Below are 55,158 nucleotides of genomic sequence, written 5' to 3'. Positions count from 1 at the left end.
ATCGGTTTCGACTTCGCGCATCGAATCAAGGGAAGCGTGCCGGTGCAGGCAAAGACCACCGTAAGCGTCGTTGCAAACCAATTAAGCGCCGATTCCAATCAGCGCGATTACGCTCTCGCTGCCTAAGCGAAGCTGATCCGTCAGACCGGGAGTGCCCTCGACCCGGACCCTGGCGTCATCTAGAGGGACAAACCGTTAAGTCCGGTCGCGGGATTTAGCGGGACATCAAACAGCGACTGGGATCGTCATCACGGCTTGTTCGCGAGACCGAGAGATCCAAGTAGAGGCATAGCGAACTGCGCACGGAGAAGCCTTGAGGGAATGCCGTAGGACCCGGGTTCAATTCCCGGCAGCTCCACAAATGAATAGCAGGTCAGGGCCATCAGCCCTGACCTGCTTTCATTTCTGATCAACATCTCATCAACATTCGTCGGTGTGATGGGCGGCTGTTGGCCTTTCCTGGGCGGTCGAGCTCCGCTGCCTCAGCGACGCCGGGAAGGCTCGCTGGCGTGGTGTTCGCCGCAGCCAGAGGCTCTGCGGCTTTAAGTTTCACGGGCAGGTCGTTGGAGGGGTCCGATTCGTGCCGCCTATCGCTTTGACCAGACAGTGATATCATCTGATATCACTGTCTGGTCTGGAGGAATTATGAGCGACGTCCTGATACGGGACATCCCCGACGATGTCCTGGTTGCGTTAGACCAGCTCGCTGTAAAACTGGGGCTTTCCCGCACCGAGTACATTCGCCGGCGGCTAGCCCAGGACGCACGCACGGCGAGTATCGCCGTCACTACCGGTGACTGGCACCGATTCGCAGCCTCCTACGGCGACCTCGGCAACCCGGCTGTGATGGACCGGGCCTGGGAATGACCGAACGGCCCTGGCTGATCGACAAGTCGGCGCTAGTGCGAGTCGCCGATAGTGCTGACGTTGACGAGTGGAACAACCGCATCGAACGGGGTCTGGTGCACATCACGAATGTCACCCGCCTGGAGATCGGTTACTCCGCGCGCAGCGGCGCGGGCGCCCGTCGCGACTTTCGTCAACCCCCGCTCTGCGCAATGCCCGTCGAGTATCTAACGCCGGCGATCGAGGATCGCGCGTTGGAGGTTCAGTTGCTGCTCGCTGATATCGGCCAGCACCGCGGGCCGTCGATTCCAGATTTACTGATCGCAGCAACCGCCGAGCTCGTCGGGCTCACCGTGTTGCACGTCGATAGGGATTTCGATGTGATCAGTGAACTCACCGGGCAACCGACCCATCGTTTGACTGTCCCGCCACGCTGATTCGACGCCGAGTTCAATTCCCGGCAGCTCCACCGAAAGATAAAGAAGGGCACCAAAAATGGGGCCCTTTCTTGGCTCTTCATGATTGAGGGTGTAGTTGGGGTCTGAATCCGCCGGTTTCCAGGAGTGATCGGGTGATGTAGGTGGTGAGGTTGCGAAAGCTTGGGGATGGTCAGTTCCTGTGGCGGCGTGGGAACACTGGTGCTCAGCGTGGTGGTCAGTGCGGCCGTCATCGCTCGGCCTGTGGTGCGGCCTGTGGTGCGGTGTGGTTCGTGGTGGGTGGCCACGGTGGTGATACATCGTCGAGGTGGTCTGGGCCTCGATATGGGTGTCGCTGGTGAACAGGGTGGCCAGCCGGGTGTTCTGCTTGTCGGTGAGCTGATCGGCTCTGGTGTGTCGGGTGTGGCGGCAGGTGTGGAGCGGATCGGTGCTGCGGTTGCGGTGTCGGCAGGTGGCCGACTGCATGCGGCGCGGGCAGTCGTGGGGGGCGTTGCTGGTCCGCCTGGCCACGGGTAAGGGGTCCGGCATTGTGGCCGCTGCGCGGCCGGTCGGTGAACGCCTTGTGGGAGCGGTCGGCGACGCTGTCGAGCGGCCGGGCCGGGCCGGACCGTCTTAGTTACCGCCACCTGAGCGGCTCGTGGGTCAATGTGCGGGTGGTTGCTGTCAGGCGGGCTGCTCTGTTTCCCGCAATGCCGGCACTATCGATCTTCGTGGGCGATCCGGCGGGCTAGCACGGCGCGATCAGTGCTGCGTTGCTGGCCGGTGATCGCCAATCCACGCTTGTTGAGGCGGGAGTAACTCGTGGGCTGCGAATGAGCCCAGCGATTCCTGACGCTTGTGTTAGTTTTTTCGCGGCATTGTCGTGGTGACTTTTGCCGTACCGGGGCATTTTTTGCGGCGAGAGGCTGGGGCAATGACCGAGGGCAGTGGTGTGGAGTTGAATTCGTTGTCGGCGTCGGTGTGGGCGGCGGTGGTCAATGACATGGGCCTCGATGACAGTGGTCCGGCTCATCGGCGTGAGAAGCCGCGTGGCGCGGGCCGGCGGATCACTGCCTATGGCTGGTTGGGTGCGGGTGCGATGACCCTGGGTGTGGGTGCCGCTTTGGTGGGTGGTTCGGGGGTGGCTCATGCCGATACCGGCGAGGGTTCTGGCTCGTCGGCGGCCAGTAGCAGAGCTGACGCCCCGGCCAAGACTGTGAAGACGGGTGTGGTTTCCAGTCGGCCGTCGACGGCGCCTTCTTCGGCGTCTTCTCAGGCGGCGTCTTCTTCGGCGTCGTCTTCTGTGGCGTCGCGGGGTGCGATGTCGGGTCAGCGGTCGTCGGCTGGTGCGGGTGCGGCCCGTGGTGGCGCCCGCGGGGAGCGGTAGCGTCGTCGGTGGTGGTGCGCTCGGCTGTCTCCTCCGAGGGTTTGGCGCCCTCGTCGACCGCGACCGCGACCGGGACCGGGGCCGGGTCGGGTGTTCTGGTGAACGGTCCTGCCTCCGCGAAGTCGGCGTCTGCGTCTGCGTCGGTGTCGGTGTCGGTGTTACCGGTGCCGAACAGTTTGATCACGGCGGCACTGTCGAATCCGGCGTTGCCGTCGAGTTGGACTCCGGGCAGCTTTATCGCGATCTTCGTGTCCAATGGCACCGCGGCTCATCCCAATGCTGGCCTGTTACTCGGCAACGGCTATAGCTACACCCCGTCGACCTGCACGGGGGGCGCGGTGTGCAACGGCGGTCGCGGCGGTGGCCTGTTGGGCAACGGCGGTAACGGCTACAACGGTGGTAACGGCGGCAGTGCGGGCCTGATGGGTAACGGTGGGGCCGGTGGGGCGGGCTCGAGTGGTCAAGCCGGCGGTGCCGGCGGCTCGGGTGGCCTGCTCTACGGTAACGGCGGGACCGGCGGGTCCGGCGGGGCTGGTGGGGCTGGCGGCAGGGGCGGTGACGCCGGGATGCTGTCGCTCTACGGTAACGGCGGTCGTGGCGGTGCTGGCGGGTCTGGTGGGTCCGGTGGGGACGGCGGGGCGAGTGGGTTCTGGTTGGGCAATGCCGGTGCCGGTGGTGACGGCGGGTCCGGCGGGGCCGGTGGTGACGGCGGCGATACGAGGTTGTTCACCCTGTGGGGCCGTGGCGGGGCCGGTGGTGACGGTGGTAGCGGCGGCGCGGGTGGTGATGGCGGCAGGGGCGGATACCTGATCGGCAGCGGCGGCGCGGGCGGTCAGGGCGGAAACCCACTGACGTGTCGGCTGCGGGCGGGGCGGCGGTCATGGTGGCAGCACCGGCTTGTTGTCGATCTGGGGTGACGGCGGTAGCGGCGGCGCGGGCGGTACCGGGGCTAACGCTGTCGGCATCGGCATCGGCGGCAGGTGATGGCGGGCTGGGCCTGGATCTTCGGGCTCCGGGACGGTGGTGTCGGGCACGGGTGGGGTCGGCGCTCAGGGAGTCGCTGGAACCAACGGTGCCGATGCGACCATCCCCGGCGGGGTCGGCGGGACGGGCGGTACCGGCGGGTCGGCGGGACGGGCGGCACCGGTGGGGCCGGCGGGCAGGCCGGGAACGGGTGGTTGTTCTGGCGCGGACGCGACGGTGACGGCGGTGACGGCGGGGCCGGCGGTCGCAGCGGGACGGGCGGTACCGGTGGACGAGGCGGTGATGGTGATGCCGCCACTCCTGATGGCGGCACCGGCGGCAACGGCGGCACCAGTGGTGCCGCCGGTATCGGCGGGGCCGGGGGTGTGGCCGGTGGGACCGGAGCGACCGCGGGTCACACCGGTGCCACCGGCGTCAGCGGCGTGTCCGGTGACGGCGGTATCGGCGGTGACGGCTACAACGCCGGGGCCGATCCCAGCGCTGTGCCGGGTACCGCTGGCGGTAAGTGGCGCCGGCGGTGACGGCGGGTCTACCGGTAATGGTGGTGCCGGCGGTGCTGGTGGTAGCGGTGCGGCCGGCATGGCCGGAGCGTTGGGGACGAACGGAAGCGGCGGCGGTCTCGGCGGTAACGGTGGTGCCGGCGGGCGTGGTGGCTCGATCTCGGGTAACGGCGGTGCCGGTGGGGTCGGCGGCCTCGGCGGGGTCGGCGGCGCTGGCGGTGTCGGTGTGACCGGACTCGACGGCGCGACCGCCGGTGCGCAGGGCCAAGCCGGCGGTAACGGCGGTATCGGCGGTATCGGCGGGCTGGCGGTAACGGCGGTGCTGGTGGGGTGGCCCTGGGTTCGGGTAGCGCGGGCGGCAACGGTGACGGCGGTGACGGCGGGGCCGGCGGTCGCAGCGGGACGGGCGGTACCGGTGGACGAGGCGGTGACGGTGATGCCGCCACTCCCAACGGCGGTGACGGCGGTAACGGCGGCACCAGTGGTGCCGCCGGTATCGGCGGGGCCGGGGGTGCCGCCGGTGGCACCGGAGCCACCGCGGGTCACACCGGTGCCACCGGCGCGGGCGGCGTGTCCGGTAACGGCGGGGCCGGCGGTGACGGCTACAACGCCGGGGCCGATCCCAGCGCTGTGCCGGGTGCCGCTGGCGGTGACGGCGGCGCCGGCGGTGACGGCGGGTCTACCGGTGATGGTGGTGCCGGCGGTGCTGGTGGTAGCGGTGCGGCCGGCCTGGCCGGAGCGTCGGGGACGAACGGAAGCGGCGGCGGTCTCGGCGGTAACGGTGGTGCCGGCGGGCGTGGTGGCTCGATCTCGGGTAACGGCGGCACCGGTGGGGTCGGCGGCCTCGGTGGGGTCGGCGGTGTCGGCGGCGATGGTGTGACCGGACTCGACGGTGCGGCCGCCGGTGCGCAGGGCCAAGCCGGCGGTAACGGCGGCACCGGCGGTATCGGCTGGTGGTGGTGGCGGCGGTGGTGGTGGGGTCGGGTTCGGGCGGCAACGGTAACGGCGGTAACGGCGGGGCGGGTAGGACAGGCGGACCGGACGAGGCGGTGATGGTACGATGGCGGGCGGTAACGGCGGGCGGTATCGGCGGTAAAGCGGGGCCGCCGGTGGCACCGGAGCCACCGCGGGTCACACCGGCGCCACCGGCGTCAGCGGCGTGTCCGGTAACGGCGGTAACGGCGGTGACGGCTACAACGCCGGGGCCGATAACGCCGCTGTGCCGGGTACCGCCGGCGGTAACGGCGGTAACGGCGGTGACGGCGGGTCTACCGGTAATGGTGGTGCCGGCGGTGCTGGTGGTAGCGGCGCGGCCGGCCTGGCCGGAGCGTCGGGGACGAACGGAAGCGGCGGCGGTCTCGGCGGTAACGGTGGTGCCGGCGGGCGTGGTGGCTCGATCTCGGGTAACGGCGGCGCCGGCGGGGTCGGCGGCCTCGGTGGGGTCGGCGGCGCCGGCGGCGATGGTGTGACCGGACTCTCCGGTGCGACCGCCGGTGCGCAGGGCCACGCCGGCGGTAACGGCGGCACCGGCGGTATCGGCGGGCTGGCGGTAACGGCGGTGCTGGTGGGGTGGCCCTGGGTTCGGGTAGCGCGGGCGGCAACGGTAACGGCGGTAACGGCGGGGCCGGCGGTAGCAGCGGGACAGGCGGTACCGGTGGACGAGGCGGTGACGGTGATGCCGCCACTCCTGATGGCGGGACCGGCGGCAACGGCGGCACCAGTGGTGCCGCCGGTATCGGCGGGGCCGGGGGTGCCGCCGGCGGCACCGGAGCCACCGCGGGTCACACCGGTGCCACCGGCGTCAGCGGCGTGTCCGGTGACGGCGGGGCCGGCGGTGACGGCTACAACGCCGGGGCCGATCCCAGCGCTGTGGCGGGCACCGCCGGCGGTAACGGCGGCGCCGGCGGTGACGGCGGGTCTACCGGTAATGGTGGTGCTGGCGGTGCTGGTGGTAGCGGTGCGGCCGGCCTGCCCGGCGCTAATGGTGTGTTCGCGGGAGCGTTGGGGACGAACGGATTCGTCGGCGGTCTCGGCGGTAACGGTGGTGCGGGCGGGCGTGGTGGCTCGATCTCGGGTAACGGCGGTGCCGGTGGTGGCGGCGGTCTCGGTGGGGTCGGCGGCGCCGGCGGCGATGGTGTGACCGGACTCTCCGGTGCGGCCGCCGGTGCGAAGGGCCAAGCCGGTGGTGACGGCGGCACCGGCGGTATCGGCGGGCTGGTGGTAACGGCGGTGCTGGTGGGGTGGCCCTGGGTTCGGGTAGCGCGGGCGGCAACGGTGACGGCGGTAACGGTGGGGCCGGCGGTAGCAGCGGGACGGGCGGCACCGGTGGACGAGGCGGTGATGGTGATGCCGCCACTCCTGATGGCGGTGACGGCGGTAACGGCGGCACCAGTGGTGCCGCCGGTATCGGCGGGGCCGGGGTGTGGCCGGTGGGACCGGAGCCACCGCGGGTCACACCGGTGCCACCGGCGTCAGCGGCGTGTCCGGTGACGGCGGGGCCGGCGGTGACGGCTACAACGCCGGGGCCGATCCCAGCGCGGCACCGGGTACCGCTGGCGGTGACGGCGGCGCCGGCGGTGACGGCGGGTCTACCGGTAATGGTGGTGCTGGCGGTGCTGGTGGTAGCGGTGCGGCCGGCCTGCCCGGCGCTAATGGTGTGTTCGCGGGAGCGTTGGGGACGAACGGATTCGTCGGCGGTCTCGGCGGTAACGGTGGTGCGGGCGGGCGTGGTGGCTCGATCTCGGGTAACGGCGGTGCCGGTGGTGGCGGCGGTCTCGGTGGGGTCGGCGGCGCCGGCGGCGATGGTGTGACCGGACTCTCCGGTGCGGCCGCCGGTGCGAAGGGCCAAGCCGGTGGTGACGGCGGCACCGGCGGTATCGGCGGGGCTGGTGGTAACGGCGGTGCTGGTGGGGTGGCCCTGGGTTCGGGTAGCGCGGGCGGCAACGGTGACGGCGGTGACGGCGGGGCCGGCGGTAGCAGCGGGACGGGCGGCACCGGTGGACGAGGCGGTGATGGTGATGCCGCCACTCCTGATGGCGGTGACGGCGGTAACGGCGGCACCAGTGGTGCCGCCGGTATCGGCGGGGCCGGGGGTGTGGCCGGCGGGACCGGAGCCACCGCGGGTCACACCGGTGCCACCGGCGTCAGCGGCGTGTCCGGTGACGGGGGCGGCGGTGACGGCTACAACGCCGGGGCCGATCCCAGCGCTGTGGCGGGCACCGCCGGCGGTAACGGCGGCGCCGGCGGTGACGGCGGGTCTACCGGTAATGGTGGTGCTGGCGGTGCTGGTGGTAGCGGTGCGGCGGCCTGCCCGGCGCTAATGGTGTGTTCGCGGAGCGTTGGGGACGAACGGATTCGTCGGCGGTCTCGGCGGTAACGGTGGTGCGGGCGGGCGTGGTGGCTCGATCTCGGGTAACGGCGGTGCCGGTGGTGGCGGCGGTCTCGGTGGGGTCGGCGGCGCCGGCGGCGATGGTGTGACCGGACTCTCCGGTGCGGCCGCCGGTGCGAAGGCCAAGCCGGTGGTGACGGCGGCACCGGCGGTATCGGCGGGCTGGTGGTAACGGCGGTGCTGGTGGGGTGGCCCTGGGTTCGGGTAGCGCGGGCGGCAACGGTGACGGCGGTGACGGTGGGGCCGGCGGTAGCAGCGGGACGGGCGGCACCGGTGGACGAGGCGGTGATGGTGATGCCGCCACTCCTGATGGCGGTGACGGCGGTAACGGCGGCACCAGTGGTGCCGCCGGTATCGGCGGGGCCGGGGGTGTGGCCGGTGGGACCGGAGCCACCGCGGGTCACACCGGTGCCACCGGCGTCAGCGGCGTGTCCGGTGACGGCGGGGCCGGCGGTGACGGCTACAACGCCGGGGCCGATCCCAGCGCGGCACCGGGTACCGCTGGCGGTGACGGCGGCGCCGGCGGTGACGGCGGGTCTACCGGTAATGGTGGTGCTGGCGGTGCTGGTGGTAGCGGTGCGGCCGGCCTGCCCGGCGCTAATGGTGTGTTCGCGGGAGCGTTGGGGACGAACGGATTCGTCGGCGGTCTCGGCGGTAACGGTGGTGCGGGCGGGCGTGGTGGCTCGATCTCGGGTAACGGCGGTGCCGGTGGTGGCGGCGGTCTCGGTGGGTCGGCGCCGGCGGCGATGGTGTGACCGGACTCTCCGGTGCGGCCGCCGGTGCGAAGGGCCAAGCCGGTGGTGACGGCGGCACCGGCGGTATCGGCGGGGCTGGTGGTAACGGCGGTGCTGGTGGGGTGGCCCTGGGTTCGGGTAGCGCGGGCGGCAACGGTGACGGCGGTGACGGCGGGGCCGGCGGTAGCAGCGGGACGGGCGGCACCGGTGGACGAGGCGGTGATGGTGATGCCGCCACTCCTGATGGCGGTGACGGCGGTAACGGCGGCACCAGTGGTGCCGCCGGTATCGGCGGGGCCGGGGTGTGGCCGGTGGGACCGGAGCCACCGCGGGTCACACCGGTGCCACCGGCGTCAGCGGCGTGTCCGGTGACGGCGGGGCCGGCGGTGACGGCTACAACGCCGGGGCCGATCCCAGCGCTGTGCCGGGTACCGCTGGCGGTAACGGCGGTAACGGCGGTAACGGCGGCGCGGCTGCCGCTGGTGGCAAAAACGGCGACGGCGGTAACGGCGGTGACGGCAGCGCCGGCGCGGCGGGCCTCGATGGCGCGACAGCCGGGGCCGCTGGCGGCACCGGCGGGGCGGGTGGCGCGGGTGGGTTCGGCGGCGCGGCCGGAACCGGGGCAGGTACCGCAGGCACCGCAGGCACCAACGGCGACGGCGGTGTCGGCGGGGCCGGCGGCAACGGCGCCGACGGCTCTGCCGGCGTAGCAGGCGGGGCCGGCGGCGACGGCGGGACCGGCGGGCGGCGGCGTCGCGCCACCAACGGCAACGGCGGGACGGCGGGACCAGGGACCGGAAAGCACCGGATCGACGGCAACGGACGGAAGGAAGGGGGGGGGCAACGGGCAGGAACGGCGGCGGAGGGGAGTCGGCAGGACCGGCGGGGAACGGGACGGCGGAACGGCGGACGGCGACGGCGGGACCGGCGGGACCGGCGGCAACGGCCTCACCGGCGGGACCGGCGGCGACGGCGGGACCGGCGGGACCGGCGGTGACGGCGGGCAAGGCGGCGCCGACGGCGACGGCGCCTTCGGCAGTGCCGGCAGTCCCGGCACGTCCGGTGCCGCGCCCAGCGGCGGGACCGGCGGGACCGGCGGCGGCGGCGGGACCGGCGGGGCCGGCGGTGCCGGCGGTGGCGGCTACACATAAACCTCCGCTGCGCGGGGAAGCTGGCGGGCTTCAGACGGGAGAAACCGTCGAGCCCGCCAGCACCGGGTGGAAGTGGATCGTCGCGTCCTCGCCCCCGCGAGGCGCGGCGTTATCCGCCAGCTTGCCGCAGGGCTCTCCTGGCTCGACACGGCTGACTTGATCCAGGCGGTCATAGGGCGGTGCGTCGATCTCGATGCTCAGCGCGCCCAGATAGTCGTCGCGCTGCTCGCAGCGATCGCGCCCCGACCACCGGGACAACCCCGGTGGACCAGCATCGGGATCGCTCGAGCAGAACGGCGTCGACGGTAGCCGACTCACGGCCACCCTCTTCACTGTGCGCTAGCCGATTCAGCGATGTGCCGCTCTATCACCTCGGTCTCGGTGCTGGTGCGGATCCCCTGGACCCCACGGAATTGCGCTACCTCGCCGACCGGTGCTTACCTCGTCACCGGGTTCGATCTCCCCGACGGCGACGACGGTGTCACCTAAGACGGTGTGCGGCGTGAGCAGGTGTGGTCCGGCACGGGCGATCGTCTCTTCTATGACTACGGCTACGGAGACGCATGACCGGCGGATCGACGCCGATACCGGCCAGCGGCAACGGTTCCCCTCGGCGATCCTGCCGGCATGGGCGCGTACGTCACCGCAGATGACGTCTACCTGTGGGTCGACGGCATCTTCTTGCATCACGGCGCCGGCGTTGCGGGCGTCGTGGGCGATGCTGCGCTGGCGCTATTTGTGAAGTACGGATAGCGCCAGGCCACACCAGATCAACGGGATCCTCAACATGTTGAACGCCGAGCGAATCCGCGTTTCCCACCGGCCGTCGAGCGTCACATCGTCCAGGCGGCTTTTCACTTCGTCGTAGAGCGTGGTCCACGCACGATCGCGATCGTCGATAGCTGTCACTACCGGCTCCCTTCCTGGCTAGCCCCTCCGCGATCAGGCAGAACGCGTCAGTCGAGAGTAGGAAGCGCGGGCTGTAGCTGTCGTGCGTAGTCGACCGCTCCACATTTGTGCACGGGGTGATGTGGAACGCGTCACAGCTGTTTGCCCGCCGCGGATTCGGGGCGCAGACAGCCATGTTGTCCGGCGACACCCTGAGCTTTCGTGTGCGCAAGACGCCGCGCCGGCCTCGCCATCGACTCAAACCCCGTTGACCGCCGAGGTTCACTGACCTAGCGCGGGGTCTTCTTCGCTTCCTGCTCGGCAGCGTGGTCTTCGATGGCCTTGCCGATGGCGTGTGTGGCTCGGTCCACGAACTCCGTCCCGCTTCCGGTCACCCAGTCGCGGGAGGCCTCCGGCCCTGCGGCCTGGCCGGTGAACTGTGGCATCACATATTGCGCAAACAGCTCGTAGCTGTGCAGTTTGGCCGCCGGCGGTGCCCAGTCGTGATCAAAGAGCAGGAACGCGCCGAAGCCCCCGTTGCTCGCCGCGACCAGTTCGGAGATCTTGGCGACGGCATCGTCGGGCGTGCCGATAACCGCGAATCCCGATTCGCGGTTGTGGGCGATGATCTCGGCCGCGGTATCGCCCTGGACCGGGCCCGAAGGCAGGATATGGCTGAAGTACCGGGAGAACTCGACGATGCCGTGTTCGACATCGCGCTCGGCCTGCTCGCGGGTATCGGCGAGGTGCATCGGCCCGACGAGCCGCCACTTGGAGCGGTCGGCGACGTGGCCGTGCTCGTGTGCCACCTCCTCCCACGTGGCCCAGTGGTGGGCGAGGAGGTCCATGCCCTGCTTCGCGGTCGCCGCGATCGACAACATGCCGATGCCATGCTTGCCGGCACCGCGTGGCCCGGTGGGCGAAAAGGACGCTGCGACAGCGATATCGAAACACGGATCGCTGTAGGGCTTCAGCTGCAGGCGGGCGTCTTCAAGGGTGAATCCGTCGGTGTGCATGGTCACGATCTCGCCGCGCAGAAGCCGCATGATCGCGTCCAGGCACTGCTCCATGCGTGGCCGCTGGTCGTCTGCGGGGATGCCGAGCATGTGCGCGTCTGAGGTCAGCTGCCCTGGCCCGCAGCCCAGCATCACTCGGCCGCGCGTGAGGTGATCGAGCAGCACGATGCGGTCGGCCAGCATCAACGGATTGTGATACGGCAGCGAGCTCACGCCGGTGCCGAGCTTGATGTGTTTCGTGCGCTCCGCGGCGACGGCGATGACGACCTCGGGCGAGGCGATGATCTCGAATCCCGCGGAGTGATGCTCGCCGATCCAGGCTTCCTCGAAGCCCAGGCGATCCATCGCGACGATCAGGTCGAGGTCCCGCTCGATCGCAAGAGTGGGGTTCTGGCCGGCCGGATGGAAGGGAGCCATGAAGCTACCGAAGCGCATACGCCCGCACGCTACCGGGTCAGCACCGAGTTGAGCCCCGGCAGTGCCGTCGGCTGTTTACGGAGCCTCCGTCACCAGCTCGTAACCGCAAATCGCGGCAACTTTGTCCGCGGAAGCCGACTCCGGATCGAACTCTTATCCCAGCCATTCGGCCGCCAGCCGGCGTGCCAGTTCGATACCGACGACGCGCTGACCAAAGCACAGCACCTGTGCGTTATTGCTCAAGACCGCCCGTTCCACCGAGAAGCTGTCGTGGGCGGTGACGGCACGGATTCCGGGAACCTTGTTGGCGCTGATCGCCACACCGAGCCCGGTTCCGCACACCAACAACGCCCGATCGGCTCGGCCGTCGGCGATCATCCGTGCGGCGTTCACCGCGACGTGGGGATAGGCGGTGTGCTCGTCGTGGCCGACGCCGACGTCGACGACGGTGCTCACCCGAGGGTCCGCCTGCAGATCGCGCAGCAGGATGTCTTTGTACTCCAGGCCGGCGTCATCGCTGCCGACCACTACGCGCAGGGTCATTACTCGTTCTCCTCGATCAGATCGGCGACGGTGTGGATACACATCGCCAGTGAGATGGCACCGGCATCGGGTGTTCCGACGCTGCGTTCGGCCAGCGGGCGGGCCCGCCCTACTTTCGGGCGCAGGTCTGCGGTTTCGGCTGCGGCCTTCTGCGCGATCTCGACCGAGGCCAACCACGCTGTGCGCCAGTCTTTTCCGTCAGAGACGGCGGCGTCGACGGCATCGACGAACGGTCGGAGTGCGTCGAGCATGGTCTTGTCGCCGGGCCGGGCGCCGCCGAGCGTGACGAGGGCGTCGCGGCCGCGATGCGGGCGGCCGTCGCGCCCTTGACCATGCCGCGCCCGTGGTCGCCGTCGCCGGCGACGGCATCGATGCGGCCGAGCTCGTCCTCGGCGGCCGTCATCTGCGCAGCGATCGCTGAAATGCCCTGGGCAACAGCAGAGCCGCACGCGTGCGACGCCGGGTCGGCGATAGCCACCGCGGCGGTGGTGAACGTGGGATCCTCTGTTGCGCCGGCCCGCAGGGCGCGTGGTTCCCGGAGCTATTCGCCGCGAACACCCGCGCATCGGGAGCGTCACTGGCATACCAGATCTCGGCAATGGTGTCCGGCTTCACGCCGTTCATCACCACCTTGCTGTTCGAGGGATTCGGGTGGATCGGCCCGGCGCTGCTGTTCTCCGGTTACGCCGCGATCGGCCTGTGGGCAGCGCTGTCGACTCGTGAGATGTGGGGCAAGCGGGAGCGCCAGCTCGCTGACGAGGCTGCGGCTGTCACACCCGCACCGCATGCGCTGGCCGCGTGATGCGCGCAACGAAGGTGGCCGAGGCCGCCTACCGGATGCGCCATCACGTGCTCGACATGGGGGAGGCGCAGGGGCAGGGCTACGTCGGACAGGCACTCGGTGCCGCCGACATGCTCGCCACGGTCTATGCCGATCAGCTGCGGTACCGGGCCGACGACCCGCACTGGGTCGGCCGTGACCGGTTCCTGCTGTCGACGGGACACTATGCGATTGGGCTCTACGCCGCACTGGCCGAGGCCGGCATCATCGACAGCGCGGAACTGAGCAGCTACGGCTCGGATGGGTCACGGCTGCCGATGTCTGGAATGGCAAGCTACCCAACTGGAATGGAAATATCGGGCGGTTCGCTGGGGCACGGCCTGACGGTCGCAGTCGGAATGGCGCTCGGTCTGCGCCACCAGGGCTCTGTGTCACGGGTGATCAACTTCCTTTCCGATGGCGAGCTCGACGAGGGTTCGACCTGGGAGGCCGCTATGGGTGCGTCTCACCACAGGTTGGGAAATCTGACCGCGATGGTCGATATCAACGCTCTGCAGGCCGACGGTCCCACAGTCGGGGTGTTGCGCACCGAACCGGTGACCGACAAATGGGCCGCCTGCGGGTGGTACGCCCAACGGGTGGACGGTAACGATGTCAATGCCCTTCTCGCTGCGTTCGACAGCATCGCGGATTCCGACCCCGATGTCCCGTCAGTCATCCTGTGTGACACCAAGATTGGCCGTGGTGTGCCGCTGCTGGAGACCCGTGAGAAAGCGCACTTCATGCGCATCGACGCTGACGAATGGCAGATCTGTCGCGACCAGCTGACTGTAAGCCAAGCAGTATCCGCATGACATCCGTTGCACCGCTGCGTACCTCGGCGATGATCGCCTCGTTCGCCGACCCTGGGCAGAAGACCGCATCGGCCCCGTTTGGGCACGCTTTGATCAAGGCGGCGCACGCCGATGACCGGATCGTCGGCCTGACAGCCGACCTCGGTAAGTACACCGACATGCATATCTTCGCTAACGAGTTCCCGGACCGGTTCTTCCAGATGGGGATGGCCGAGCAGTTGCTGTTCGAGGCCGCGGCGGGGTTGGCGGAAACGGGCCTGGTGCCGTTCGCCTCGACGTATTCGGTCTTCGCCGCGCGCCGCGCGTACGACTTCATCTGCCTCGATATCGCCGAGCCGGGACTCAACGTCAACATCGTGGGCGGGCTGCCGGGTTTGACGACCGGGTACGGGCCGTCTCATCAGGCCACCGAAGATATCGCCATCTTCCGCGGCATCCCGGGCCTGACGATCGTCGACCCGTGCGATTCGGTTGATATCGAGCCGGCGGTGCCCCAGCGGGCTGAAGATCCGGGGCCGACGTATCTGCGCCTGCTGCGCGGAAACGTCCCAACCGTGCTCGACCAGTATGACTACCGATTCGAGCTCGGAAAGGCCGCAGTGCTGCGCGACGGCACTGACGTCGTGCTGATTTCGTCGGGCCTGATGACGATGCGTGCGCTGCAGGCCGCCGAGCAGCTAGCCGCCGACAACGTGAGCGTTGCCGTGGTACACACCCCGACGATCAAGCCGTTCGACGAGGAAACCGTGATGGCCCACATCGTTTCGGACCGGCTGGTGCTGACCTTGGAGAACCACACCGTTGTGGGTGGACTGTTCGATACGGCCTCTCGACGGCGCGGATCGTCGCGACTATCCGCGGTCGGCTGCAATATCGATTGTCAACAGCCAATTGTTGACAATCAAGGAGCCCGCGATGTCCGTCGATACGACGTCCCTGCTCCGCCTGGAGAAGACCAGCCGGCGCCAGCAAGCACTCTCGGCGCTGCGCCGTGCCATCACCACCGGCCAACTGACTCCCGGCACCCACCTGGTGGAGACCGAACTGTCGGATGCGCTGCAGATCAGCCGCGGCACATTGCGTGAGGCGATGCGACAACTGCAGCAGGAGGGCCTGATCTCGGCGTGCCAGCTCACCGGCAACGAAACGTTGCTGCATCAGTGGTCTTCGCTGGAGGGCAGCATCCGGATGTCGATCATGTTCGCCGGCGTCGAGCGCGCCATCAAGAACATGAACGGCAAACGCCATCACGACATCGTCGACGCGATCGAAGCGGGCGACGAGTCGGCGGCTGCCCAGGCCGCCGTCGAGCACATGGCGGGTGCTGCGAACAATCTCGTCGCCTGAGGCGGCATCGTTCGGACCAGTCCAGACCGCTGCTGCCCCGCGTCTCGATGCAGGGACTTGGGTGACTAGCGCCTATTCTTCCGTGGTGGCCGCGATCGACCCGGACAAGCTTCGCACCTGCCTGCAGGTGCTGGCTGACGTCGAGGCGTTGCCGGCCGACCACCCTGACGCCGTTGCCGTGCGCCGGGCCACGGCGGCCGTGTTCAAGGCGGTGAAGAAAGCTCGCCGCACCGCCAAGCGCGACGAGGTGGCGGCCGCCGATCGCGCCGTCATCGCCGCCACGGCCACCGGGGCTCCCGGCCGCATCGACGACGAGACTGCTGGTCTGCCGCTGGTGTCCGCCGTGATCGGGGCCAGTGCGGGGACGCTGATCCGCTCGCGCGCCTGTTACATCTGCAAGAACCACCACACGGTGGTTGACGCGTTCTACCACCAACTGTGCCCGGACTGCGCCGCGCTCAACCGTGCCAAGCGCGACGCCCGCACCGACCTGACCGGTCGGCGGGCGCTGCTCACTGGTGGCCGCGCCAAGATCGGCATGTACATCGCGCTGCGACTGCTCCGCGATGGCGCCCACACGACCATCACCACCCGCTTTCCGAACGACGCCGTGCGCCGTTTCGCAGCGATGCCCGACAGTGCCGACTGGTTGCACCGGCTGAGAGTCGTCGGTATCGACCTGCGCGACCCGGCTCAGGTCGTCGCGCTCGCGGACAACGTCGCCGCGCAGGGACCGCTGGACATCCTCATCAACAACGCCGCACAGACGGTGCGCCGCGCGCCCGGGTCCTACGCCGCGCTCGTCGAGGGCGAGCGCACCCCGCCGCCAGACATCGTCGACGTGATCGCATTCGACCGGGTCAGCGACGCCCATCCCGCGGCGCTTGCTGGAAGTCTTGCCGAGCACCAGTCACCGCACGCGGTGTCAACTCCCGGGTCCAGCGCTTCGGTCACCGAACTCGCGCTGACCGCCCGCAGCGCGTCCCCGGACCGGATCGCTGCGGGCATCGCCATTGATGCCGGTGGTCTATTACCGGACACCGCGTCGATCAACAGCTGGACGCAACGCGTGCACGAGGTCGACGCGATGGAATTGCTCGAGGTCCAGCTGTGCAATCAGACGGCACCGTTCATTCTGGTGAGCCGCCTGCGCGCATCGATGGCCGCGTCGCCGGCGCGCCGTAAGTACGTGGTGAACGTCTCGGCCATGGAAGGTCAGTTCGGTCGGGCGTACAAGGGCCCGGGGCATCCGCACACCAACATGGCCAAGGCGGCCCTGAACATGCTCACCCGCACCAGCGCCGGCGAGATGCTGGACAGGGACGGCATTCTCATGACCGCCGTCGACACGGGCTGGATCACCGACGAGCGCCCGCACCCGACCAAGATGCGGCTCGCGGACGAGGGTTTCCATGCCCCGCTCGACCTCGTCGATGGGGCCGCCCGGGTGTATGACCCGATTGTCCGGGGTGAGCTGGGCGAAGATCTGCGCGGCTGCTTCCTGAAGGACTACTCGCCGAGCCCCTGGTAGCCACGGCACGCTACCGGGGGAGCACCGAATTCAAGCCTCGGCGTAGCTGCAAGGCCGCGACGGTGAGCGGATTGTCAAAACGCTGGGGAAGGGCCAGGCGGCGCATGACGTCGCGGCCGACAGGACGGCGCACGACGAAGGCCCCGATGAATCCGGTGACGACGCCGAGCACGAAGTATCGGCGGGCATGGTTCCGTCGCCGTTGACGCACGACGCCCGCGACGTATCCGCCCACAGCGGCTAGTGCGGCGATCGCGATCAGCAGGCAGCACAGAGCTCCGACTGGATCCACGTCTTCGATCACACCACCCTTTGCACCAAATCAGGCCGCTCGACGGACGGTCGTGACCGAACCGAGGACGCAGCGTTACCGTCTTCGCGAGAGAGACTCGGTCCGAAGCCTCGTCACGACTATGTGCGAATGACTCGTTCCGCCAGGTCATTTTGGCTATGCTCCGCTTGGCAAGCAACGCCGCCTGAACGTCTATGAGTTCGGTTCGGAGCAGAGGACTGTGGCAAACATTGTCATCATTAATCCTCGGTTCGAGGCGTCCTACTGGGGCCTGGAACATGCACTCCGGTTGCTCGGCAAGAAGTGCAACGTCCCGACGGCCTGCCTTCCGCTGCTGGCCGCCCTGACCCCGGCCGAGCATCACGTCACGCTCGTCGATGAGAACGTCGAAGACATCGACTTCGAGAAGGTCGCCCGAGCCGACATCGTCGGGCTGACCGGCATGATCGTTCAGCGGCAGCGCATGCGCGAGATCCTCAACGAACTCAAGGCCCGGGGCGTCTTCGTCGTCGTCGGCGGCCCGTGGGTCAGCGTGCAGGAGGACTACTTCGACGGCCTCGCCGATGCGATCTTCGTCGGTGAAGCCGAGACCACCTGGCCGCAGTTCCTCGACGACTGGGCGCGCGGCCGGCACCAGTTCCGCTATGAGCAAGCTGACCGCACCGATATGACGACGGTTCCGGTACCCCGCTACGACCTGCTCAAGACCAAGAACTACGTCTTCGGGAGCATCCAGTTCAGCCGAGGTTGCCCGTTCCAGTGCGAGTTCTGCGACATCATCGTCACGTTCGGCCGCAAGCCCAGACTCAAGACGAGCGCACAGGTGATCGCCGAGTTGGAGGCAATGCGCAACGCGGGCCTGTCAATCGGCTTCATCGTCGATGACAACTTGATCGGAAACAAAGCCGCCGTGAAGGTGTTGCTGGCCGATGTCCACGCCTGGCAGGAGCGCGAGGGTTATCCCTTGCAATTCTTCACCGAGGCTTCGCTGAACCTCGCCGAAGATGACGAGCTGATGGAGTTGATGGTCGCGGCCAACATCACCGTGGTCTTCATCGGCATCGAAAGCCCGAACGAAGACTCGCTGAAAGAGGCCAAGAAGTACCAGAACGTGAAGAGAGGCAACACGATCGTCGATCGCGTCCGCAAGGTACAAGACTCGGGCCTGGAAGTGTGGTGCGGCATGATCGTCGGTTTCGACAACGACGACGCGCGAATCTTCAAGGAACAAGCTGAATTCATCAATCAGACCGACATTATGCACGCCATGGTTGGCATGCTCGCGGCCATCCCAAAGACACCGTTGCATGCGCGGTTGAAGAACGAGGGCCGCCTCGACCTCAACGACGACGAAAACACCTTCGGCACCAACGTGATTCCGCTCAACCTGAGCCGTGAGGAGTTGCGCGACGGCTACATCGGCCTGATGCGCGAGCTGTACGACCCCGATTCCTACTTCGATCGGCTCGAAAGCCTCTATCTCACACGCAAATTCGACTTCGGCCGGGCCCGCAACGCTTATCTGCGTGACCATCCGTGGCGACGGCGAAAGCAGCAATTACTCGACGGCGGACGGGCGCTGGGCCTGTTCCTGCTGTTGATGAAGAACGTTCCCGACGCGCATCTGCGCAAGGTTTATCGGCGCCGGATGATGACGATTCTCCGCAGCCGACCGGACCCTGGCGTCCTATTCGTCTCGGTGGTCAAATGCGCGACTCACTACCACCACTACACGATGTCTCGGGAGATGTCCGAGCGCCGAACGCTGGTGAACACCTTCTAGTCCTGCTCGCTGGCGTGGTCGGTCACCTTGTCCAGGAAGTCGACGGCGAGAACCCGGACCGGAACGTTGGTCTCCTGGCTCTGCACGCGGAGCACATCGAACGCCTCGTCGGCGTCGATGCCGCGCATGGCCATCAGCACACCCTTCGCCTGCTCGATCGGCGCCCGGGTCTGCAGCACCCGCTGGATCGACTCCGCGGTGTCCTGCGCGGACTTGAATCGGGCGAAGTCACTGATCGCCCGGGACACCGCGGTGGTCAGCAAATCGAGAATCTCGGCGTCGATGCTGTCGAACGCGTGTTGTTCCCGTCCGTACAGATTGAACGACCCCAGCGTTTGATCGTCCGTAAACAGGGGTGCGGCCAGGAAGCTGACGATGCCCTCGGTTCGAGCGCCGGCGGCGAACAGCGGCCAGCGCGCCACGGCCTCGTCGGAGTCCAGCAGCACGATGCTGCGGGTGCGGGCGGCATGCAGGCACGGGCCGTCCCCGGCCTGGTACTGCTCGCTGTCGATGCGCAGGGTGCGCTCGTCGGTGTGCACCGCGGTATAGGTCAGACCGCCGAGGTCGATCGTGATTCCCGTGCAGTCGGCGCCGTCGATGGCTTCCTGGGCGATGCCCGCGACGTGCTGCAACAAGGTCAGTAGGTCATTCTCGTCGGTGATGCTGCGGCCGGCGTCGACCAGCATCCGGCCCAGCGCTGCGGGCGAGAGGGTCTTGCGGATGGCGGCGTCGACGACGATCTCGGCCGCCTGTTCGGTCTCGGCCCCGTTCAGCACGTCGGTCGGGATGGAGTCTTCGACGCGCGGGTCGGTGATGTCGTCCATACCCCTGAGTGTCCCACTGCCAGTCCGTGTGGGGGGTACATGCGACGTCAGGGCAGCACAGTGTGCATGAGCATCACGTTGTAGGCCGACCATAGCGAGAGGTTGTAGTACAGCTCCCGGCCGGTCGACCAGGGATGCAGGAACGGCGCGTAGATGCCGCCGGGGATCTGCGTCGAGGACACCAGCATCTGTTCGGGGCCCCACGGACCCTGCGGAGCCGGCGCTGTCCGCATCACCACGTCGTTGTTGCCGTTGCAATACAGCACCAGGTACTGCTTGAGGTAATTGTTGAACTGAGCCGACATCTCGCCAACTGGACCCGGGATGACCGGCGTCGCGGCGGCCGGACTGCCGGCCACCCAGGAGTTGCTATCGGCGTTCCAGTATTCGTACTTGGTCAGATCCGGGATGAGTCCGGGGGACACCCGCGCGACATATGCCGAGCCGCCCCGCCCGTTCGGGGTGCCGAAGGAGTAGATGTAGGGATCTCCCGGCCCTGGCTTGAGGAAGGCACCCATTTGGAATTTCTCGTTGCCGTTGGCCGGTTGGCGAACGGTGCCGGGGTAGACGCCCCACGTCTCGCCGTTGTCGGTGGATGTCGCGATCGCCGAATAGTTCGTGGTCCAGGCGCCGTAGTTGTCCCAGCTCTTGATGGACATGAAGTTCATGAACTGGTTCGGCCCGACCGCGACGCCGGAGGTCGGAATGATGCCCGTCTCTTCCGGCGCGGCGTTGATGCTGTTGACGACCTGCTTGGCGATGCCGGCCCGCCACACCGGTGATCCGGAGTACTTGTTGCCGACGACGCCGTCGGGCACCGCGACGGTGTTCGCCAGCGAACCGTCGGTGCTGCGCATCAGCGTGTTGTAGCGCCACTGCTTACCGGGGATCCCGCAAAAGCCGTTGGTGTCGCCGAAGGCCATGAGCACCTGGCGGTGACCGGGATCGCCGTTGTCCCACATGATTCCGAGGTCGGTGCCGGTGATGGCGAATTTCTGAATCGTCTGGTTGGGGCTGTCCGGTCCGGTGACCCAGCCGACGACCGAGGTGCCCGGCGGTGTGGTTGACGGCGCAGCCGCGGCCGGGGCGGGGGAAGGCTGGGCGGGCGCGGGTTTCGGCACCGGCGCGACGGCGGCCTGTTTCTGCACCTGGGCTGCGTTGGGTATCAAGGCGTTGATCAGGAGCTTGCCGAGCGCCGGCAGCGGGGCTGCGTCGTTGGCGCCGACGGGCTTGTGCCCGATGGGACGGTCGAAGGGGGCGATCGCTGACGGGTTCGGAATCTGGAATGCCTGGTTCGCGGCGGGTTGTGCTGCGGCAGAAGCACCCTCGCACGGATCCGCGTTGGCCGGCGGGGCGGTGACTCCGGTGGCCGCGCACATACTCACGACAAGCGCCGACGCCAGTGACAGCGAGGGAATGCGGGAGCGCGGCGGCACGACACACCTTTCGGAGGTGGGACGTCGCTGTGACGTCTAGTAACCAATGTGACGATAGGGATTTGTGCGCTTGTTGTGACCGGCCCGGTCCCGATAGGTATGTATCCGTGATCGTGTCGCAACCTGGGAGGGGCCAGTTGGGCTACTGTGCCCATGACACCGGAGGGGGAACGATGAGGCGTGGTTTGTGTGTGGCGGCGGCCCTGGCAATGGCAGTCGGCCTGACCGGCACGGCCTGTAGTGGTTCTGACTCCGGCAAGTCGTCCGCGAGCTCGGCGTCGACGTCGGCAAGCGCTGCCCCGGTCGCGGCCGACAAGCTCCCCGGCCTGGTGCCGACGCCAGCGAACACCAAGGACACCAAAGGTCCGGATAGCATCGCCGACAACGGAATTCACCTGCACTTCGAGGTCGGCACGGCGCCCACCGACGCGATGGCCGGCTTCAAGGCGGCGCTGACGGATATGGGCTGGGCAATGACCACCATCGTCACCTCGGGTGGCCCCGGGGGTGGCGGTGCCACCTACACCGGAACCAATGGCGCGGCCTACGGCGTGTTCGACGGCGGCGGCTTCAACACCACGACTTTCATCAACGTCTGTGTGTGGCCGACCAAGCCCGCGGACCCCAACTGCACGCGTAGTTAAGCGGGCCAATCGCCTCGTTGCCGCAATAAGGATTTGTGATGCGCCGTGTGATCCCGCTTGTCGCTGCTCTCCTGCTCTTGTTCACCTTTCCTGCCGCGCAGGCACCCGCCAGCCCTGATCCGCCCGAGGCGTTGATGTTCGGTGGGTTACACCGCACGTACCTGCTGCATGTCCCTGCGGGGCTGGAGCATCCGAACGCGCTCGTGCTGAACCTGCATGGCGGGAGCCAGACCGGGCGCAAACAAGCCGCGGAAACCAACTACGACGCCGTCGCTGACCAATACGGCTGGGTCGTCGCGTATCCCGATGGCATCGACCTCAGCTGGGCCGATGGGCGTGGTGCGTCGACCCCCGACCAGCGGGGCGTAGACGATGTCGGCTTCCTCTCGACGCTGATCGGTCGGCTCACCCGGCAATTTGGCATCCCACCTGGCCGGGTCTTCGTCACGGGCATGTCGGCGGGCGGATTCATGGCGACCCGGCTGGCCTGCGCTCGGCCGGACCTCGTCGCCGCGATCGTTCCGGTGGCGAGCACGCTGGGTGTCGACGTGCACTGCAATCCGTCGAAACCCGTTTCGGTGCTTGCGATTCACGGCACCGCCGATCGTGTCGTGCCCTACACCGGCGGCCGGATGGTCGGTCGCGGCGGAGCAAGCACTGTGGTGGCGGCGCAGACGATGGCGGATCGGTGGCTTGCCTTCGACCGCTGCCCGCCCGCGGTGCTGGCACCGGTCGCCGGCGGCGAACGTCTGTCTACCGCAGGGTGCGCAGACGGCACCGAGGTCGCCTTTGTCACCATCGACGGGTGGGGCCACACCTGGCCGACTGGGCCCGCGGCTGGTTTCGATGCCTCGCAGGCCAGCGCGCAGTTCTTCGCCGCCCACGGGCGCTGAACTAGATCAGGTCTGCGGCTTGCAGTATTTGTTCGGGGGTGCGGGCACCGATGACCATCATGGTGACGACGTCGCAGTAGCCCAACGCCTTGACCTTGGCGTCGATCGCGTCACGACGCTGCTGGGTCGGTGTGGGCCGGCATCCTCGGCGGCGCGCCACTTATAGAAACCCGAACGCGATACTGACCAATCCCGGCGCGTCGGTGGGTACCAGGAACAGCGACAGCTGCTCGGGTGCCGACCGGGTGACCACGATCAACGCGCGGGCCTCGTCGACACCGGAGATGTAGTACTTGGTGCCGTTCAGCAGGTAGTCTTCACCGTCGCGTACCGCAGTGATGCTGATCTGGCGGGTATTGGATCCTGCGTTCGGCTCGGTGATCGCGAAGACGACTTTGGTCTCGCCGGATGCCATCCGCGGCAACCATTCTCGACGTTGTTGCTCGCTTCCATAACGGCTCAACAGCTCGCCCGAGATCGCGCTGGAGACCAGCAACAGCAGTAGTGGACAACCGTGAGCGGCCGTCTCCTCGCACACGATCGTAAGCTCTGCCATCCCCGCTCCGCCGCCCCGTATTGCTCGGGGAAGTTGATGCCGATGAATCCGTGCGCGCCCAGCTCCTGCCACAACTCGGTGGTCGGCTCTCCGGTGGCGGCCCGCTCGGCGAAATAGGCGGAGCCGTAACGTTGGGTGACCGCGGCGACCGCCACGCGGAGGTCCTGATGTTCTTCCGGCTCGGTGAAATCCATCAACCCAGCAACCTGTCAGGGATATCGGTGTGCATGGAACGCAGGTATTCTCCGAGCGCCTTGGCTTGCGGATCGGGCCGCGTACACGACGCCACGCCATCACCGAGGAACCCGGTGACGACGAAGTTGAGTGCCTTCAGGTTGCCGAATTCGTAGCGCTGGATCGGCAGATCGCCGCCATCGCCGACGAGTTCGCGGAATCGGTCAGCTGTCGGGTGATTCCGCAGCCACACCCAGCGTTCATCGGTGTCAGTCCATACCCCGAGCTTGGCATTGCCCCCCTTGTCACCGGACCGGGCGGCCACGACGGTTCCCAGCGGCCGCCGGGTTGTGGGTCCCGCGTCGATGACCGGATCGGCGTAAGTCGGCTGCGGGATCGCTGCCGTCGGTTCGGTGGCGGACGTGCTGTGCGGGTTGGCTTCCCGCGACCCGTCGGCGTGAACGACAACATGCTCAACGAAATGGCTCGGCACCAGCGTTGGCCAGTAGACGCCGGACTCATTCGCCGAGGACGGAGGCGTCGTGCTGTGGAATCCCGGATATCCGGCCACATCGAGTTCGACAACCGCGTTGAAGAACCCGCGATCGACTGCGGCTCTATCGCGGTCCTCGACCGTGACTGTCAGGTGCGCAGTCGCCTCCGGCATCGATGTCGGATCGGGCGTGTCGTAGCGGAGGAGATGGACGTCCACCTCGCCGTTCTGATCGCGCCCACCGAGCAGTGCGAAGAGCCCATCGACCGCCCAAGCGGCTTTCTCTTCGATGTCCAGTCCTGTCAGCATGCGATAGCCGCCGACATAACTCATGGCCGCCTTGAGGGTCGACGGCGGCGGTGACCCCTTGGTTCCGCTGATCCGGACGCGGTCTGGGCCCTCCTGGGTGACTGCCAGGGTGTCGAAGTGCGCCACCACATCCGGGTTTAGGTAGCGCGGGGAGCCGACCTCGTAGAGGAGCTGCGCGATGACAGTGCCGGACGAGACCAGTCCTCCCGTGTTGGCGGGCTTGGTGATGACGAAGCTGCCGTCGCAGGCCAGTTCGGCGATGGGTGAGCCTGGGTAGCGTCGATCGCGGATCTCATGCAGCTGTGCGTAATTCCCGCCGGTGGCCTGCGGGCCGCACTCGATGATGTGACCGGCAGCCACAGCGCCGGCCAACGCGTCGTGGTCCCTGCGAGCCCAGCCGTGCCAACAGGATCCGACACAGACAACCAGGGCGGCGTCGGTCACTCGGCCAGTGACCACGATGTCGGCACCGGACGACAAGGCCGCAGCGATGCCCCAACCACCCAGATACGCATTCGCCGAAACCGGCTGCACATCAGCGTCTTGGAGACTTCGTCCGGTATCGAGATGCGCGAATGGCACGCCCGCCCGGCGCAGCTCTGCCAACTGAGGCATGAGTCCGCGGGCATTGACCACGATCTTGATGCCACGCTCAGCGCATGCCACGGCGACCTGTTCGAACTGCGTCAGAAAGGTTCGTGCATAGCCGGTCACCGGAGGACGCCGAGGCGTTCCCGATGCGGACGGGTCTGCTCATCGGGATATCCCGCGCCGGCTCGGCGCTCCCGCGAATGCCTGGGCGATGTCGAGCCAGTCGCGTGCTACCTGACCTTCAACGACCAGCGCGGTCTCGGTCCAGTGCCGTCGCTGGGTGACGGTCAGGACGAAATCCTCAGCCGCGCCAGTGATGTGATTGGCGGTGCCGGTCGGTCCCCACGTCCAGGTGTCGCCCTGCGGCGAGTGAAGGGCGACGTGGACCGGCTCGTCGGGCACGGGCAACCCGTTCAGGGCATGCGCGAACCCGAACGTCGCCACACCCAAGTGCGCGATACTGCGCAAGCCGGGACTGGGCGGATGCGCGACACTGACGGCGTCGTAGATGTGGTGGCCGTGCGCCCACGTCTCCATCAGGCGGGCCGTCGCCGACGACGCGACGCTCATGTCGGGGCCGAACCAGGGTGTCCGGCGTCGAGGGTCATCTGCGGTGAGTGTGGTTATCAGAGTGAACCGTTCATCGACGAACCACCGCAACAGCTCCGCGGGGGGCATGTTGCGGTATTCGGCGGCGATGCGGTCAGGCAAGTCCATCCCGTCGGCCATGAGGCGCTCGGCTTGAGTCCGAAATTTCTCGGGATCGGTCAAGGCAAGCAGGGTGGTCTGGTCGAAGAAGGCCAGATGCGAGACCTGATCGTGGATGGTCCACCCCGGTGCCGGTGTGGCGTCGGCCCACTGGTCGGCTGCCAGTTCTCGCAGGCACGCGATGAGGTCCTGAGATTCCTGGTGCAAGTCGTCCAGCAGGCCCGGATAGTCGAGGCTCATACCGTCTCGTCTGCGCTGACCACGGCAAGTACCTGACCAGATTCCACCTGATCTCCGGCGGCCACCGAGATGGCGGCGATTACCCCGTCGGCCGGGGCGCGCACGGTGTGCTCCATCTTCATCGCCTCGAGCACGACCACCGGTGTGCCCGCTTGCACACGGCTGCCCTGGATGACTTCGATGCGCACTACCGCGCCCGGCATCGGCGCCACCAGTGAGCCGGCCTCGGCCACCGTTGACGGGTCGGGAAACACCGTCCAGCTCGGCGTCGGATCGCTGGGCGCGGTCAGCTCGACCCGGACCAGAATGTCGGTCGGGTTGGACATCACCGGTTTCGGGATCTCCACGACCTCGACGTGACGCGGCGCGCGCAGAACGGCGGCCCGCATGGTCTCAGGCACTCGCGTCGTCCTTCGTGGCGATCTTCTCGCGATACATCGGAAACAACGGTTTCGCCAGGGGCACCAGCTTGAGGATCTTGTTGACCGGACCCTTGGCCTTCACCTGTCCCTTAGCCAAGCCGACGGCGAGGTTGTACTCACCGCGCCAGAATTGGTCTGCGGTATCGCCGCGCATCAACAGCGTGATGTCGGGCTTGGTGTGGTTGGGGCCGGTGATGACTTGGTAGTCATCGTGAAAGCACATCGTCATCTCGAAGTCGGGATCGGTGTAGATGACCCGCAGGACGATGTTGGCTGCTTTGAGTTTTGGACCGGATTCCGGGTGGTCACCCGCTTCGCGAAACACCCCGCCGATGTACTTGTCGAGTTCGTCGGCGTCCTTGAAAAAACCCATGGCGATCGGTGCTCCCGGCTTGACGGTGAGATCCACCACCATGCAAACACCGCGGAGCGGAATCGATCAGACCCCGCCGGGATGTATCGCTACCCCCGAAGGGATAGACAGCAACCCATCGCAATCAGCGGGGCTGGCCCCCGGCAGCCGGACCACCTGAACGAAGAACTCATCGATTTGGCGCACTGCGCTCATGAACTGATCGAGGTCGACAGGCTTGGTTACGTAGGCGTTGGCGTGCAGCTTGTAGCTGCGCGGGACGTCGATCGCGCGAACGTTATCGGTCACGAAGCGGTTCCTTCCGATTGCGGTTCGGTGCCGCATTCGGTCGTTACCGCGAAGTCCGGCGAAGGCGAAGGCGCGCCAGGCAATTCGTAGCGCGGCGCCCAGCGCCGCTTCGTCGGGGCCGTGACCGGCGACGCCGCCGACCATGACGTGCACGGTGCCGTCCGGCGTCGGTACCATGTCGTTAGAAGTCACCGCCGAGCAGCGCGTTCTCGCGGCTGGGCCGGTACTGCGTCACGATATCGACGCCGGGGTTCTCGTCGAGCAGCGGTAACGGCAGTAGTGCTCGCTCCAGCCGAGCGTTCTCCTGAGCGCGCACCTGGCTAGTGTGCAGGTCGACGGAGATCAGCTCCGTCCGCTTGCGTTCGATGGCGTAAAGCACTGAGCGGTGCAATGTCTCGGGTTCTACGTGCCCTCTGACGTGGTAGTCCTGAGCGCCGGAGGCCATCGCGTAGATGCCGAAGTGTTCGTCGTTTAGCCGAAGTGTTCGTCGTTTAGCCCCGTGAACACCACGATCGGCAGGGTGGCATCGAGTTTGGTGACGCGGTCGACCGCCGAAATACCATTCGTATGCGGCAGATTGAGATCAAGGAGCACGCAATCGGGCCGGTGATGCGTCAACTTCTCGGCGGCAATCGCCATCGATGCCGCCCATTCGACGCTGATGCCGGTGCCGGCGTCGTCGATCAACTCTTCGACCGGGATGGCGTCGGCTTGGTCGTCTTCGATCAGCAGCAACGAAATCGGTCGGTTGCCGGCTCCGGCAAAACCGACGCGGTTGAGTCGCCGTGGGTCATGAGGTGCGCGCATAGGCTCGTGGCCAAGCAAGCCGCCAGCCTGGATAAGCTCAGCGGCGGTCGATTCTCGCTAGGCATCCGGATCGGTTGGTCGCGTGAGGGATCACCGCGTACCACTCTGTGCATCTCCATGTGTTTACAGGTCGGCTGCGGCCGGGCACCCGCGATACCCAGTCGGTAGGGTTTGTAAGCTGTCTAAGCAATGGACGCCGCTGACCGGGTCGGCGCGCCGGTGATGAGCCGCCGCGACGCCGGTGGCGATTCCGATCGTTGTGGTGGCGACCGCCTGGATGACCGCGGCGTCATGCCGTTCGAGCGGCGAGCTGCTGGTACCGCCGACGATGTCGCTGAGCAGGTGACGACCTTACGCCAGTTGTGCCGGGAAGCGGGACGTGATCGAGCCGGACTGCATAGGGCAGTCGCACTGCGCCAACCGAATCCGGCGGGCGCCGGGCGTCTGGCACAATTGGGCGTCGACGAACTGGTTCTGGTTGCGTCGCCGCCGGATGACCCGGCGCACGCTGGTGACTGGGTGGCCGAACTCGCAGCGGATTGGCAGTAGGTGGACGCGGTGGCGCACTGGATGGCGGTCGCGGTGGCAGCGTGGTTCGTCTGGCTGGGCATGGTGCTGGCCATCTCATTTCTCGAAGCGCCGCTAAAGTTCCGTGCCCCCGGGATCACCATCCCGCTCGGGTTGGGTATCGGCCGGCTGGTCTTTCGGGCGCTCAACATCTGCGAAGCCGTGCTGGCGACGGTCATCGTGATCGCCTTCGTGGTCGGCGCGCCCGGTGTCGGTGCCATCGCCGCTGTCGTGGTGGCCATCGCTGCGTTGCTGATCCAGGTGATCGCCGTGCGTCCGGCCCTGATGCGTCGCACAGATGCGGTTCTGGCCGACGCCAGCCAGGCCGAGGCCGGGCGATCACACGCGCACTACGCCTACGTCGTCTTCGAAGTCGTCAAGGTGTCGGCGCTACTCACGGGTGGCGCACTGCTGCTTAACTTTTGAACACTGCAGGAAGTAAATGGAATCGGTATCGCTGTCTGCACTCGCCGACGAAGGGCTGGCCGCGGCCCGCTCGTCGAACAGTGGGCGCGCCGCGCCGGCCACGATCATCAGCTACGCCAGACGCTGATGAATCCTGGGAGGGTCGCGAGGGCGATCTGCTGGTCGTCCCGAAGGAACGGCACGGCCTGCATGCGGTCGAGGACTCGGTGGTCTTGCTGACGGTCCTGGCCGACAGCTGATCACTCAGTACAGGTAGTCAGCCAGGTCGGTCGCGCCCCGGCGCACATCGCCGTCGAGTATCAACTGGGCGGGCACCATCTCGGAGGTCACCAGACCATGGCGGCCGGTGACCTCGTCGACGATGTCGAAGGCCCGCGCGATGACCTCGGGGGTGTCGATGACGATGGTGGTCACCGGCACCTGGCGGCCGTATTGAATCAGCTTGTCGCCGTGAGGTTTGTGGTCACCGTGGAAGCCCCAGATACCGCGCAGCACCGTGGCGCCGCCGACGATCTCCGACTCCCACAGCCGCCGCACCAGCACTCGGTGGATCGGCGCCCCATCGTGGTGGGTCGACTCGTCGGTGTGGACGGTGAGCTTCTGGCGCAATTCCCGGCCATGAGCATCCACCGCGGGCAGCGCTGGTGGACGGGTCAGCAGCTGGCCGTCGCGCTTGCACACCTGGACACGCTCCACCGTCACCAGCGGCTCGTTCATCAGGGCTTCGAGTTCGGGTAGCGCGCGTTGCGCCTGTGCGGCACTGCCGACGGCGATGATCATGATTGGTACATCGGTATTGCTGCCGAAGAACCGGGCACGGCGGCGCCTACCGTCTGCGGTGCCGTCCACGCCGAGGTACACCGTCGCTCCCGCGAAGTGGTGGCGGTGCAGGAGATCGCACACCGCGTAGAAGGCCGCTGCGCCGTTGATCCGGCGTCGGCGGCCCACGTAGACGGTGAGTTTGACCGCATCGTCATCCTCGGGCAGCTCACCGCTGTACAGCCGGGCCCGCTCCAGGGTGATCAGGCCGCGGTTGGTGCTGCCGACGACGTCGTCGATCAGCCCGCTGATTTTCGCTTCGGTGTCGACGGCGGCGATCGCGACCGGCAGATCCTCCGACAACGTCAGCGACTCGTCGCTGCGGACGATGCGCCGCGGGCCGAAGCTGGCGATACCGCGCAGCATCACGCTGTTGGCCACCCCGCGTTCGGCGTAGAGATCGAGCATGGCGTCGGCCAGCAGGCGGGAACCGGCGCGCTGACGGTCGCTGAAGAAGGTGGTCAGCTTGAGGTAGTTGTCGCTCACAGCAGGCTCGCAATCCATTGGCCGAGCATCGCCGCGGCGACGCCCAGGGCGACGCTGACGACGAGATTGGCGACCGCGGGCCAGATCTGGCGTTCCTCGGTCAGCCGCTGGGTTTCCAGCATCCAGGTCGAGAACGTGGTGTAGGCCCCGACGAAGGCGGTGCCGGCCAGCAGGGCGGCGTGGTGGCTCAGCGTCAGCCCGCTGACGAACCCGAGCAGCACCGCGCCACTGATGTTGACGGCCAGGGTCCCGAACGGGAACGACCGCGCCGCCCGGCGGGCCACCGCTCGATCGACCAGGAGACGGGCCACCGCCCCAAGCCCACCTATGACCATCACCCCGGCCCACAGCGCGAGGGTCACGCACGGATCCTGACGCGACGCACCAGCGCGGTCGCCACATACACCGCCAGCAGACCGGCGACGATGCTGACCACGGTGTAGCTCGCCGCCAGCCCGTAATGGTGGTGCTCGATCATCTTCAACGTCTCGACCTGCATGGTGGAGAACGTCGTCAGCCCGCCGCACAACCCGGTACCCAACAGCGGGCGGCGGTAGCTCGACAGTGGCAGTCGTTCGAGCAGTCGGGTGGTGAAGTAGCCCAGCAGGAACGCACCCACGATGTTGACGCCGAAGGTCGCCCACGGCCAGCGTGCCGGGTCATCGGCGAACGCCGTGGCCAGGATCGCGCGGGCCAGGGTCCCGACCGCACCGCCGACGAATACGGCCGCCAGCTCTCGGTTGTCATGGCCGAACAAGGTCAACCCCCTTAACCGTGGATGAATCCGCGAGCAAGTATCACCCTCGGGAGGGCAGAATTGGTGCCATGGCGGCTAACCCCCGCGCCGGTCAGCCGGCGCTCCCCGAAGACCTCGTCGATCTGCCCCATCTGGTCACCGCGTATTACACGGTCACCCCCGACCCCGACAACATCGACCAGCAGGTCGTGTTCGGTACGTCGGGGCATCGCGGCTCCAGTCTGGACGGGGCGTTCAACGAGGCGCACATCCTGGCCACCACTCAGGCGATTGTGGAGTACCGAGCTGCGCAGGGCACCACCGGGCCACTGTTCATCGGCCGTGACACCCACGGGCTGTCCGAGCCGGCATGGGTGTCGGCGCTAGAGGTATTGGCCGCCAATGACGTTGTGGCGATAGTTGATTCCCCTGACCGCTACACTCCGACGCCGGCGGTCAGCCACGCGATCCTGGCCTTCAACCGAGGGCTGAGCGCCGGTCTGGCCGACGGTATCGTCGTCACCCCGTCGCACAACCCGCCACGTGACGGCGGCTTCAAGTACAACCCGCCCAACGGCGGGCCGGCCGACACCGATGCCACCGGCGCGATTGCCAAGCGCGCCAACGAGATTCTGCGTGACGGCCTCCAGGGCGTGAAGCGGGTGCCGTTGGCACGCGCACTGAAGAGCGTCCAGCGCCACGACTACCTTGACTCCTACATCTCGGATCTGCCCAACGTCGTCGACATCCACGCCATCCGGGCCCAGAAGATCCGCATCGGTGCCGATCCGCTGGGCGGGGCCAGCGTCGACTACTGGGGTGCGATCGCCGAGCGGCATGACCTCGACCTCACCGTGGTCAACCCGCTGGTAGATGCGACCTGGCGATTTATGACGCTGGACACCGACGGCAAGATCCGGATGGACTGCAGCTCGCCCAACGCGATGGCCTCACTGATCGCCAACCGCGACTCGTATCAGATCGCCACCGGTAACGACGCCGACTCCGACCGACACGGCATCGTCACCCCCGACGCCGGGCTGATGAACCCGAACCACTATCTGGCCGTGGCGATCGACTACCTGTACTCGCATCGACCGGACTGGCCAGCCAGTGTGGCGGTCGGCAAGACGGCCGTCAGCTCGTCGATCATCGATCGGGTGGTAGCGGGCCTGGGCCGCGAGCTCATCGAGGTGCCGGTCGGCTTCAAATGGTTCGTCGGCGGGTTAATCAGCGGCACAATCGGTTTCGGCGGCGAAGAGTCGGCCGGTGCATCGTTCCTGCGCCGCGACGGGTCGGTCTGGACCACCGACAAGGACGGGATCATCATGGCCCTGCTGGCCTCCGAGATCCTTGCCGTCACCGGATTGTCGCCCTCGCAGCGCTACGCCGAGCTGGCGGCCACGTACGGGGCGCCGACCTATGCCCGGGTCGACGCCCCGGCTAACCGGGAGCAGAAGGCGCGGCTGGCCAAGCTATCGCCGGAGCAGGTCACCGCGACCGAGTTGGCGGGCGAGCCGATCACCGCGAAGCTGACCACCGCACCGGGCAACGGCGCTCCGCTGGGTGGGCTCAAAGTGACCACCGCCGACGGCTGGTTTGCGGCGCGGCCGTCGGGCACCGAGGACGTCTACAAGATCTACGCCGAGTCGTTCAAGGGCCCCGAGCATCTGGCGGAGGTGCAGAAAGCCGCCCGTGAGGTGGTGAACTCAGTCATCTCGTGAGCTCGCGTGTCGCCGAGTCGATCGAGATTCGGTACCGGTCTTAGGTGTTTCGTTGTGCTTGGTGGCGCGAGATGTCGATCCGCCACGATGAGTCGCGACGCCGGAGTGACGCTTTCCGGTGCCTGCGCGCAACAGGGCCTGCCGTGACGCTGTAGGTGCCGACGAAGACTGACGGTTACCTCCGGTGGCGGCCGCCGCTCCGGAAACGCCCGTGAACGGGTATCGGATAGCTCGCACCGAGTCCTGCGAAATCGATTCCAGATAACGTGCAACGGTGTCGATCGGGTTGCGCGGGCCCCAGCCAACGAATGACGAGGCAAACCAGTACGACGGCGCAAGCACTGGCGCGCCGACGATGTCGACCGCCACTATCGCCCACAGCTCCACGAAGGTGATGGTCTTCACCAGAGCCACCAGCACCTGACCTGCGGGGGTAACCGCACTCGCCGCTGGTGACGATGGAGAAGCCGCCGCCAAGGTCACATCGCGGACGTGTACGGCGTGAACGACCTCAGCACGGGGTGTCACAACCGCAGGGGCTGACACCACACCCGCAACCAGAGCGGCGGAAACCCAAGAGCGCAAACGGATTGACGAGCGGCTATCCACCTGGACGCGGACGTCATCAAGATTTTCTCAGGTTTCAGACGGCATTCCTCGCAAACGTCTCATCCGGGCTCGTGACCAGATCGGGTTGCGTCCGTTCACGAACCGGCAACAAGACCGAGGAGACCCGCCACGGCAAGGGGGGATGAGCCGTGGCGGGTCTCCTCTGGTGAACGATCGTTCGACGGCTCCTGTTCCCGGGCGCGTAAACCACACTTCAACTGCGGCCTGCCTGCCGTGCTGTGTCGAGCCCGAAGAGCAGGTCGACGAATAGTGGATGGCGCGGCCTCAATACAGTCATCTCGTGAGTTCCGTCGCGGAGGGTGAGTGTCCCTCGGAAGCCGAGGCAAAGCTCCCGCGCGAGGTCTGGGTTCTGATCGCCGCCAACGCGGTCATCGCGTTGGGTTACGGCGTAGTGGCGCCTGTGCTGCCGCAGTTCGCCCGCAACTTCGGCGTGAGCATCAGTGCAGCGACGTTCGTGATCACCGCCTTCGCGGTGATGCGGCTGTGCTTCGCGCCGGCGTCGGGGATGTTGGTGCAGCGGCTGGGGGAGCGGCGCATCTACGTCAGCGGCCTAATCATCGTCGCGCTGTCGACTGGGGCATGCGCCTTCGCTCATACCTATTGGCAGCTGTTGGTATTCCGGGCGTTGGGTGGAATCGGCTCGACGATGTTCTTCGTCTCCGCGTTGGGACTGATGATCCGCATCAGCCCGCACGACGCCCGTGGTCGGGTCGCAGGCATGTTCTCGAGCGCGTTTCTGGTCGGCTCGGTGGCCGGCCCGCTGATGGGCAGCCTGACCGCGGGCCTGGGCCTGGCTGCGCCGTTCCTTATCTATGGCTCGGCGCTGCTGATCGCGGCGGCGGTGGTGTTCATCTTCCTGCGGCATTCCCACCTGGCGGCACCCGCCCCGGCTGATGAGCTGACCGTCACGCTGAAGGTGGCGCTGCGCCATCGCGCCTACCGGGCGGCACTGCTGTCCAACTTCGCTACCGGCTGGTCGGCGTTCGGGCTGCGGGTCGCCCTGGTGCCGCTGTTCATCACCGAGGCGTTGCACCGCGGGCCCGGCGTCGCGGGTGCGGCGCTGGCGACGTTCGCGGCCGGCAACGTCGCCGCGGTGATCCCGTCGGGGCGGCTGTCGGACCGGACCGGCCGGCGGCCGCTGCTGATCGTCGGCCTGGCGGCGTCGGGCCTGACGACCGCAGTGGTCGGGGCGGCGACGTCGCTGCCGGTGTTCTTGGTGGGTGCGTTCATCGCCGGCGCGGGCACTGGGGTCTTCACCGCGCCGCAGCAGGCCGCGGTGGCCGACATCATCGGCAGGGCGCGCGGCGGGACGGCGGTGGCGACGTTCCAGATGATGTCGGACCTGGGCTCGATCGTGGGATCGCTCGGGGTCGGGGAGATCGCCCAGCACTTCTCGTTCGAAGCGGCGTTCGCGATCAGCGGCGCGATCCTGGCGCTGGCCTCGATCGGGTGGCTGCTGGCGCCCGAAACGCGAGATGCTCCGCCGCTGGAGCACACCCCGGCGCGGCCGCTGGGCCCGGAGGCCGCTGGCGAGCTGCCCTGACCAGCGATTTTGAAGCGCGCCCACCGGTGGTGTAACTTCGGTGGGCACACTTGGGGCTATGGCGCAGTTGGTAGCGCACCACACTGGCAGTGTGGGGGTCAGGGGTTCGAATCCCCTTAGCTCCACAGAGAAAAACCCGAGACCACATGGTCTCGGGTTTTTTGCTGGGTGGGAGCCGGTGGAGCGGTTTGACGACAGTCTTGACGACAGTTTGTTCGGCGATGCTTCGATTCCCTGTTCGACGACGCCCATCAAAGTCTCCATCTAGCGGTACGTTTCCGCCGAGTTGATCGAAGCGGGAAGGGGGCCTGGGTTGAGTCAATCTCAAACGGAGTTGTCGTCAGCTGAGGCCGGCGTCGTCGTCACTGCGATTACGACTTCCTTCGATCGGGGCGAGCTGGATCTCAGCGAGCGAGCCAATGCGCCTGTCCCGGGATGGGCGAGCATGCCGGAAGTGGCCGTCGCAGCTGCCCTGCGTGACGCGGGCATCTCTCAACCGGAACTGCGATCCTTCATCACGTTTGTCGCCGCGATGGACCGGGCAAGGGACGCTGATGCGTTGTGGCGCTCAGCGCAGAGGGTTTGGGCGCAGAGGCCGTGGGTCTTCGACCCCACGATCGTTCGCGCTCGGAGTTTCACGGAACTCGCTGAAGTGCTAAGTGAGGGCCGAGTAAGTCAGCGCCACCTTCAGGACGTCGCCGCCTGGCGGACAATCGCAGAGTCTCTCGCTGATCGCACTGTGGCACCTGAGGTTCACGCGGCAGTCTTCGATGGTCAGGGCGACGCGCGGCGGTTGCTTGACGCCATCAAAGTCAAGACGTTTGAATCCGAGAAGACATCACGCTTTCCCTTCCTGGCTGGGCCGAAGGTCGGTCCGATGTGGATTCGGATGCTGGCCGAACCCGGAGGGGCCCGCATCGACGCGATCCATGTTCTTCCAGTCGCCGTGGACGTCCAGGTCCGCAAGGTCACGGAGAACCTTGGTGTCACAACAACTCAGGGACAGGATCTAGAAAGTGTCCGCTCCCATATTCAACGTCAGTGGCAACACGCGGTCGATCACGGAACAGCAGTCGGCCCTCAGCAACTCCATGGCACCGCGGCAGCCCTCGATCCAGTCTTGTGGTTTTGGGGGAAATGGGGTTGCAGCTTCTGTGAACGAGCCAGGCGCCGGATGCCGATACATGACGTATGTGGGGGATGTCGGCTCCGGTGAATATGCAATGGTGGAACGGGTCAGAGGAGGATTAGCGGGTGCCTTACGATCAGGAAAACAGATTTGTCTCTATGGCGGCAGCCCTCGATTCGTGGTCACCGCATGCCGTTGCCCTACTGGAAGATACGGCAAGGAAGTACAACGGCTTCGTCACCTACAAACAACTCGGTGAGCACGTCCAGGAACACTCGGGGATTAGCCACAAAGCGTCCCGGCCTGTGACGATCAGGATCGCATGTCCACTTCTGTGGTGGTCGATGCACCAGTCGACCACTTCCCGATGAGGTGGGCACTTGGCACACGCCTCGTGGAAGGCGGCGAAACCGTCCTGCTCGGCTTGAAGATGGACGACGGCGCTGACATCGCACAGCGTGCCATCCATATCGACGATCACTGCAGTTCGGCGATGACCCCAGTGACCAATCTGCGGCGCGAATGCTAGAGATATTTCTGGATCGGATCTCGTGGAAGGCCACCACATCGGGTCCGGCCTCGAGTTCGTACCTTTTGCACCCGAACTATCAGGACCTTTTCGCTGACCATGCACCCACCAACGAGCTTCGCGAGCGCCTAAGCGAATTGGCGTTGAAGCTCGGGACTGAAACGCCCTGGAAATGCCGGAGGCTCCTGACCTTGGAAACGAGGATGCAGGTATGCCGAAGGAACCGTCTGCCGGGGAAGAATGAACCGTTTGACGACAGTTTTGACGACAGTTGAAGTTCGAACACGTCGGCGCGTGTTCGATTACTGGTCCTTGTCTGGGGTCGGGTCGTCTCAGTGGGCAGTTCGTCGCCACGCGGAGTGCGCCTCGTGGACGAGCCTGGCGGTGGAGCGGCCGGCTTGAGCGATGTCGGTGCCGGCCAGCTTCGCAGCCTTGACCACGGCCGGGTCTTGACGGACGACGGCCCTGTTCTTGCGCTCGACACCGGTGACGACTGCGTAACTCTCGCGGTCCTCGCGTACCAATGAATCGTTGTCGATGTCGGACTGCGCGAAATCGACGAAGACCTCAAGCAGATCCCGGCCATTGGGAAGTTCGCGAACTTGACCCCAGTCTTCGACGTTCGTCTTTCGTAGCGGGTGGTACCAGACGCGGTTGACGGTCATGGTTCGGCGCGGCATCTAACCCACCTTCGTTCTTTCGTGGTGCGCTGACATTCAGAACAGGCCCTCCTGAGCTGAAGCCGAGGCTTTGACGGCGAAGGGATCCGACTCGTCGCGGGGGTCGCGGTTCTTCATCACACGCTCACGGATCGCGGCGAGTTCGGGGCCTGCCGTGTAATAGCGTCCGCGGCGTTCGCCGTGTGGGACGAGGAGGCCGTGGCTGGTGAGACTCTGCAGGTCGCGGGTCGCTGTCTGTTCACTGACCGAATCTTCGCTTTGGTTTTCGAGAATTGCGCGGTAGACGGCCCGCCGGACTCTGAGCCCGGAAGTTGCGTCGAAAAGCGCTTCGAGAGTGCGTTCGGGCAGTCGGTAGCGGGCCACGAGACGTTCGAGTTCCAAGTACACCGTTTCGATCTCTTTGGTTCGTCGCAGAACGGTTTTCGCTTGGCGTAGGTGTGCGGTGAGGACGAAGCGAATCCAGGGCCTTGTGTCATTGGCGGGCTGCCAGGAGCCGGCTCCGACCGTTGCGAGAACGTCGTAGTAAGGCTGTGTGTTACGGCCCAGGTATTCCTCGATGCTGGAGAACACCGGGGAAACGATTCCTTCCCGAGCGAGCGCCAGCGTTTGGAGGCACCGCGCCATTCGACCGTTTCCGTCCCGGAAGGGATGGATGAGCACGAGGTTGAGGTGCGCCATCGCGGCCTTGACGACGATCGGGATATCCCCATCGGATTCCAGGTATGTGGCGAGTTCGTGCATGAGCGAATCGACGGAGTCGACGTCGACGCCCTCGTAGACAATCTCGCCGGTCTCTTCCTTCTGGACGTAGATCGGCCCGGCCCTCCACCGGCCTGGGCGGCTCTTCAGGTCGTAATTCGTCATCATGAAGTGAAGGCTCTTGATGAGTTGTTCCTCGAAGCGGAATCTGGGCTCCTCCGCGAGTTGGAGCACGTAGGTCATCGCGTCGCGGTAGCCCTTGATAGCGAGGGCGGTTTCTTCGCTCGCGTCCAGGGCCTCTTCGCCCATCTCGATGGCGAGCGCATCGTCAAGTTTGGCTTCGTAACCCTCGATGCTGTTGGACCCTTGGACTGCGCGGGCGAATTGCACCCGGCGTAGAGAGCCCGTCCAACGGCGCGGTTCGTAAAGGCGAGAACGCAGCCGCTGGCGCAGTTCGTCTATTTCGGAGATGACCTCGTGCTCGCGAGCGTCCAGTGTTGGCGGCTCGAACAGCATGATGCAAACCTCCTAACAAACAGTCGCTGCGATAGATAGTAACCATCATAGCCACTGTTTATAATCATCAAAACATCATGCCTGGGCGGGGAACGAGGACTGGGGAGGGCCGCCGCGGGGGTGATTTCTAGGCCCTGTTGACCGTCTCTCGGGATGACGACCATGGGGTGTTGTGCCGTCGGTGAGGGTGCCGATGTGGTGGCCGAGATGGCTGCGGGGTTGAGGTTGGTGGTCTGCACCGTCAGTGTGTCGAGGAACTGATGGGTGCACGGCGCCCGCGCTGAATTTCCTGGCAGAGATCTCGGGGTGGCCGCACAGCTGTCCCACACCGTCGATGCAGTCCGCACAGTCGGCGACCGCAGCCGCCAGATCGGCGAACACCTCACCAGGGGCGTACACCCACCGGCCGCGGTAGGTATCGGCCAGCACCGCGGTGACCTGCAAGGACAGGCCCGTGAGATCGGCGAGCTCACGCAGCAAGCCCATCCCAGCATGCGACACGACACCCTGGCCGTCAGCCGACACTTTCACCCGTGATGCCACCGCGATACTCTTCACCTGCGAAGTGCCTTCCCAATGGGGTGGTCGAACCGTAGACAAGTTCAATTATCCCTTGCGGGACAGGCACTTTCGCGTATCTACACCCCGAAACTCACAACATTCCACGAAAAATCCGGGCCAGCAGCGCCACCTTCAGGGTGGCCATGAGAATGACGAACAGCAGGTGGGTGGTCATACGTCAGGAGAGTTGCAGGTTCGGGCAGGCTTTCCGCAATGCGGCGGTTGCGTCAAAAGTCAGCTGCGCCGCTTGTACCGACTCGGGATCGCCGCTGTCGGTGGGTGCTTGGGGAGCCGCCTGATTCGCCGCGTCGCGCTGGCCCTTGGCAGTGAGGGCAGTGCCCTGAGCCCATTTGTCCAACTGATCTTTCAGGTTCTGGGCCAAGACCGAGGACTCGGCGGCGCGGATCTTGTCGCTCATTGCGGATTCCTTGTCCGCGATGGCGATCAGGTCTTTCGTCTCGCCTGCACCGTTGTCCAGCTCGGCGACCGAACGCTGCATGGCGGTCCATTCCGGCCCCAGCTGTTCCACGACTGAGCAGTCGCTCTTGGGTGCTGCTTCGTGATTGCTCCGAATGGCCCAAACGGTTCGATTTCGAGCGTGAGGAGCACTGTCGGACGCCCTCCGACGATCTGCACTTGCCGCACTGACGCGACATGGAGCGGACGCCGCCCGCCGCCTTCGTCGAAAGCAGCGAGTACGACTTGTCGAAAACAGCGAGTTTAGGTTGTCGAAAAAGGCGATTACGAGTTGCCAGAAACGTAGACTGGTGTCATGTACGACTATCGCGCACGTGTCGTCGACGCCGAGCTGTCCGAGCGGCTGATCTCGATCGGTGCTGTCCTCATTGATGGGCCGAAGGGCTGCGGGAAGACGGAAACCGCGCTCCAGCAGGCGAAAAGTTCAGTCCGCTTCGACACCGACCCGAACGCGCGGGCGCTCCTGGGACTCAACCCGGACGAGCTGTTCGACCAAGAGACGCCCATCCTTTTCGATGAATGGCAGCGCGCGCCGGAGATATGGGACCAGGTGCGGCGGCACGTCGATGATCTGCGCCGTCGTGGCCTGTACATCTTGACGGGATCGGCGACTCCGAGGTGCGAGCGCGAATTGCACTCCGGCGCGGGTCGGATCGGCACGCTCCGGATGCGGCCGATGAGCTTGTTCGAATCAGGCCATTCGACGGGCGAGGTTTCGCTGGCTGCTCTGCTGCGCGGCGAAGACCAGAAGGCGAAGCGAACTGCGATGACGGTCCCGGATCTCATGGAGCGGATCGTCATCGGCGGCTGGCCGGCGTTGCTCGGTCAGTCCGAGCGCAGTGCACGGGGGTGGCTTGTCGACTACCTTGTCCAGGTCGTCGAGATCGATATTCCTGAGCTCGGCACCGGCAAGCGCACTCCGGACCGACTGCGCCGTGCACTCGCATCGCTCGGGCGATCCGTCGGGACATCGATCAAAGTCACCGCGCTGGGCGCAGACATCGCCGGTGACGATCACCGGGCTCCGGCAAAGGAGACGGTGAATGCGTACCTCGACGCGCTTGACCGTCTTAAGCTGACCGAGAACTCGCCGGCGTGGAAGCCGCACATGCGTTCGCGCACCGAACTACGCGAGGCGCCGGTCCGTTACTTCGTCGACCCGTCGCTGGGCACCGCCGCGCTCAAGGTTGGATCGCGGGATCTGCTCGCCGATCTCGAGGCTGCCGGATTCCACTTCGAGGCGATGGCAGTCCGCGACGTTCGCATCTATGCGCAACCGCTCGGCGGGGAGGTGTACTCCTGGCGGGAGTCTCACGGTCGTAAGGAAGTCGATGCCATCATCGACGCACCGGACGGTTGGGCCGCATTCGAGGTGAAGCTGACGGGTGATCAAAATGTCATCGACAGGGCGGCGAAGGGCCTCCTAGACTTCGCGGCCGACGTGGATGCCTCGAAGCATGGCAGCCCGTCCGCTCTCGTCGTCTTGACTGCGACCGGCGGTGGCGGAAAGCGAACCGATGGGGTTCATGTCGTGCCAATCTCGGCATTAGGGCCGTAGCCGTCAACGCGTGACTCACCGCAGCAGCGTCCGGGCGGACTCCGACGGATGGACCACACTTTTGACGACAGTTGCTGTTCGAGTGGCACCTCGACGAAGGCCGCGTCGGGTGCAACCCACCGTATGAACAGTCAGAAGGCCAGGACATCCTGCTCGCGAAGTACGTGTCTGATGTCCCTGTCCCCGAACAGGTCTGGAATCGGGTATGTGAGATTGTCGCCGAAGCGGCACGGACATTGGGTGCGGGGAACGCGACGGTATTCAAGAACGCGCCCGACGACCACGATGTGCAGTTCTCGAGCGAGACGGGCACTGTGCTGCGCGTGGCGTCGCAGAAGCTGCGTGCCGCAGCACCAATGCGATTCCACGCCATCGGTGAACTCAAGCTGCTCGATGGTGCCGATGGCACCGACCGCGTGCGAAGAGTCGGCAATATCTGGCGCGCTTGGGGCTGGTACGTCGTCGAGCGAGATGGCTACTCCAAGTCGAACGAATTCGGTTACGCCCCAGATGGCTATCGGCTGCAGATCGAGAGTGCACCGCAACCGGGCTGCCCCCCATCGGTCGAAGCCAGCTCGCCGTGCTCTTCGGGGCAGATCGCACGCGACGACATCCCAGCGCCCGCGGTCATCGCAGCGAGTTAGTGTCACCCCAATTTATCCCGTCGCGTTTCGGTCGCTCGGCGGCAAGTCGGCGCGTCGTAGAGTGTCCCTGTTGAGGGTGCAGTCGCCCACGCCGCAGGAGGAGTGGAACTGATGGCCGAAGCGCAGTGTGCGGCAATTGATTGACGATCTCGACGGAGCAGAGATCCGCTATGGCGGTCGCACGACCCGCGCTAATACTAGGTCGCGTAGATTCTTAGAGAACCAAACGCCGCATTCAAACGAAAGCCATGATGTCTGAGGACCAGAACACCGACGTTCCGCCGAACCACCTCTCCATTGATCCTCGCAGTGCCTTCTACGACGAAGAGGTGCTCCTTCGCGACGTGGGTATTCGCTTCAATGGCGTCGAGAAGACCAACGTTCACGAATACAACGTGGCCGAGGGTTGGGTGCGTGTTGAAGTTCCCACCGCCAAGGATCGCCGCGGAAATCCAATGATTGTCAAGCTCAGCGGCACGGTGGAACCCTACTTCCGCCTAGCCGAATAGCGGGGGCGTTAGCGGGAGAGCTGCGCGCCATTTGATTGTTCCTTGATCCCGGTGACAGTCCACGCGGACACGTCGGAGAGTCGGATGCGCAGCGCATCATGCTCGACCATGGTGCCTCCGACGTAGCAGCGGGCCTTGCGCAGATGAAGAAAGACCCTGTCCTGCTCCGCTTCAAGCGCCCCGATGCGGCCAGCGACGTCCTCGGCGTCGTTTCTGGTGAAGAAGTTGGCCACGGAATGGCCGAAGTATGTGTTGGGCACTGTTATTCCCGTGGCCACACCCCACGGCAGGTACAGCGTCACTTCGATGCTGACGGAATCAGCTTCAGCGTCGATGTGCCGCAAGATCGCATCAGTGCTGACGGCGGCATCGGGGTCATGTGAGGCCATGCCTAAAGCGTAGGACACTTCCGAACCCTACGGGAGAAAATCTACCGTCGTGGGGATAGACATTTGATGTCGGCGCGGCTAGAGTCTCTAAGGTCGCTAAAGCAGAGGGCAAAGGCACGGGAGATGATGAACTACCCGTGATGTCAGAAGGAATCAGCGGCGGTCAGGTGCTCGACGGCCGGGTAAGGCAGCGGCCAACAGACCGCCGTGCACATGCAGGACCCGTAGGTGAAGTAGTACGGCAAGTGCATTACCTCGCACAAGGCGGGAAAGGAGGAGTTACCGTCGGATCGCCCGTGGTGTTGAGAGTCGGGCCGATACCGCAGTTTCAAGCAGTGCCGACAGATGGTAGTTTGTCTCCTCAGGGCCAGCGGCCCGGGTGCGAATATGCCCGGGGCGCTGGCCCTTTCGCTTTGAGCAGCAGGTGCAGTCCCGAAAGGTGTTGTGGTACAAACGAAGATCAATTCCGATGAAAACAGCCCGAAAGAAAACATCGAGGACGAGGACTACCCCGCCTACAGCATGGGCAGCGCGGCCCAAATCCTGGGAACCACCCCAGGATTTCTGCGAAGCCTCGACGAAGCGAAACTACTCACACCGCAACGCTCCGAGGGCGGGCACCGCCGCTACTCCCGATATCAACTACGCATTGCGGCAAGAGCACGTGAACTCGTTGACCAGGGCACTGCGCTCGACGCGGCAGGTCGCATCATAATCCTTGAAGACCAACTCGCCGAAGCCCACGCCATCAACGCTGAACTTCACCGCAGCCTCGATGCCCGGGACGCCGTACCCGATGACGACCCTCAGTCCTAAACAATCTGGGATCGACGCTATTCGAAGGCTGCCGTCGTACAACTCGGTATGGCCGTTCGCCATGACGTGAACCCGATCACGTTCGGGTACCAACGCATCGTGAACACGTTGAGTTCATGGGCAGGCCAGTAATGACTGCGAGCCTGCGGGTCGTGGCGCGGTGGAGTGTCAAGCCGGCGAAGAACGTCGAAACGGCGGTCACTCCCAAGGTCAACGTCCCTCGTGGTCTCGCGGCGCGAGCCACGACGCCACTGCTGCCTGACGATCACCTGAAGCTGCTCAACCCCCCTGTGGACGGCCCGGGAGCTGCGCGGCGAAATCGTCGACGTCGGGACCGAGACCGCAGATTCCGCCACCTTCGTGATCAAGCCCGGCTGGGGGTTCTCGGCCGATTACCGGCCCGGCCAGTTTGTCGGCATCGGACTGCGCGTCGACGGCCGGTGGCATTGGCGGTTCTACTCGTTCGGGATCTCGGAAGACCTGCACACGGAGCGGTTCGCTATCGCCTGCACCGACAAGGGTGACGAAGGCGGCGTCGTGGCCTTTGCGATCTCCGACAAGAAAGTCGAGATCGACAGCGCCACAACACTATTGGAGGCGGGCGAGAAAGTCGGCATCCACATGCCGTTCGGCTGCCGGATGGGCATCTGCCAGACCTGCGTGCTGTCATTGGAGTCCGGCCCTATCCGGGACTTCCGATCCGGAAACGAGCACGGACCGGGCGATCGCATCAATACCTGTGTGTCGGCGGCATCCGGCGACTGCACGTTGAAGATCTGAAGGGACGCCTCATGGCTATCACTGATATCAAGCGTTTTACGCACACCTCACGCCCGAAGATGTTGAGGCCCTTGCGCGTGAACTTGACGCCCTCCGGACCGAAATCGAGGACTCGCGAGGCGAGCGGGACGCCCGTTACATCCGGCGATCAATCCAGCTACAGCAAGCCCTTGCGGCCGGCGGCATTTGGCCATCGCGCTGGGTATCGGCGCGGCATTGGCCTCGGCAAACGCGGTGGCATGGGCAGACGCGGGTGACTCGGCCGCCGGTCAATCGACGGCTTCGTCGGCCGGGGGCCATGCGGGCCCGCGAGCGGGGAAGGCAACTACCGACGGGAAGCCCAAGTCGTCGATATCGACGCAGAAGGTGACGAGCCGACCGGCGGCGAAGTCCACCCCGTCGGCATCGGCCGCGCCCCGGGGTCCGGTGCACGCCGCCGAGGCGGCGATCTCGAGCGTGTTCGCGGCGCTGGAGACCTCGTACGTGCAGAGCCGGTCGGGGAGCGGGGTGGCGTCGACGCCACGCGCCGCCGCCGCAGCGACCAACAGTGCGACGACACCAACGTCGGCCGCGGTCGCGCAGATATCGGTACCGCCCAACCTGAGCGCCGTGTTCCACCAGGCGGTCTACACCCCGCTGCACGCGGTTGTGCAGGCGTGGATCCTCAGCGAGGTCGGCAGGCAGGTCGACGATTTCATCAACGGCGCGGCGGGTTCGTATGTGATCGGCAATGGCGTTGCCGGCACCGAAGATCACCGCAACGGTGGCGCCGCGGGCTGGCTCGGTAACCACGGTGCGGTCGGCACTTCCGGTGCTGCTGCTGTCGCGACGCAGCCCACCGGGCCGCTGCGGCCACTGACGAATACCGGCACCTGGCTGACCACAAGCGACGGACAGGTTGTCATCGTGCACGGGCTGAACGAGGTGTACAAGGTGGCACCGTACGAGCCGTCGGCCAGTGGATTCGATGAAGCCGACGCACAGTTTCTGCAGGACAACGGTTTCAACGTGGTGCGGTTGGGCGTCATCTGGGCCGGTGTCGAGCCGAATTCCGGCGAGATCAACACCGCCTACCTCGACTCGATCCAGCAGACCGTGGACATGTTGGCCGACCACGGGATCTACACCATCATCGATTTGCACCAGGACCTCTACAGCAGCGAGTTCTACGGCGAGGGTGCGCCGGATTGGGCATCCGATGGCGGCGGCCGATCCAACAAGAACTCCGGATTCCCGGGGAACTACTACGTCAACTCCGCGATGAATCACGCCTGGGATGCCATCCGTTCCGTCGACGGGATCACCGCGCTCTACCTGGAGCCGCCGAACCCTGCGGTGACCGAAGTTCCCACCCTCCTGGGTCTACCCGTCGCGCTCCTGGGCCGGATCGGCGATCCGAATTTCGTGCTGGCGTTCCACGATTACTGCGGACCCATCGGTGGTGCGTTGTGCACCAAGATCGCCAACACGCTTGCCGCACAACCACGAAGCTACTCGAAGCGCCACAACGTCCCGGCGGTGATGAACGAGTTCGGCGCCACCAGCGAAGCTTCGACTCTGACCAAGGAGATGTCGGCAGGCGACCGGTACCTGATGGGTTGGGCGGAATGGGCATACACCGGTGAAGGTGACATGACCGGATCACCCGATGTGAAGGGGCTGGTGTACGACCCGGCGCTCCTGCCGGTCGGCGACAACGTGAATGCCGGCAATGTGGCGATACTGTCCTCGCCGTACCCGCAGATCGTGTCAGGTACCCCGAGCGCATGGTCGTTCAAGAACGGCACTCTTGACTTCAGCTATTCCACGGCGAAGGTCCACGGTTCCGGCACTTTCGATCAAGGGTCGCTGAGCACATTCTCAGTGCCGCAGGTGCAGTATCCGAATGGCTATCAGGTGACGGTCACCGGGGGACGTGTCGTCTCGGCGTCCAACGCCGCCCAACTGGTCATCGCGTCAGATCAGGGCGCAACCACCATCAGTGTCGTGGTGAGCCCGGCCACCTGAGCCCACACAGCGAGTAGGTGCCCGGCACTGTTGAAGTGGCACCCTACTCGTGCGCGAGGCAGCGCTGGCCTTGGTCGGCATCGCCAGCCATCTCGGGGATTCCGTGCAGCAGTGGGCAGTGCTCAGTCAGGCGGCCGAGATTCTGTCAACCCAGAGCCGGCAGCTCCAAGAAAACGGTCAGCGGACACTAGGCTCGGTCCCGCTACCCGCTGATACCTGAGCACATCAATCCGGCCGGATCGTAATTCCGGCGAATAGTGTTGAACCGCTTGAGGTTCAGCCCGAGGTACCGCGACAATGGATCGCCGGCTTCGGGGTAGTTGAGGTAGCCGCCGACCGAAGCGGAGCCCAACGCGCGGTGAGCTGCGGTCAGCCAGCCGCTCGCCGCGTCGGGCGCTGAAATGTCATGGTGACCACGTCGCGGTCTGCGGCGTCAAATGTGCGGAACGTCAGCGACGTCACCACCCCGATGTTGCCGCCGCCACCGCCGCGCAGCGCCCAGAACAGGTCGTCGTGATCGTCGGCGGATGCGGTCACCACCGCGCCGGTGGGCAAGACCAGCGAGGCCGACACCATCGCGTCACACGTCAGGCCGCACCGCTGCGCGTCCGAACCCAGCCCACCACCCAAGGCCAGCCCCGCGACACCGACCGTCGGACAGCTCCCGGAGGGGATCGAGCGACCGCTTGCCGCGAGTTGGGCCTGCACCGAGTCCAGATCCGCCGCGGGCGGCACGGTCACCATATTGCGTCCCGCGTCGATGTCGATCCCGCCGGGGAGGCGACGCAGGTCGATCACCAGCGTGGCGTCGAGGGTAGAGGCACCGATGTACGAGTGGCCGCCGCTGCGGGCGCTGATTCCGATGTGGTTCTAGCGGCGAACGCGATGACTTTCTGCACATCGGCGACCGAGGCAACGGCGATGACCGCCGCTGGGGTGGACCCGTTGAAGCGAGAATTGAACACCCCTTTGGCGGCGGCGTAGTTGGCCGATGATGGCATGACCAGCGTGCCGTCAAGCCGAGTGCCCAGCGTGTTCCAGTCTGGCGGGGACGGGCTCGACACGGCATTGGGCGTCACCGATCGGCAGGAAGCCAGCAGGGCTGCGCCTGCCAACCCGCCGAGTGCTCGTCGCACGAAAGCCTGGCGGGAAACCTCCCCCGACATGAGGGGAATGCTAGTGCTACTCGAGCACGAAAATCGGGATCAACCGGGAGGTTTTGGTCTGGTACTCGGCGTAGGGCGGGTAGGCCTCGACGGCCAGATCCCACCAGTGGGCCCGCTCATCTCCGGACACCTCGCGGGCGGTCAGCGTGACCACCTTGTCACCGTCCTGAGCGATGACGGTCGGGTTGTTCTTGACGTTGTAATACCACGACGGATGCGCCGGATCGCCGCCCTTCGAGGCGACCATGGCGTAGCGGCCATCTTCCTCGACGCGCATCAGCGGCACGTAGCGCTTCTTGCCGGACTTCGCTCCGGTGGTGGTGAACAGGACGATCGGTCGGTCCAAGACCTCCACCCCGTCGGTGGTGCCCTGCTTCAGAATCTGTTCGGTCTGCTCGCGCACCCAATCGGTGGGGCTCAACTCGGCATGTTCAGTCACGGACAGCCCAACACCAGCCATTGCAGGACTATTCCCTGAGACTCTGGCGGGCTGACCGGTGCTGTGCGCCGGAAAACGCGCCGACGTCAGACTCACGCCGATCCGATACCTCGGATTGGGACGTGAGCCGGCGCAGAATGGCGATCGTGCAAACGCGAGGCATCCTTCCCGAACCGACAGTCTGGCAACGGGAATGGCAGGCATTGGGCAACTGTGTTGGCCAACCAGGCGATGTGTTCTTCCCCGAGGACAACCCCCGAGGCGATCGCAGACAACTGGAGCAACAAGCCAAGGGAATCTGCGCGAGTTGCCCGGTGCGGGCGCGTTGCCTTGAGCACGCGTTGAACACGCCCGAGCCCTACGGGGTGTGGGGCGCATTGACCGCCACTGAGCGGGGAGGCCGGGCATTCGGCCGTCGGGTGCGCACGCCGGGGATTTCGGCGCGCTCGCCTGCGCTGGGCGCCTGAAAGCGCGCCGAACCGCACCACCTAGGCGGGCGGCCCGGTGCAGTAGGTCCGCGGCGGATCAGTCCCGATGCGCTGGTGCGATCCGACTGGGCAGAGGTCGTAGTCGGTCTTTTCGAAACGCTGCAGCACTGTGAACTCAGCGGACGCATCGGTGCATGCGACAGGTTTGATGGTGTCGGTGCGGGTGCGATCAACAAGCGGGTGTTTGACGTTGGCATCCCGGTAATCGGTAGGGTCGCGCGCTCCATCGGGGCTCGGGGCGTCTCGGCCACCTGCGCTGACCACTTCGAAGACCCCGGCCGGCTGGCTGCACGCGACGATGCCACGCGCACCGATCACTCCGGAAGCCATCGCCTCGCCGGTGATGCATTGCCCGACGTTCACTGGGGGAGCGGTGCTTTCGGCCTTGTGTTCGTTGACTGAGGTGAGGACGTTGACGCCTGCGCCGAGCAGGCCGAGGACCAGCAGAGGGACTCCGACGGCGGGGAACAGTAGCGTTCCAATCACCTCACCGATGAGCAACGCCGGCCTGCTGTCGGCAAGCAGCGCCGCGGACGCAGGGTGGCTGAGCAGGATCACTGATCGTTGACTCCGGCGCTGATCGGATTAGCCTGCGGACATGACCTTTGATCCCAAAACCACCGCCGTGGTGTTGATCGAATACCAGAACGACTTCACCACCGACGGTGGAGTCCTGCACGGGGCGGTGTCGGAGGTGATGGCGAAAACGGACCTGCTTACGCACACCCGCGACGTGTTGACGGCGGCGCGCACCGCCGGGGCGGCGGTCATGCATGCGCCGATCACCTTCGCCGAGGGCTACGGCGAGATCACCAACCACCCCTATCGAGGGCAAGTGTGGTCTGGACGCCTTCGCCAGCACCAACCTGGACTTCATCCTGCGCAGTAAGGGCATCACGACCATCGCACTGGGTGGGTTCCTGACCAACTGCTGCGTGGCGGCGACCTCGGTGGAGGAACACGGGAACGCGTTCAAGTACGACTACCCGATGTTCTCCCTGCCGATGACCGCCGACGAGTTCATCGGGCAGCTCGTGTGACGCGGGTACAGGTGGCGGTCCTCGACGACTACCAGAATGTCGCTCTCGAGATGGCCGACTGGTCGGCGATTGCCGACCGTGCGGACGTCACGGTCTTCAGCGACCACATCTTCGATCCCGACGCACTCGTCGCACGGCTGGCGCCCTTCGACATCATCTTCGTGATGCGGGAACGAACCCCATTGCCGCGCAGCATCATCGAACGACTGCCGAACCTGAAGATGATCGCCTCCACCGGACCGTTCAACGCCTCCATCGACATGGCCGCAGCCGAGGAACACGGCATCCACTTAGGGACCACCGGCGGCACCGTGGCTTCGACGGTGGAGCTGACCTGGGCGCTGATCCTGGCCGGTGCCCGCAACCTGGTCTCGGAGAGTCTATCGATCCGCGACGGCGGCTGGCAGGTATCGGTGGGACGCGAGCTGTCCGGACGGGTGCTGGGCGTTCTGGGCCTGGGCCGCATCGGAGCTCGCGTCGCGCGGATCGGTGAGGCGTTCGGTATGCAGGTGATCGCGTGGAGCCAGAACCTGACGCCGGAGGCGGCCGCCGAGGCCGGCGCGACTCGTGTCGACAAAGAAGAGCTGTTCGCCGGCTCCGATGTGCTGACCGTCCACATGAAGCTCAGTGAACGGTCCACCGGCCTGATCGGCGCGGCCGAACTGGCGCTGATGAAGCCAACTGCGCTGCTGGTCAACACCTCTCGCGGGCCGCTCGTCGACGAGGCCGCCTTGGTCGCGGCGTTGGAAGCCAAGAGCATCCGGGCGGCCGCCCTCGACGTCTTCGACACCGAACCGCTGCCGGCCGGGCATCCGTTGCGCACGCTCGACAACGTCATTGCCACCCCGCACATCGGCTACGTCGCCGACCGCCCCTACCGCATCTTCTTTTCCGATGCCGTCGCCGCTATCGCGGAGTGGCTTGACCGACAGTGATCAGTAGGCGTCCGGATTCTGCTGGATGGCCTCCGGGACCGGATGCTGGTAGAGCCGTGAGGCGTTCTCCCACGTCACTTTTCGGATGATCTCATCAGGCAGTCCGTTGATCTGCTCGCGGATAGTCCGCTGGGTGTGCGGCCATGTCGAATCGCAGTGCGGGTAGTCGGCCTCGAGCAGGATGTTGTCGGGGCCGATCCGCTCGTACTGGATGAATGACGATTGGTCCTCGACCGCGCAGAACCAGAAGTTGCGGGTGAACACCTCGGCCGGGGTGAGGGTTTCGCCGAGTCCCTTCCACGTTCCGTACATCTCGTGATAGCCCAACATGTGGTCCAGACGGTCCAGAAGTCCTGCCACCCAGCCGATTCCGCCTTCGGACAGGCAGATCTTCAGGTCCGGGTAGCGGCTGCACACACCCGAGTACAGCCAGTCGACCGCTGCGCTGATGGCGTAGGCGAAGAACAGCACACCCGCCACATCGGGCGGGGCGTCTGCTGTCGTGGACGGCGACGTGCCCGACGAGCCGATGTGCAGGTTGATCACCGTCCCGGTGTCCGCGCAGGCGGCCATGATCGGCTCCCAGTAGCCGGAGTGGATGGTCGGCAGCCCCAGCATGGCCGGGTTCTCGCTGAAGGTCACGGCGTGGAAGCCGCGTTCGGCGTTCTCGTAAATCATCTTCGCGCCGACCTCAGGGTCCAGCAGCCACGGCAGCTGACACGGGATGATCCGCCCGGGATAGGTTCCGGCCCACGAGTCGATGTGCCAGTCGTTCCATGCTCTGACTGAAGCCATCGCGAGGTCGCGGTCGGTGGTCACCTGCTGGAGCCGCTGGCCGGCGAACCCGGGCAGGAACGACGGGAAGTTCAGCGAGGCGTACACACCGTTGAGGTCCATGTCCTTCACGCGGGCATGGATATCCCAGGCGCCGCGGCGCATTTCGTCGAACCGTGCCGGCTCGAAGCCGTACTCCGACACCGGCCGGCCGACAACGGCGTTGAAACCGACATTCGGCAGCGACTGGCCGTCGTACATCCAGGTCTGGCCGCCGTCCTCGGTGTCGACCACCCGCGGCGCCCGGTCGGCGAACTTGGCCGGCACCCGCCCTTCGAACGTGTCGGGTGGCTCCACGATGTGATCGTCGACGGAGATGACGGTGTAGTAGCGTTCTGCGCGTTCGGGTTCCGGCAGGAAGGTGACCGTGCGGTCCGCACCCGTCTTGGCGGTGGTGAAGTTCAGATTCGTTTGCAGCTCGTCGATGGAAGCCATGCGTTGAGCTCCTTATCAGCTCAGGACACCGCGGTCGGCCTTGATGGTCATGCGGGCCGCGCCGGCCCAGTACACGTCGGCAGCGCGTTCGATCAGCGAGGCCTGCATGCCGATCATGTCGCCGCGGTTCATCGTAGATGGCGCGGTGCCGGTGATCATCACGTCGTAGGCCAGGCGGCAGACCCGCTCGATGGACACCGCCCGATACACCGCCGCGGCCAGATCGTGCCCGGTGGCGATGACACCGTGGTTGGCCAGGATCACCAGGTTGGCCGAGCCGATCTGGCCGGCGAGTTCCGCTGCGCGCCAAGGTGCGTCGATCTCACCGTCGTACTTCTCGACCAGATACATGTCGTCGAGGAACAGCGCGCCGGTCTGGTGGACGAGGCCCGGCAGCACTCCCAGCGCCGCGATCACGCTGACGTAGTAGGGGTGATTGTGGATCACCACCCGCGCATCTGGGCGCTGCCGGTGAATCTCGGTGTGCAGGTGGATCGCCGGTGTGACGTCCCAGCGGCCGCGAACCACGTGTGCGTCCTCGTCCACCACACAGATGTCGGATGCGGTGAGTTCCTGCCACCACAGTCCCCACGGGTTGACGAACATGTCGGTCTGCCCCTCGGGCTGCCAGGTGATGTGCCCGGCCATGTTCTCGGCGAAGCCGATGTCGGCGAGGTGACGGAACGCCACCGCCATCATCTGCTCGTCGCTCAGGTCGACCCCGATCTGCGGTGTCTTCGACGGCGCCCACACGCCCAGGCCGCCCTTGCGCACTTCTGGTGTGCTCATGATCTCTCCAGTATTGATCGGATATTCTCGCGGAGTTGGCCTTTGGCGATCTTGCCGCCGGAGGAGCGCGGAAGTTCCTCGAGCACCTCGAGGCGTTCGGGCAGTAGTTCCTTGGAGACGCCCTGGGCCAGCAGATGGTCGACGAGGGCAGCCAGCTCGAGTGTGTCGCCGGGATTGATGAGTTCGGCGAAGACGCAGACGCGCTCACCGAAGAGGGGATCGGGCATGGCCACCGCGGCGGCCACCGCAACTGTGGGGTGGGTGTTCACGACCTCTTCGACGGCGACCGCACTGATGTTCTTGCCGCCGCGCAGGATGAAGTCGGACGTTCGCCCGGCCAGCACCAGGTATCCGTCACCGTCCACCTCGCAGATGTCGCCCATCCGCATCCAGCCGTCGTTGGTGTACAGCTTGTCGTGGTCGGTGCCACCCAGGTAGCCCAGGCTGAGCGCGGGGCCGCGGCAAACCGGCTGTCCGCGACCAGAATCCGTGACGTCGTCATCGCCGTCGAACAGGCGCACCTGCATCTCGGGCACGATCTGCCCGGCGGTCCGCAGCCGGTGGTGCAGCGAATCGTTGACAGTCGTCGCGCTGAGCATGCCGGTTTCGTTGGATCCGTAGAACTGCAGGATGGTGACCCCGGTCAGTTCTTCGAACTGGGCGGCCTGCGCATACGGCAGCGGCTCGCCGCCGGTGAACACGATGCGCAGGCTGGACAGGTCGTGTTCCCGGGAGGCGGTGTTGGCCAGGATCATCATCAATTGTGTACTCACACAGCACAACACCGTTGCACGGTGGCGCTCGATGGCGGCGCACGTCGCGGCCGGGTCGAACCGTTCGATGCGCACGGTCGTCGCGCCGAGATAGATCGGGGTGGTGTGTGAAGTCCAGATTCCGAAGCCGAACGGGGTGGGAATGACCGGCAGGAAAATGTCGTCGGCGCTCAGTTCGCCGTTGGCGACAGCCTTCTGGTGAAAGTAATGCCAGCGGTTCTGGTTGTGGACGACACACTTGGGCAGGCCGGTGGTGCCCGAGGTCGAGTTGATGAGGAAGGCGTCATCGGGCCCTACGGCCGTCAGCCCGGCGGAGAGGTCCGGTCCGGTTGTGGTGGTGTCAATACTGAGTCCGCCGGGGCCGAGCACCACCGTGCGCACCGACACCTCGGCGGCAGCCTCGGCTGCCTGCGCGCCCCGCGCGGGGTCGCTGACCAATAGCGACGGCTGCGCGGTCCGCATGATCTGCGCGGCCTCCCGCACGCCGGCGCGCGCCCCGAGTCCCACGCTCACCGCCCCACACCGCTCGATAGCGACCAGCAGGACGTGGATGGCGATGCTGTCGCCATGCCAGATCGCCACCCGGTCCCCGGGCGCCACGCCCAGCCCGTGTAGCTGCACCGCGAGGTTGGTGGCGGCGTTGTCGAACTCCGACCAGGTCAGCTCCCGGTCCGGCGCGTCGACTCCGAAGTCGACATAGGCCGCCTTGTCCGGTGTGGACACCGCATTGCGGCGAGCACAGTCGGACAGCGTGGTGTCCGACCACCAGCCGGCGGCCCGGTAGTGCGCCGCTTCGGCGCTGGTCGTGGCGGTGACGTCGACAGCCATCACCAAATCATATGAAAATGACGAGCCGCGTCAATGATCCCAGTGACGAACCATGCCGGGGTCCACCGTTCCCGCTGATCCGGGGTAGTGCTGGGCGTTCACCAGGTGGGCCGCGGCAAGGTCATGGGCCCGCCGTGAATCGCCGGCCTCGATGGCATCGATCACCTGACGGTGTTCCTCCAGGACCGCCAGCCGCTCGTCGACGGGCACGATGCTGTCGTCACTCACCTGGGTTGACCAGCTTTGTTCGTGCGCCGACCACAGCGTCTCGAGTGCGCCGGCCAGCATGATCATGGTCTGGTTGCCGCAGTAGGACACCAGGGCTTCGTGGTAGCGCCGGCTCGCCGAGATCGCGCTCTGAAAATCGTCGGCGGCATCGACGGCCTCGGCATGCAGCTGGCGCAGCGCCGGTACCACCGTGCGTTCCCGGTCGGCGCGCTGTGCGCACAGGGCCGCGCACGCCGGTTCCATCTGCCGGAGTGCGCCGCCAACGTCGGACAGGCTCACTTCCTGGGAGCCGAGCACCAGACCGATCGTGTAGGCCACGTTCGCGGCATTGGGCCGACGGACCACGGCGCCGCCGAGCTTGCCGCGCCGCACCCGCAGCAGGCCTTCGGCTTCCAGGATCCGCATGGCCTCGCGCAGTGACGGCTTGCTGACCGGGAACTCGCGCAGCAGTTCGTCCTCTTTGGGAAGGATGCTGCCGTCGGCGAGCTCGCCCAGCAGGATGCGCCGTCGCAGTTGGTCGGCAACCTGCTCGGCGAGACGGCGGAATTGCACGGTTGGCTCTGACACGGACCGGATCTCTATCGCTGGTGAGTGATCTGCATCGTACAAGTGCGGTCTCCACGGCAGCGGCGACTGTCGCCATGTTTACCCATCGGATCTCCACACAATCGCCAAGCAACGACCCTCGCCGCTGCGAAACATGAGGGGAGGCGCAGCCACCAACTCGCGGCCGTGGAAACAGTGTCGCGCGCCGTGATATCGACCAGAACAGGGCCACCTCATGAACGACGGCATCCAAGAATGCGACTCGACTAAAGACTCTGCGACAGAACAGAACTCCTGCCCGAGCTCCGAACGGGACATTCTGCCGCTGACCGCCGATTGGATCCCCATGTCAGCGCTGCGTTGTTATCGTTGTCGACAGAGATGCGCCAGACGCTCTACTGGGTGGTCGTCGAGGGGATGAGCTACCGCGAAACCGCCGACATCATGGGTGTGCCGGAAGGGACTGTGATGTCGCGGATGCATCTCAGCCGGGCCGGCATGCGCCGTTCGCTGGGTGACGCCGCATGAGCACCCCGATGGATTATCCGGTCCGCGAAGGGCATCCACCGCAGGCCTTGGCGCGCGGCTGGCAGCAGCTGCAGGTCCGTGTGGGCTGCCGGGGACATCTCCCGGCCCGGCACGAACGCCGAATTCCGTGCCGTCGACGAACGGATCCTGTCACGCAAGCCGCGGTCGTTGTCGTTCGCCGACGCGGCCGCATTGCCGGCGGGGTCGGGTCGGTGATGATTCAGCTCGCCAAGGCGCTGACCGGGGTTCGTGTGATCGCGACGGCGAGCCGTCCCGGGTCACGCGACT

General features: G+C 66.1%; 60 protein-coding genes, 1 tRNA gene, 1 other RNA gene and 14 pseudogenes (3 of these 76 only partly in view). 41 read left to right on the top strand and 35 right to left on the bottom strand.

Translation table 11 applies throughout. The features are described 5' to 3' along the window. Positions 1-21 (bottom strand): annotated as a pseudogene (locus G6N13_RS26020) (hypothetical protein); its annotated part reaches 303 nt to the left of the window's first position; the annotation flags it as partial. Between G6N13_RS26020 and ssrA the strand changes: the two are divergent. The 11 genes and pseudogenes from ssrA to G6N13_RS26320 all read left to right on the top strand — a co-directional run. Next, positions 1-361: a transfer-messenger RNA gene (ssrA, locus tag G6N13_RS00960) on the top strand; it begins 7 nt to the left of the window's first position. The pseudogene G6N13_RS26020 and the gene ssrA overlap by 28 nt on opposite strands. Before the next feature lie 284 nt (positions 362-645). After that, positions 646-867 (top strand): type II toxin-antitoxin system VapB family antitoxin, encoded by a 222-nt coding sequence (vapB, locus tag G6N13_RS00955; protein ID WP_163694433.1) that lies wholly within the window; start codon positions 646-648, stop codon positions 865-867. Continuing rightward, positions 864-1,283 carry a PIN domain nuclease gene (locus G6N13_RS00950; RefSeq protein WP_163694432.1) on the top strand — a complete coding sequence of 140 codons (420 nt, stop codon included), beginning with the start codon at positions 864-866 and terminating at the stop codon, positions 1,281-1,283. Before vapB ends, G6N13_RS00950 begins: the two co-directional genes overlap by 4 nt. Positions 1,284-1,472: 189 nt before the next feature. Further along, positions 1,473-1,799 carry a hypothetical protein gene (locus G6N13_RS24425; protein ID WP_197746819.1) on the top strand — a complete coding sequence of 109 codons (327 nt, stop codon included), beginning with the start codon at positions 1,473-1,475 and terminating at the stop codon, positions 1,797-1,799. Positions 1,800-2,196: 397 nt separating this feature from the next. Continuing rightward, a complete protein-coding gene (locus G6N13_RS00940) occupies positions 2,197-2,649 on the top strand; it encodes a hypothetical protein (RefSeq protein ID WP_163694431.1) in 453 nt (150 codons plus the stop codon). A gap of 347 nt (positions 2,650-2,996) precedes the next feature. After that, positions 2,997-3,579 (top strand): annotated as a pseudogene (locus tag G6N13_RS26340) (hypothetical protein); the annotation flags it as partial. Between the two features lie 248 nt (positions 3,580-3,827). Beyond that, entirely contained in the window at positions 3,828-4,154 is a 327-nt protein-coding gene (locus G6N13_RS26335) for a hypothetical protein (RefSeq protein ID WP_163694429.1), read from the top strand. Then, on the top strand, positions 4,151-4,363 hold the full coding sequence (locus tag G6N13_RS26330; RefSeq protein WP_163694428.1) for a hypothetical protein: 213 nt from the start codon (positions 4,151-4,153) through the stop codon (positions 4,361-4,363). Before G6N13_RS26335 ends, G6N13_RS26330 begins: the two co-directional genes overlap by 4 nt. Positions 4,364-4,463: 100 nt before the next feature. After that, a complete protein-coding gene (locus G6N13_RS26325) occupies positions 4,464-5,186 on the top strand; it encodes a hypothetical protein (RefSeq protein WP_163694427.1) in 723 nt (240 codons plus the stop codon). A 106-nt stretch (positions 5,187-5,292) separates the two neighbouring features. Next, a pseudogene (locus G6N13_RS26010) lies at positions 5,293-8,627 on the top strand (hypothetical protein). Beyond that, positions 8,560-9,252, top strand: a complete 693-nt coding sequence (locus tag G6N13_RS26320; RefSeq protein ID WP_456320136.1) for a hypothetical protein — start codon at positions 8,560-8,562, stop codon at positions 9,250-9,252. The pseudogene G6N13_RS26010 and the gene G6N13_RS26320 overlap by 68 nt, the downstream one beginning before the upstream one ends. 184 nt (positions 9,253-9,436) lie before the next feature. On the opposite strand, the gene G6N13_RS00885 is transcribed toward G6N13_RS26320, so the two are convergent. Further along, the gene (locus tag G6N13_RS00885) at positions 9,437-9,730 is read right to left on the bottom strand and encodes a hypothetical protein (RefSeq protein WP_163694267.1); all 294 of its coding nucleotides are present in this window, start codon (positions 9,728-9,730) and stop codon (positions 9,437-9,439) included. A 30-nt stretch (positions 9,731-9,760) separates the two neighbouring features. Here G6N13_RS00885 and G6N13_RS25600 point away from each other — a divergent pair, with 30 nt between their 5' ends. Together G6N13_RS25600 and G6N13_RS25595 are read left to right on the top strand one after the other, a co-directional pair. Continuing rightward, positions 9,761-9,895 (top strand): hypothetical protein, encoded by a 135-nt coding sequence (locus tag G6N13_RS25600; RefSeq protein WP_268949130.1) that lies wholly within the window; start codon positions 9,761-9,763, stop codon positions 9,893-9,895. 138 nt (positions 9,896-10,033) lie between these two features. Continuing rightward, entirely contained in the window at positions 10,034-10,159 is a 126-nt protein-coding gene (locus G6N13_RS25595; protein WP_268949067.1) for a hypothetical protein, read from the top strand. Here G6N13_RS25595 and G6N13_RS26005 read toward each other — a convergent pair. From G6N13_RS26005 to G6N13_RS00870, 4 genes and pseudogenes are all read right to left on the bottom strand, one after another. Then, positions 10,139-10,315 carry a hypothetical protein gene (locus tag G6N13_RS26005; protein ID WP_407663857.1) on the bottom strand — a complete coding sequence of 59 codons (177 nt, stop codon included), beginning with the start codon at positions 10,313-10,315 and terminating at the stop codon, positions 10,139-10,141. The two genes, G6N13_RS25595 and G6N13_RS26005, sit on opposite strands and share 21 nt — an antisense overlap. Before the next feature lie 269 nt (positions 10,316-10,584). After that, the gene (locus G6N13_RS00880) at positions 10,585-11,745 is read right to left on the bottom strand and encodes an LLM class flavin-dependent oxidoreductase (protein ID WP_163694420.1); all 1,161 of its coding nucleotides are present in this window, start codon (positions 11,743-11,745) and stop codon (positions 10,585-10,587) included. Between the two features lie 138 nt (positions 11,746-11,883). Beyond that, positions 11,884-12,270: pseudogene (locus G6N13_RS00875) on the bottom strand (ribose-5-phosphate isomerase); the annotation flags it as partial. Then, positions 12,270-12,757 (bottom strand): annotated as a pseudogene (locus G6N13_RS00870) (DAK2 domain-containing protein); the annotation flags it as partial. The pseudogenes G6N13_RS00870 and G6N13_RS00875, both read right to left, overlap by 1 nt. A gap of 24 nt (positions 12,758-12,781) precedes the next feature. Here G6N13_RS00870 and G6N13_RS00865 point away from each other — a divergent pair. From G6N13_RS00865 to G6N13_RS00845, 5 genes and pseudogenes are all read left to right on the top strand, one after another. Next, positions 12,782-13,072, top strand: a pseudogene (locus tag G6N13_RS00865) (MFS transporter); the annotation flags it as partial. Then, positions 13,072-13,905 (top strand): transketolase, encoded by an 834-nt coding sequence (locus G6N13_RS00860; protein WP_163694418.1) that lies wholly within the window; start codon positions 13,072-13,074, stop codon positions 13,903-13,905. The pseudogene G6N13_RS00865 and the gene G6N13_RS00860, both read left to right, overlap by 1 nt. Beyond that, positions 13,902-14,990 (top strand): transketolase family protein, encoded by a 1,089-nt coding sequence (locus G6N13_RS00855; protein WP_322789290.1) that lies wholly within the window; start codon positions 13,902-13,904, stop codon positions 14,988-14,990. Before G6N13_RS00860 ends, G6N13_RS00855 begins: the two co-directional genes overlap by 4 nt. Beyond that, complete coding sequence (locus tag G6N13_RS00850) at positions 14,890-15,252, top strand: GntR family transcriptional regulator (RefSeq protein ID WP_322789337.1); 363 nt, start codon at positions 14,890-14,892, stop codon at positions 15,250-15,252. Before G6N13_RS00855 ends, G6N13_RS00850 begins: the two co-directional genes overlap by 101 nt. A gap of 85 nt (positions 15,253-15,337) precedes the next feature. After that, positions 15,338-16,783 carry an SDR family NAD(P)-dependent oxidoreductase gene (locus G6N13_RS00845; protein WP_163694416.1) on the top strand — a complete coding sequence of 482 codons (1,446 nt, stop codon included), beginning with the start codon at positions 15,338-15,340 and terminating at the stop codon, positions 16,781-16,783. Positions 16,784-16,793: 10 nt separating this feature from the next. On the opposite strand, the gene G6N13_RS00840 is transcribed toward G6N13_RS00845, so the two are convergent. Next, the gene (locus tag G6N13_RS00840) at positions 16,794-17,087 is read right to left on the bottom strand and encodes a hypothetical protein (RefSeq protein WP_163694415.1); all 294 of its coding nucleotides are present in this window, start codon (positions 17,085-17,087) and stop codon (positions 16,794-16,796) included. A gap of 208 nt (positions 17,088-17,295) precedes the next feature. Between G6N13_RS00840 and G6N13_RS00835 the strand changes: the two genes are divergently transcribed. Continuing rightward, the gene (locus G6N13_RS00835; protein ID WP_163694414.1) at positions 17,296-18,858 is read left to right on the top strand and encodes a B12-binding domain-containing radical SAM protein; all 1,563 of its coding nucleotides are present in this window, start codon (positions 17,296-17,298) and stop codon (positions 18,856-18,858) included. Here the strand turns inward: G6N13_RS00835 and G6N13_RS00830 are convergent. Together G6N13_RS00830 and G6N13_RS00825 are read right to left on the bottom strand one after the other, a co-directional pair. Continuing rightward, the gene (locus G6N13_RS00830; protein ID WP_163694413.1) at positions 18,855-19,682 is read right to left on the bottom strand and encodes a GAF and ANTAR domain-containing protein; all 828 of its coding nucleotides are present in this window, start codon (positions 19,680-19,682) and stop codon (positions 18,855-18,857) included. The genes G6N13_RS00835 and G6N13_RS00830 overlap by 4 nt on opposite strands. 47 nt (positions 19,683-19,729) lie before the next feature. Next, positions 19,730-21,118 (bottom strand): glycoside hydrolase family 183 protein, encoded by a 1,389-nt coding sequence (locus G6N13_RS00825; protein ID WP_163694412.1) that lies wholly within the window; start codon positions 21,116-21,118, stop codon positions 19,730-19,732. Between the two features lie 173 nt (positions 21,119-21,291). Here G6N13_RS00825 and G6N13_RS00820 point away from each other — a divergent pair, with 173 nt between their 5' ends. Together G6N13_RS00820 and G6N13_RS00815 are read left to right on the top strand one after the other, a co-directional pair. Continuing rightward, positions 21,292-21,762: a hypothetical protein gene (locus G6N13_RS00820; protein ID WP_163694411.1), complete on the top strand. Its 471-nt coding sequence runs from the start codon at positions 21,292-21,294 to the stop codon at positions 21,760-21,762. 38 nt (positions 21,763-21,800) lie between these two features. Beyond that, entirely contained in the window at positions 21,801-22,655 is an 855-nt protein-coding gene (locus G6N13_RS00815) for an extracellular catalytic domain type 1 short-chain-length polyhydroxyalkanoate depolymerase (protein WP_163694410.1), read from the top strand. A gap of 1 nt (position 22,656) precedes the next feature. On the opposite strand, the gene G6N13_RS00810 is transcribed toward G6N13_RS00815, so the two are convergent. The 9 genes and pseudogenes from G6N13_RS00810 to G6N13_RS00775 form a co-directional block, all read right to left on the bottom strand. After that, positions 22,657-22,815 carry a hypothetical protein gene (locus G6N13_RS00810; RefSeq protein ID WP_163694409.1) on the bottom strand — a complete coding sequence of 53 codons (159 nt, stop codon included), beginning with the start codon at positions 22,813-22,815 and terminating at the stop codon, positions 22,657-22,659. Continuing rightward, positions 22,816-23,070, bottom strand: a complete 255-nt coding sequence (locus G6N13_RS24670) for an acyl-CoA dehydrogenase family protein (RefSeq protein WP_235678132.1) — start codon at positions 23,068-23,070, stop codon at positions 22,816-22,818. It lies immediately after the preceding gene. 45 nt (positions 23,071-23,115) lie between these two features. Next, a pseudogene (locus G6N13_RS24665) lies at positions 23,116-23,405 on the bottom strand (acyl-CoA dehydrogenase family protein); the annotation flags it as partial. Then, positions 23,405-24,901, bottom strand: coding sequence for an acyclic terpene utilization AtuA family protein (locus G6N13_RS00800; protein ID WP_163694408.1), 1,497 nt, complete (start codon positions 24,899-24,901; stop codon positions 23,405-23,407). The pseudogene G6N13_RS24665 and the gene G6N13_RS00800, both read right to left, overlap by 1 nt. A gap of 39 nt (positions 24,902-24,940) precedes the next feature. Beyond that, positions 24,941-25,726, bottom strand: a complete 786-nt coding sequence (locus tag G6N13_RS00795; protein WP_163694407.1) for a TIGR03084 family metal-binding protein — start codon at positions 25,724-25,726, stop codon at positions 24,941-24,943. Then, on the bottom strand, positions 25,723-26,127 hold the full coding sequence (locus G6N13_RS25790; RefSeq protein ID WP_322789289.1) for an acyl-CoA carboxylase biotin carboxyl carrier protein subunit: 405 nt from the start codon (positions 26,125-26,127) through the stop codon (positions 25,723-25,725). The genes G6N13_RS00795 and G6N13_RS25790 overlap by 4 nt, the downstream gene beginning before the upstream one ends. Next, a complete protein-coding gene (locus G6N13_RS00785; protein ID WP_163701487.1) occupies positions 26,120-26,521 on the bottom strand; it encodes an SCP2 sterol-binding domain-containing protein in 402 nt (133 codons plus the stop codon). Before G6N13_RS00785 ends, G6N13_RS25790 begins: the two co-directional genes overlap by 8 nt. A 135-nt stretch (positions 26,522-26,656) precedes the next feature. Next, positions 26,657-26,785, bottom strand: a pseudogene (locus G6N13_RS00780) (response regulator); the annotation flags it as partial. Positions 26,786-26,839: 54 nt separating this feature from the next. Further along, positions 26,840-27,616 (bottom strand): annotated as a pseudogene (locus G6N13_RS00775) (response regulator); the annotation flags it as partial. A gap of 189 nt (positions 27,617-27,805) precedes the next feature. Between G6N13_RS00775 and G6N13_RS00765 the strand changes: the two are divergent. The 3 genes and pseudogenes from G6N13_RS00765 to G6N13_RS00755 all read left to right on the top strand — a co-directional run bounded on the left by G6N13_RS00765 (position 27,806) and on the right by G6N13_RS00755 (position 28,848). Continuing rightward, the gene (locus G6N13_RS00765) at positions 27,806-28,165 is read left to right on the top strand and encodes a hypothetical protein (protein WP_163694406.1); all 360 of its coding nucleotides are present in this window, start codon (positions 27,806-27,808) and stop codon (positions 28,163-28,165) included. After that, positions 28,166-28,609, top strand: coding sequence for a hypothetical protein (locus G6N13_RS00760; protein ID WP_163694405.1), 444 nt, complete (start codon positions 28,166-28,168; stop codon positions 28,607-28,609). Positions 28,610-28,625: 16 nt separating this feature from the next. Then, a pseudogene (locus tag G6N13_RS00755) lies at positions 28,626-28,848 on the top strand (hypothetical protein). A gap of 4 nt (positions 28,849-28,852) precedes the next feature. Here G6N13_RS00755 and G6N13_RS00750 read toward each other — a convergent pair. The 3 genes from G6N13_RS00750 to crcB (G6N13_RS00740) are packed head-to-tail and all read right to left on the bottom strand — an operon-like array spanning position 28,853 to position 30,671. Further along, entirely contained in the window at positions 28,853-29,914 is a 1,062-nt protein-coding gene (locus G6N13_RS00750; RefSeq protein ID WP_163694404.1) for a putative PII-like signaling protein, read from the bottom strand. Then, complete coding sequence (crcB, locus tag G6N13_RS00745) at positions 29,911-30,249, bottom strand: fluoride efflux transporter CrcB (protein WP_235678131.1); 339 nt, start codon at positions 30,247-30,249, stop codon at positions 29,911-29,913. Before crcB (G6N13_RS00745) ends, G6N13_RS00750 begins: the two co-directional genes overlap by 4 nt. Positions 30,250-30,272: 23 nt before the next feature. Then, positions 30,273-30,671 (bottom strand): fluoride efflux transporter CrcB, encoded by a 399-nt coding sequence (crcB, locus tag G6N13_RS00740; protein ID WP_163701484.1) that lies wholly within the window; start codon positions 30,669-30,671, stop codon positions 30,273-30,275. A gap of 68 nt (positions 30,672-30,739) precedes the next feature. On the opposite strand from crcB (G6N13_RS00740), the gene pgm reads away from it, so the two are divergent. The 5 genes from pgm to G6N13_RS00715 all read left to right on the top strand — a co-directional run bounded on the left by pgm (position 30,740) and on the right by G6N13_RS00715 (position 36,205). Beyond that, a complete protein-coding gene (gene pgm, locus G6N13_RS00735; RefSeq protein WP_163694402.1) occupies positions 30,740-32,374 on the top strand; it encodes a phosphoglucomutase (alpha-D-glucose-1,6-bisphosphate-dependent) in 1,635 nt (544 codons plus the stop codon). Between the two features lie 274 nt (positions 32,375-32,648). Beyond that, on the top strand, positions 32,649-32,798 hold the full coding sequence (locus G6N13_RS00730; protein WP_163694401.1) for a hypothetical protein: 150 nt from the start codon (positions 32,649-32,651) through the stop codon (positions 32,796-32,798). Between the two features lie 486 nt (positions 32,799-33,284). After that, positions 33,285-34,547 (top strand): MFS transporter, encoded by a 1,263-nt coding sequence (locus tag G6N13_RS00725; RefSeq protein ID WP_163694400.1) that lies wholly within the window; start codon positions 33,285-33,287, stop codon positions 34,545-34,547. Between the two features lie 52 nt (positions 34,548-34,599). Then, positions 34,600-34,672: transfer RNA gene (locus G6N13_RS00720), tRNA-Ala, on the top strand. Between the two features lie 1,326 nt (positions 34,673-35,998). After that, entirely contained in the window at positions 35,999-36,205 is a 207-nt protein-coding gene (locus G6N13_RS00715) for a hypothetical protein (RefSeq protein ID WP_163694399.1), read from the top strand. Between the two features lie 332 nt (positions 36,206-36,537). Here the strand turns inward: G6N13_RS00715 and G6N13_RS00710 are convergent, their stop codons facing one another. From G6N13_RS00710 to G6N13_RS00695, 4 genes and pseudogenes are all read right to left on the bottom strand, one after another. After that, a complete protein-coding gene (locus G6N13_RS00710) occupies positions 36,538-36,885 on the bottom strand; it encodes a hypothetical protein (protein ID WP_163694398.1) in 348 nt (115 codons plus the stop codon). Between the two features lie 36 nt (positions 36,886-36,921). Next, positions 36,922-38,100 carry a Fic family protein gene (locus G6N13_RS00705; RefSeq protein ID WP_163694397.1) on the bottom strand — a complete coding sequence of 393 codons (1,179 nt, stop codon included), beginning with the start codon at positions 38,098-38,100 and terminating at the stop codon, positions 36,922-36,924. A 300-nt stretch (positions 38,101-38,400) separates the two neighbouring features. Next, positions 38,401-38,658: pseudogene (locus G6N13_RS00700) on the bottom strand (IS1380 family transposase); the annotation flags it as partial. A 181-nt stretch (positions 38,659-38,839) separates the two neighbouring features. Beyond that, positions 38,840-39,190, bottom strand: a complete 351-nt coding sequence (locus G6N13_RS00695) for a hypothetical protein (RefSeq protein WP_163694396.1) — start codon at positions 39,188-39,190, stop codon at positions 38,840-38,842. A gap of 243 nt (positions 39,191-39,433) precedes the next feature. Here G6N13_RS00695 and G6N13_RS00690 point away from each other — a divergent pair, with 243 nt between their 5' ends. The 3 genes from G6N13_RS00690 to G6N13_RS00680 all read left to right on the top strand — a co-directional run bounded on the left by G6N13_RS00690 (position 39,434) and on the right by G6N13_RS00680 (position 41,849). Continuing rightward, positions 39,434-40,696 carry an ATP-binding protein gene (locus G6N13_RS00690; RefSeq protein ID WP_170310428.1) on the top strand — a complete coding sequence of 421 codons (1,263 nt, stop codon included), beginning with the start codon at positions 39,434-39,436 and terminating at the stop codon, positions 40,694-40,696. A 71-nt stretch (positions 40,697-40,767) separates the two neighbouring features. Beyond that, on the top strand, positions 40,768-41,340 hold the full coding sequence (locus G6N13_RS00685; protein ID WP_163694395.1) for an LppA family lipoprotein: 573 nt from the start codon (positions 40,768-40,770) through the stop codon (positions 41,338-41,340). A gap of 251 nt (positions 41,341-41,591) precedes the next feature. Beyond that, positions 41,592-41,849, top strand: a complete 258-nt coding sequence (locus tag G6N13_RS00680; protein WP_163694394.1) for a DUF3297 family protein — start codon at positions 41,592-41,594, stop codon at positions 41,847-41,849. A gap of 8 nt (positions 41,850-41,857) precedes the next feature. Here G6N13_RS00680 and G6N13_RS00675 read toward each other — a convergent pair whose 3' ends face one another. Beyond that, on the bottom strand, positions 41,858-42,238 hold the full coding sequence (locus G6N13_RS00675) for a hypothetical protein (RefSeq protein ID WP_163694393.1): 381 nt from the start codon (positions 42,236-42,238) through the stop codon (positions 41,858-41,860). A gap of 444 nt (positions 42,239-42,682) precedes the next feature. On the opposite strand from G6N13_RS00675, the gene G6N13_RS00670 reads away from it, so the two are divergent. The 3 genes and pseudogenes from G6N13_RS00670 to G6N13_RS00660 all read left to right on the top strand — a co-directional run. Then, complete coding sequence (locus G6N13_RS00670; protein ID WP_235677895.1) at positions 42,683-43,054, top strand: helix-turn-helix domain-containing protein; 372 nt, start codon at positions 42,683-42,685, stop codon at positions 43,052-43,054. 131 nt (positions 43,055-43,185) lie between these two features. After that, positions 43,186-43,834: pseudogene (locus G6N13_RS00665) on the top strand (flavin reductase family protein). 11 nt (positions 43,835-43,845) lie between these two features. Continuing rightward, positions 43,846-44,078, top strand: a pseudogene (locus G6N13_RS00660) (hypothetical protein); the annotation flags it as partial. Positions 44,079-44,103: 25 nt separating this feature from the next. Here the strand turns inward: G6N13_RS00660 and G6N13_RS24660 are convergent. Beyond that, a complete protein-coding gene (locus G6N13_RS24660; RefSeq protein WP_235678134.1) occupies positions 44,104-44,433 on the bottom strand; it encodes a hypothetical protein in 330 nt (109 codons plus the stop codon). 10 nt (positions 44,434-44,443) lie between these two features. On the opposite strand from G6N13_RS24660, the gene G6N13_RS00655 reads away from it, so the two are divergent. Next, the gene (locus tag G6N13_RS00655) at positions 44,444-45,841 is read left to right on the top strand and encodes a cellulase family glycosylhydrolase (RefSeq protein ID WP_235678130.1); all 1,398 of its coding nucleotides are present in this window, start codon (positions 44,444-44,446) and stop codon (positions 45,839-45,841) included. 369 nt (positions 45,842-46,210) lie between these two features. Here G6N13_RS00655 and G6N13_RS24655 read toward each other — a convergent pair whose 3' ends face one another. Genes G6N13_RS24655 through G6N13_RS00645 form a run of 3 tightly spaced genes read right to left on the bottom strand, consistent with a single transcriptional unit; the run spans position 46,211 to position 47,446 of the window. Next, positions 46,211-46,669 carry an FAD-binding protein gene (locus G6N13_RS24655; RefSeq protein WP_322789336.1) on the bottom strand — a complete coding sequence of 153 codons (459 nt, stop codon included), beginning with the start codon at positions 46,667-46,669 and terminating at the stop codon, positions 46,211-46,213. Next, complete coding sequence (locus tag G6N13_RS24650) at positions 46,636-47,007, bottom strand: hypothetical protein (RefSeq protein WP_235677894.1); 372 nt, start codon at positions 47,005-47,007, stop codon at positions 46,636-46,638. Before G6N13_RS24650 ends, G6N13_RS24655 begins: the two co-directional genes overlap by 34 nt. Positions 47,008-47,023: 16 nt before the next feature. After that, positions 47,024-47,446 (bottom strand): nitroreductase family deazaflavin-dependent oxidoreductase, encoded by a 423-nt coding sequence (locus tag G6N13_RS00645; RefSeq protein WP_407663856.1) that lies wholly within the window; start codon positions 47,444-47,446, stop codon positions 47,024-47,026. A 122-nt stretch (positions 47,447-47,568) separates the two neighbouring features. On the opposite strand from G6N13_RS00645, the gene G6N13_RS00640 reads away from it, so the two are divergent. Further along, entirely contained in the window at positions 47,569-47,913 is a 345-nt protein-coding gene (locus G6N13_RS00640) for a WhiB family transcriptional regulator (RefSeq protein ID WP_235677893.1), read from the top strand. A gap of 21 nt (positions 47,914-47,934) precedes the next feature. Here G6N13_RS00640 and G6N13_RS00635 read toward each other — a convergent pair whose 3' ends face one another. Next, a complete protein-coding gene (locus G6N13_RS00635) occupies positions 47,935-48,492 on the bottom strand; it encodes a hypothetical protein (protein ID WP_163694391.1) in 558 nt (185 codons plus the stop codon). Between the two features lie 40 nt (positions 48,493-48,532). Between G6N13_RS00635 and G6N13_RS00630 the strand changes: the two are divergent. Beyond that, positions 48,533-48,830, top strand: a pseudogene (locus tag G6N13_RS00630) (isochorismatase family protein); the annotation flags it as partial. Between the two features lie 194 nt (positions 48,831-49,024). Next, entirely contained in the window at positions 49,025-49,909 is an 885-nt protein-coding gene (locus tag G6N13_RS00625) for a D-2-hydroxyacid dehydrogenase family protein (protein WP_163701470.1), read from the top strand. Here the strand turns inward: G6N13_RS00625 and G6N13_RS00620 are convergent, their stop codons facing one another. The 4 genes from G6N13_RS00620 to G6N13_RS00605 are packed head-to-tail and all read right to left on the bottom strand — an operon-like array spanning position 49,910 to position 54,363. After that, positions 49,910-51,178, bottom strand: coding sequence for an amidohydrolase family protein (locus G6N13_RS00620; protein WP_163694390.1), 1,269 nt, complete (start codon positions 51,176-51,178; stop codon positions 49,910-49,912). It abuts the gene before it with no gap. A 15-nt stretch (positions 51,179-51,193) separates the two neighbouring features. Further along, the gene (locus G6N13_RS00615; protein ID WP_163694389.1) at positions 51,194-51,967 is read right to left on the bottom strand and encodes a class II aldolase/adducin family protein; all 774 of its coding nucleotides are present in this window, start codon (positions 51,965-51,967) and stop codon (positions 51,194-51,196) included. Then, positions 51,964-53,568, bottom strand: a complete 1,605-nt coding sequence (locus tag G6N13_RS00610) for a class I adenylate-forming enzyme family protein (protein WP_163694388.1) — start codon at positions 53,566-53,568, stop codon at positions 51,964-51,966. The genes G6N13_RS00615 and G6N13_RS00610 overlap by 4 nt, the downstream gene beginning before the upstream one ends. Positions 53,569-53,598: 30 nt before the next feature. Continuing rightward, complete coding sequence (locus G6N13_RS00605; protein WP_163694387.1) at positions 53,599-54,363, bottom strand: FadR/GntR family transcriptional regulator; 765 nt, start codon at positions 54,361-54,363, stop codon at positions 53,599-53,601. Between the two features lie 348 nt (positions 54,364-54,711). Between G6N13_RS00605 and G6N13_RS00600 the strand changes: the two genes are divergently transcribed. Both G6N13_RS00600 and G6N13_RS00595 read left to right on the top strand, forming a co-directional pair. Then, positions 54,712-54,870, top strand: a complete 159-nt coding sequence (locus G6N13_RS00600) for a sigma factor-like helix-turn-helix DNA-binding protein (protein ID WP_197746817.1) — start codon at positions 54,712-54,714, stop codon at positions 54,868-54,870. Beyond that, positions 54,867-55,158: the 5' portion of a zinc-binding dehydrogenase gene (locus G6N13_RS00595; RefSeq protein ID WP_235677891.1), read on the top strand. It continues 428 nt past the right edge of the window; only the first 292 of its 720 coding nucleotides appear in the window; its start codon is at positions 54,867-54,869; the stop codon falls past the right edge of the window. The genes G6N13_RS00600 and G6N13_RS00595 overlap by 4 nt, the downstream gene beginning before the upstream one ends.

This window comes from Mycolicibacterium sarraceniae (assembly GCF_010731875.1).
Lineage (GTDB): Bacteria > Actinomycetota > Actinomycetes > Mycobacteriales > Mycobacteriaceae > Mycobacterium > Mycobacterium sarraceniae.
The sequence above is the reverse complement of the archived record's forward strand: the minus strand, read 5'-3'. Positions and strand labels throughout refer to the sequence as shown.

Coding starts and splice junctions, on each gene's coding strand:
- G6N13_RS00620 (WP_163694390.1), bottom strand. CDS start 51,178: ATGGCTTCCATCGACGAGCTGCAAACGAATCTGAACTTCACCACCGCC.
- G6N13_RS00950 (WP_163694432.1), top strand. CDS start 864: ATGACCGAACGGCCCTGGCTGATCGACAAGTCGGCGCTAGTGCGAGTC.
- G6N13_RS00820 (WP_163694411.1), top strand. CDS start 21,292: ATGAGGCGTGGTTTGTGTGTGGCGGCGGCCCTGGCAATGGCAGTCGGC.
- G6N13_RS00830 (WP_163694413.1), bottom strand. CDS start 19,682: ATGGACGACATCACCGACCCGCGCGTCGAAGACTCCATCCCGACCGAC.
- G6N13_RS00855 (WP_322789290.1), top strand. CDS start 13,902: ATGACATCCGTTGCACCGCTGCGTACCTCGGCGATGATCGCCTCGTTC.
- G6N13_RS24650 (WP_235677894.1), bottom strand. CDS start 47,007: ATGTCGGGGGAGGTTTCCCGCCAGGCTTTCGTGCGACGAGCACTCGGC.
- G6N13_RS00785 (WP_163701487.1), bottom strand. CDS start 26,521: ATGGGTTTTTTCAAGGACGCCGACGAACTCGACAAGTACATCGGCGGG.
- G6N13_RS00625 (WP_163701470.1), top strand. CDS start 49,025: ATGGCCGACTGGTCGGCGATTGCCGACCGTGCGGACGTCACGGTCTTC.
- G6N13_RS25595 (WP_268949067.1), top strand. CDS start 10,034: ATGGGCGCGTACGTCACCGCAGATGACGTCTACCTGTGGGTCGACGGC.
- G6N13_RS00710 (WP_163694398.1), bottom strand. CDS start 36,885: ATGCCGCGCCGAACCATGACCGTCAACCGCGTCTGGTACCACCCGCTA.
- G6N13_RS00860 (WP_163694418.1), top strand. CDS start 13,072: ATGCGCGCAACGAAGGTGGCCGAGGCCGCCTACCGGATGCGCCATCAC.
- G6N13_RS00795 (WP_163694407.1), bottom strand. CDS start 25,726: ATGAGCCTCGACTATCCGGGCCTGCTGGACGACTTGCACCAGGAATCT.
- G6N13_RS00615 (WP_163694389.1), bottom strand. CDS start 51,967: ATGAGCACACCAGAAGTGCGCAAGGGCGGCCTGGGCGTGTGGGCGCCG.
- G6N13_RS00680 (WP_163694394.1), top strand. CDS start 41,592: ATGTCTGAGGACCAGAACACCGACGTTCCGCCGAACCACCTCTCCATT.
- G6N13_RS00675 (WP_163694393.1), bottom strand. CDS start 42,238: ATGGCCTCACATGACCCCGATGCCGCCGTCAGCACTGATGCGATCTTG.
- pgm (WP_163694402.1), top strand. CDS start 30,740: ATGGCGGCTAACCCCCGCGCCGGTCAGCCGGCGCTCCCCGAAGACCTC.
- G6N13_RS00715 (WP_163694399.1), top strand. CDS start 35,999: ATGTCCACTTCTGTGGTGGTCGATGCACCAGTCGACCACTTCCCGATG.
- vapB (WP_163694433.1), top strand. CDS start 646: ATGAGCGACGTCCTGATACGGGACATCCCCGACGATGTCCTGGTTGCG.
- G6N13_RS00705 (WP_163694397.1), bottom strand. CDS start 38,100: ATGCTGTTCGAGCCGCCAACACTGGACGCTCGCGAGCACGAGGTCATC.
- G6N13_RS00690 (WP_170310428.1), top strand. CDS start 39,434: ATGTACGACTATCGCGCACGTGTCGTCGACGCCGAGCTGTCCGAGCGG.
- G6N13_RS00815 (WP_163694410.1), top strand. CDS start 21,801: ATGCGCCGTGTGATCCCGCTTGTCGCTGCTCTCCTGCTCTTGTTCACC.
- G6N13_RS24670 (WP_235678132.1), bottom strand. CDS start 23,070: ATGGCATCCGGCGAGACCAAAGTCGTCTTCGCGATCACCGAGCCGAAC.
- G6N13_RS25600 (WP_268949130.1), top strand. CDS start 9,761: ATGTGCCGCTCTATCACCTCGGTCTCGGTGCTGGTGCGGATCCCCTGG.
- G6N13_RS00940 (WP_163694431.1), top strand. CDS start 2,197: ATGACCGAGGGCAGTGGTGTGGAGTTGAATTCGTTGTCGGCGTCGGTG.
- G6N13_RS00880 (WP_163694420.1), bottom strand. CDS start 11,745: ATGCGCTTCGGTAGCTTCATGGCTCCCTTCCATCCGGCCGGCCAGAAC.
- G6N13_RS00765 (WP_163694406.1), top strand. CDS start 27,806: ATGGACGCCGCTGACCGGGTCGGCGCGCCGGTGATGAGCCGCCGCGAC.
- G6N13_RS00610 (WP_163694388.1), bottom strand. CDS start 53,568: ATGGCTGTCGACGTCACCGCCACGACCAGCGCCGAAGCGGCGCACTAC.
- crcB (WP_235678131.1), bottom strand. CDS start 30,249: ATGGTCATAGGTGGGCTTGGGGCGGTGGCCCGTCTCCTGGTCGATCGA.